The organism is Achromobacter sp. SD115, assembly GCF_017355315.1.
GTDB lineage: Bacteria > Pseudomonadota > Gammaproteobacteria > Burkholderiales > Burkholderiaceae_B > Achromobacter > Achromobacter xylosoxidans_B.
The window spans coordinates 279,202-326,666 of sequence record NZ_JADIJM010000006.1 but is presented as its reverse complement, the minus strand read 5'-3'; the positions used below and the strand labels follow the sequence as shown (position 1 = coordinate 326,666).

The 47,465-nt window shown below is 65.2% G+C and carries 47 protein-coding genes (1 of these 47 running past the window's edge); 16 read left to right on the top strand and 31 right to left on the bottom strand.

The genetic code is table 11. The features are described from left to right. The 6 genes from IPU70_RS11770 to IPU70_RS11745 all read left to right on the top strand — a co-directional run. The coding region (locus IPU70_RS11770; protein WP_207467444.1) for an MFS transporter at positions 1-1,329 on the top strand (1,329 nt) is incomplete at its 5' end. A 22-nt stretch (positions 1,330-1,351) separates the two neighbouring features. After that, the gene (locus tag IPU70_RS11765) at positions 1,352-2,224 is read left to right on the top strand and encodes a DMT family transporter (protein ID WP_207467442.1); all 873 of its coding nucleotides are present in this window, start codon (positions 1,352-1,354) and stop codon (positions 2,222-2,224) included. Positions 2,225-2,345: 121 nt separating this feature from the next. Continuing rightward, the gene (gene rfbA / locus IPU70_RS11760; RefSeq protein ID WP_207467467.1) at positions 2,346-3,227 is read left to right on the top strand and encodes a glucose-1-phosphate thymidylyltransferase RfbA; all 882 of its coding nucleotides are present in this window, start codon (positions 2,346-2,348) and stop codon (positions 3,225-3,227) included. Then, entirely contained in the window at positions 3,224-3,601 is a 378-nt protein-coding gene (locus IPU70_RS11755; protein ID WP_125471195.1) for a hypothetical protein, read from the top strand. Before rfbA ends, IPU70_RS11755 begins: the two co-directional genes overlap by 4 nt. A 25-nt stretch (positions 3,602-3,626) precedes the next feature. Then, the gene (gene rffA / locus IPU70_RS11750) at positions 3,627-4,757 is read left to right on the top strand and encodes a dTDP-4-amino-4,6-dideoxygalactose transaminase (protein ID WP_207467440.1); all 1,131 of its coding nucleotides are present in this window, start codon (positions 3,627-3,629) and stop codon (positions 4,755-4,757) included. Next, complete coding sequence (locus IPU70_RS11745; RefSeq protein WP_207467438.1) at positions 4,757-6,352, top strand: hypothetical protein; 1,596 nt, start codon at positions 4,757-4,759, stop codon at positions 6,350-6,352. The genes rffA and IPU70_RS11745 overlap by 1 nt, the downstream gene beginning before the upstream one ends. 1 nt (position 6,353) lies before the next feature. On the opposite strand, the gene IPU70_RS11740 is transcribed toward IPU70_RS11745, so the two are convergent. From IPU70_RS11740 to IPU70_RS11680, 13 genes are all read right to left on the bottom strand, one after another. Beyond that, positions 6,354-7,334, bottom strand: coding sequence for a hypothetical protein (locus IPU70_RS11740; RefSeq protein WP_207467436.1), 981 nt, complete (start codon positions 7,332-7,334; stop codon positions 6,354-6,356). 2 nt (positions 7,335-7,336) lie between these two features. After that, positions 7,337-7,999, bottom strand: a complete 663-nt coding sequence (locus tag IPU70_RS11735; RefSeq protein ID WP_207467435.1) for an acetyltransferase — start codon at positions 7,997-7,999, stop codon at positions 7,337-7,339. Position 8,000: 1 nt separating this feature from the next. Further along, entirely contained in the window at positions 8,001-8,627 is a 627-nt protein-coding gene (locus tag IPU70_RS11730) for a trans-aconitate 2-methyltransferase (RefSeq protein WP_175212976.1), read from the bottom strand. Continuing rightward, a complete protein-coding gene (locus IPU70_RS11725; protein ID WP_125471200.1) occupies positions 8,593-9,534 on the bottom strand; it encodes a glycosyltransferase family 2 protein in 942 nt (313 codons plus the stop codon). Before IPU70_RS11725 ends, IPU70_RS11730 begins: the two co-directional genes overlap by 35 nt. Next, entirely contained in the window at positions 9,531-10,268 is a 738-nt protein-coding gene (locus IPU70_RS11720) for a WbqC family protein (RefSeq protein ID WP_207467433.1), read from the bottom strand. Before IPU70_RS11720 ends, IPU70_RS11725 begins: the two co-directional genes overlap by 4 nt. An 89-nt stretch (positions 10,269-10,357) precedes the next feature. Further along, the gene (clsB, locus tag IPU70_RS11715; protein WP_207467431.1) at positions 10,358-11,569 is read right to left on the bottom strand and encodes a cardiolipin synthase ClsB; all 1,212 of its coding nucleotides are present in this window, start codon (positions 11,567-11,569) and stop codon (positions 10,358-10,360) included. Then, a complete protein-coding gene (locus IPU70_RS11710; RefSeq protein ID WP_013396896.1) occupies positions 11,566-12,432 on the bottom strand; it encodes an endonuclease/exonuclease/phosphatase family protein in 867 nt (288 codons plus the stop codon). The genes clsB and IPU70_RS11710 overlap by 4 nt, the downstream gene beginning before the upstream one ends. A gap of 292 nt (positions 12,433-12,724) precedes the next feature. Next, entirely contained in the window at positions 12,725-14,512 is a 1,788-nt protein-coding gene (gene aspS / locus IPU70_RS11705; protein WP_207467429.1) for an aspartate--tRNA ligase, read from the bottom strand. 41 nt (positions 14,513-14,553) lie between these two features. Continuing rightward, positions 14,554-15,219, bottom strand: a complete 666-nt coding sequence (locus IPU70_RS11700) for a DUF502 domain-containing protein (RefSeq protein WP_371818914.1) — start codon at positions 15,217-15,219, stop codon at positions 14,554-14,556. 16 nt (positions 15,220-15,235) lie between these two features. Then, the gene (locus tag IPU70_RS11695) at positions 15,236-15,550 is read right to left on the bottom strand and encodes an FmdB family zinc ribbon protein (RefSeq protein WP_207467425.1); all 315 of its coding nucleotides are present in this window, start codon (positions 15,548-15,550) and stop codon (positions 15,236-15,238) included. A 228-nt stretch (positions 15,551-15,778) separates the two neighbouring features. Then, complete coding sequence (locus IPU70_RS11690; RefSeq protein ID WP_013396900.1) at positions 15,779-17,062, bottom strand: putative Na+/H+ antiporter; 1,284 nt, start codon at positions 17,060-17,062, stop codon at positions 15,779-15,781. 134 nt (positions 17,063-17,196) lie between these two features. Further along, on the bottom strand, positions 17,197-18,720 hold the full coding sequence (locus tag IPU70_RS11685; RefSeq protein ID WP_207467424.1) for a M81 family metallopeptidase: 1,524 nt from the start codon (positions 18,718-18,720) through the stop codon (positions 17,197-17,199). A gap of 12 nt (positions 18,721-18,732) precedes the next feature. Continuing rightward, positions 18,733-19,713, bottom strand: coding sequence for a tripartite tricarboxylate transporter substrate binding protein (locus IPU70_RS11680; protein WP_207467422.1), 981 nt, complete (start codon positions 19,711-19,713; stop codon positions 18,733-18,735). Between the two features lie 129 nt (positions 19,714-19,842). On the opposite strand from IPU70_RS11680, the gene IPU70_RS11675 reads away from it, so the two are divergent. Continuing rightward, positions 19,843-21,174: an aspartate aminotransferase family protein gene (locus IPU70_RS11675; protein ID WP_207467420.1), complete on the top strand. Its 1,332-nt coding sequence runs from the start codon at positions 19,843-19,845 to the stop codon at positions 21,172-21,174. 26 nt (positions 21,175-21,200) lie between these two features. Continuing rightward, a complete protein-coding gene (locus IPU70_RS11670; RefSeq protein WP_207467418.1) occupies positions 21,201-22,073 on the top strand; it encodes a MurR/RpiR family transcriptional regulator in 873 nt (290 codons plus the stop codon). 4 nt (positions 22,074-22,077) lie between these two features. Here IPU70_RS11670 and IPU70_RS11665 read toward each other — a convergent pair whose 3' ends face one another. The 7 genes from IPU70_RS11665 to IPU70_RS11640 all read right to left on the bottom strand — a co-directional run bounded on the left by IPU70_RS11665 (position 22,078) and on the right by IPU70_RS11640 (position 28,447). Beyond that, on the bottom strand, positions 22,078-22,974 hold the full coding sequence (locus IPU70_RS11665) for a hypothetical protein (protein WP_207467416.1): 897 nt from the start codon (positions 22,972-22,974) through the stop codon (positions 22,078-22,080). Continuing rightward, entirely contained in the window at positions 22,971-24,896 is a 1,926-nt protein-coding gene (locus IPU70_RS11660; RefSeq protein WP_207467414.1) for an iron-containing redox enzyme family protein, read from the bottom strand. Before IPU70_RS11660 ends, IPU70_RS11665 begins: the two co-directional genes overlap by 4 nt. A 33-nt stretch (positions 24,897-24,929) precedes the next feature. Beyond that, positions 24,930-25,862, bottom strand: coding sequence for a fatty acid desaturase (locus IPU70_RS11655; protein WP_242702424.1), 933 nt, complete (start codon positions 25,860-25,862; stop codon positions 24,930-24,932). Beyond that, positions 25,822-26,598, bottom strand: coding sequence for a sterol desaturase family protein (locus IPU70_RS11650; protein ID WP_207467413.1), 777 nt, complete (start codon positions 26,596-26,598; stop codon positions 25,822-25,824). The genes IPU70_RS11655 and IPU70_RS11650 overlap by 41 nt, the downstream gene beginning before the upstream one ends. 123 nt (positions 26,599-26,721) lie before the next feature. After that, entirely contained in the window at positions 26,722-27,618 is an 897-nt protein-coding gene (gene dapA / locus IPU70_RS11645; protein ID WP_207467411.1) for a 4-hydroxy-tetrahydrodipicolinate synthase, read from the bottom strand. Between the two features lie 141 nt (positions 27,619-27,759). Next, positions 27,760-27,888 (bottom strand): hypothetical protein, encoded by a 129-nt coding sequence (locus IPU70_RS32975; protein ID WP_256439233.1) that lies wholly within the window; start codon positions 27,886-27,888, stop codon positions 27,760-27,762. Between the two features lie 73 nt (positions 27,889-27,961). Next, positions 27,962-28,447 carry a GAF domain-containing protein gene (locus IPU70_RS11640; RefSeq protein WP_207467410.1) on the bottom strand — a complete coding sequence of 162 codons (486 nt, stop codon included), beginning with the start codon at positions 28,445-28,447 and terminating at the stop codon, positions 27,962-27,964. Positions 28,448-28,625: 178 nt separating this feature from the next. On the opposite strand from IPU70_RS11640, the gene IPU70_RS11635 reads away from it, so the two are divergent. The 5 genes from IPU70_RS11635 to IPU70_RS11615 all read left to right on the top strand — a co-directional run bounded on the left by IPU70_RS11635 (position 28,626) and on the right by IPU70_RS11615 (position 33,505). After that, positions 28,626-29,822: a PLP-dependent aminotransferase family protein gene (locus IPU70_RS11635; protein ID WP_207467408.1), complete on the top strand. Its 1,197-nt coding sequence runs from the start codon at positions 28,626-28,628 to the stop codon at positions 29,820-29,822. A gap of 209 nt (positions 29,823-30,031) precedes the next feature. Then, entirely contained in the window at positions 30,032-30,958 is a 927-nt protein-coding gene (ubiA, locus tag IPU70_RS11630; RefSeq protein ID WP_207467406.1) for a 4-hydroxybenzoate octaprenyltransferase, read from the top strand. A 115-nt stretch (positions 30,959-31,073) separates the two neighbouring features. After that, positions 31,074-31,478: a DUF1090 domain-containing protein gene (locus IPU70_RS11625; protein WP_207467404.1), complete on the top strand. Its 405-nt coding sequence runs from the start codon at positions 31,074-31,076 to the stop codon at positions 31,476-31,478. Between the two features lie 309 nt (positions 31,479-31,787). Beyond that, positions 31,788-32,180 carry a DUF4148 domain-containing protein gene (locus tag IPU70_RS11620; protein ID WP_207467402.1) on the top strand — a complete coding sequence of 131 codons (393 nt, stop codon included), beginning with the start codon at positions 31,788-31,790 and terminating at the stop codon, positions 32,178-32,180. 200 nt (positions 32,181-32,380) lie between these two features. Then, on the top strand, positions 32,381-33,505 hold the full coding sequence (locus IPU70_RS11615) for a saccharopine dehydrogenase family protein (protein ID WP_207467400.1): 1,125 nt from the start codon (positions 32,381-32,383) through the stop codon (positions 33,503-33,505). 63 nt (positions 33,506-33,568) lie between these two features. Here IPU70_RS11615 and glcC read toward each other — a convergent pair whose 3' ends face one another. Next, positions 33,569-34,333, bottom strand: a complete 765-nt coding sequence (gene glcC / locus IPU70_RS11610; protein ID WP_013396917.1) for a transcriptional regulator GlcC — start codon at positions 34,331-34,333, stop codon at positions 33,569-33,571. A gap of 238 nt (positions 34,334-34,571) precedes the next feature. Between glcC and IPU70_RS11605 the strand changes: the two genes are divergently transcribed. The 3 genes from IPU70_RS11605 (at position 34,572) to IPU70_RS11595 (ending at position 38,594) form a co-directional block, all read left to right on the top strand. Beyond that, complete coding sequence (locus IPU70_RS11605; protein WP_207467398.1) at positions 34,572-36,746, top strand: malate synthase G; 2,175 nt, start codon at positions 34,572-34,574, stop codon at positions 36,744-36,746. A gap of 121 nt (positions 36,747-36,867) precedes the next feature. Then, positions 36,868-37,485, top strand: coding sequence for a TetR/AcrR family transcriptional regulator (locus IPU70_RS11600; RefSeq protein ID WP_207467397.1), 618 nt, complete (start codon positions 36,868-36,870; stop codon positions 37,483-37,485). 248 nt (positions 37,486-37,733) lie between these two features. Continuing rightward, positions 37,734-38,594 carry an isochorismatase family protein gene (locus tag IPU70_RS11595; protein ID WP_207467395.1) on the top strand — a complete coding sequence of 287 codons (861 nt, stop codon included), beginning with the start codon at positions 37,734-37,736 and terminating at the stop codon, positions 38,592-38,594. 69 nt (positions 38,595-38,663) lie between these two features. On the opposite strand, the gene IPU70_RS11590 is transcribed toward IPU70_RS11595, so the two are convergent. From IPU70_RS11590 to IPU70_RS11545, 10 genes are all read right to left on the bottom strand, one after another. Continuing rightward, the gene (locus IPU70_RS11590; RefSeq protein ID WP_207467393.1) at positions 38,664-39,257 is read right to left on the bottom strand and encodes a TetR/AcrR family transcriptional regulator; all 594 of its coding nucleotides are present in this window, start codon (positions 39,255-39,257) and stop codon (positions 38,664-38,666) included. Between the two features lie 129 nt (positions 39,258-39,386). Further along, positions 39,387-39,692: a DUF4148 domain-containing protein gene (locus tag IPU70_RS11585; protein WP_207467391.1), complete on the bottom strand. Its 306-nt coding sequence runs from the start codon at positions 39,690-39,692 to the stop codon at positions 39,387-39,389. 85 nt (positions 39,693-39,777) lie between these two features. Further along, a complete protein-coding gene (locus IPU70_RS11580; protein ID WP_207467389.1) occupies positions 39,778-40,083 on the bottom strand; it encodes a DUF4148 domain-containing protein in 306 nt (101 codons plus the stop codon). Between the two features lie 85 nt (positions 40,084-40,168). Next, positions 40,169-40,474, bottom strand: coding sequence for a DUF4148 domain-containing protein (locus tag IPU70_RS11575; protein ID WP_207467387.1), 306 nt, complete (start codon positions 40,472-40,474; stop codon positions 40,169-40,171). 321 nt (positions 40,475-40,795) lie between these two features. Beyond that, positions 40,796-42,346 carry an AAA family ATPase gene (locus IPU70_RS11570; RefSeq protein ID WP_013396925.1) on the bottom strand — a complete coding sequence of 517 codons (1,551 nt, stop codon included), beginning with the start codon at positions 42,344-42,346 and terminating at the stop codon, positions 40,796-40,798. A 9-nt stretch (positions 42,347-42,355) separates the two neighbouring features. Continuing rightward, positions 42,356-42,946, bottom strand: a complete 591-nt coding sequence (locus IPU70_RS11565) for a hypothetical protein (RefSeq protein WP_049797881.1) — start codon at positions 42,944-42,946, stop codon at positions 42,356-42,358. Positions 42,947-43,144: 198 nt separating this feature from the next. Continuing rightward, entirely contained in the window at positions 43,145-44,857 is a 1,713-nt protein-coding gene (locus IPU70_RS11560; RefSeq protein ID WP_207467385.1) for a hypothetical protein, read from the bottom strand. 10 nt (positions 44,858-44,867) lie between these two features. Then, positions 44,868-45,347 carry a hypothetical protein gene (locus IPU70_RS11555; RefSeq protein ID WP_013396928.1) on the bottom strand — a complete coding sequence of 160 codons (480 nt, stop codon included), beginning with the start codon at positions 45,345-45,347 and terminating at the stop codon, positions 44,868-44,870. Positions 45,348-45,565: 218 nt separating this feature from the next. Next, positions 45,566-46,087, bottom strand: a complete 522-nt coding sequence (gene ssb, locus IPU70_RS11550; RefSeq protein WP_013396947.1) for a single-stranded DNA-binding protein — start codon at positions 46,085-46,087, stop codon at positions 45,566-45,568. A 299-nt stretch (positions 46,088-46,386) separates the two neighbouring features. Further along, positions 46,387-47,465, bottom strand: partial view of an MFS transporter gene (locus tag IPU70_RS11545; RefSeq protein WP_013396948.1) — the 3' portion only. The gene runs 118 nt beyond the window's last position; the window shows 1,079 of its 1,197 coding nt (coding positions 119-1,197); its start codon lies off the right edge, out of view; the stop codon is at positions 46,387-46,389.

The window sequence follows — 47,465 nt, the reverse complement described above, 5'->3', positions numbered from 1 at the left end:
ACAGTCGTCCTGGCCGCGCTGGATTCCACCATCATCAGCACCACCCTGCCGCGCGTGGCCGAAGCGCTGAACGGCATGGCGCTATACGCCTGGGTCGGAACGGGCTACCTGCTGGCCACCGCCGCATCCATCATGATTTTCGGTCGCCTGGGCGACATGTTCGGCCGCAAGCCCCTGATGCTGCTATCGGTGCTGATCGTGGCACTGGGCTCCATCGCCTGTGGCCTGTCGCAGACCATGACCCAGCTGATCATTTTCCGGTCGCTGCAGGGCATAGGCGGCGGGATGATGATCGCAACCGCGTTCGCCGCGCCGGCGGACCTGTTCCCCGATGCCAAGCAGCGAGTGCGCTGGATGGCGCTGGTATCAGCGGCGTTCGCCATGGCCAGCGGCATCGGCCCGGTCCTGGGTGGAGCGGCGACGCAGGCGCTGGGCTGGCGCGCGGCCTTCTTCATCGCGCCGATCGCGGCCGCGGGCGCGTTTTTCCTGCTGGCCCGTTACTTTCCCCGCATCCGCCCGATCCACGACGGCAGCCGCAAGATCGACTGGCTGGGCGCCATCCTGCTGGTGCTGGCGGTGGGCGCGCCGCTGGCCGCGCTGGAGCTGGCATTTGCCAGCGGCGACCATGCCCACCCCATGCTGGGATTGGCACTGGCCGTGGTGGGCGTGGCGGCCATCGCCATCCTGATTCCCACGGAACGGCGCGTAAGCTCCCCCATCTTTCCGCTGCGCGTGCTGGGCGGCGCGGAATCGCGGCTGCTGAACCTGGCGGCCATGATGGTGGGCGCGGTCATGTTCGTGCTGATCTTCTACAGCCCGCTGCTGCTGCAGCAGGTGCTGAACTACACCCCCAGCGAGGCCGGGCTGCTGCTCACGCCCCTGGTCGCCGCGATTTCGGTCGGCAGCATCATCAACGGCCGACTGTTCCCCAAGCAGACCGAACCGCAGCGCCTGATGGTGTTCGGCGGCTGCCTGCTGGCGGCGGGTTCGCTGATGGTGCTGCTGATCTCGCCGGGTACCTCTGCCTGGTGGATCCTGGCCGCCTTTTTCGTCAACGGCTGTGCGCTGGGCTTCCTGCTGCCGAACTTGACCTTGTTCATGCAGATGCTGAGTGAGCGGCGCGACGTGGGCGTGGCGTCGGCGCTGGTCCAGACCACGCGCGCCATCGGCAGCGCGCTGGGAACGGCCGTGGTCGGCATCATCATTTCCCATAGCACGGTACTAAACGGAGTGCGCGCGGGTCTGGTGCTGTGTATCGTCCTGTCGCTGACCTGTGCCCTGCTGGCCCATCGCATCAAAATGAGGAACCTGGCCAGTTCGCGGAAATAGCACTTCACCGGAACAATCAAGCATGCGTCACCGCGACCTGTTGGACCTGCTTCTGCTGGCGGCCGTCTGGGGCGGCTCCTTTCTATTCATGCGCGTAGCCGTGCCCGAGTTCGGGCCGATTGCGCTGATCGAGCTGCGGGTGGGCCTTGCTGCCCTTTTCCTGTTGCCTGCCGCCATATGGCGCGGCAAGCTGCCCCTGATAGCGCGTCATTGGCGGGCAATCCTGGTCGTAGGCGCGTTCAACGCGGCCCTGCCCTTCCTGCTGTTTGCATACGCCGCACAATCCCTAGGCGCCGGCTTCCTGTCCGTCGCCAATGCCGTAACCCCTGTCTGGGGCGCCGTGATAGGCTGGCTCTGGCTGAAAGACCGGCTGCCTCGCATGCGCGCTCTCGGCTTGCTTATCAGCGTGGGGGGCATCGTGGTGCTGGTATGGGACAAACTTGATTTCAGCGACGGCGGTTCCGGACTACCCGTATTAGCCGCGATTTCCGCGCCAGTCTTCTACGGCGTAGCCGCCAATTGGACCAAACGTTATCTGACCGGAGTGGACGCGTTGGTGAACGCGACCGGCAGCATGTTGGCGGCATCCCTGCTGCTGTTGCCTCTGGCCATCCTGGCTTGGCCCGAGCAGCCCGTCTCCCTTCGAGCCTGGCAGGCAATCGCCGTGCTGGCCGTCGTCTGTACGGGAATGGCCTACATCATATTTTTTCGCCTGATCGCCAATGTAGGGCCGACCGGTGCCGTCAGCGTTACCTTTCTTGTCCCCATTTTTGGGCTATTGTGGGGTGTCTGGTTCCTCGGAGAAGCGTTGACGCCCTCAATCCTCGCTGGCGCCGCCATCATTCTCGCAGGCACTGCCCTGGCGTTGGGGCTGGTGCCTCGCCCCGGCCGCTAGGAGGCGATGCGCGCCCCGCCGGGTACCTTATCAGGGTAAAATTTTGCGCTTTGACCGGCGCCTCCGAACACTCGCGGCTTTCTCCCGACTCCATGCCGGCTAACGCATTGCAACCAGGAGCATAACCGTGCGGAAGGGCATTATTCTCGCAGGCGGCAGAGGCACCCGTCTCTATCCGATAACGCGCAGCATCAGCAAGCAACTGTTGCCGGTGTTCGACAAACCCATGGTGTATTACCCCTTGTCCGTGCTCATGCTGGCGGGCATCAGGGACGTGCTCATCATCTCCACGCCCGAGGACCTGCCGCGCTTTCGCGAGCTGCTGGGCGACGGCTCGCCCATCGGCATGAATCTTTCCTACGCGGAACAGGACCATCCCCGTGGACTGGCCGATGCCTTTCTGATTGGAGAAGAATTCATCGGCAACGACGAGGTCTCGCTGATCCTGGGCGACAACATCTTCTATGGGGTCGGTTTGTCGACCGCGCTCAGCCACGCGAACCGGCGCACGCAAGGTGCAACGGTGTTCAGTTACGACGTGCTGGACCCCCGGCCTTTCGGGGTGGTCGAATTCGACAAGAACGACAAGGCCATCAGCATCGAGGAAAAGCCCGCCGTTCCGAAATCGAACCATGCCGTGACGGGGCTGTACTTCTACGACAATCGGGTCATCGAGTTCGCCCGTTCGCTCAAGCCTTCGCAACGCGGCGAGATCGAGATCACCGACCTGAACCGGATCTACCTTGAACTGGACGAGCTCTATGTCGAACGGCTCGGCCGCGGCTTCGCCTGGCTGGACACCGGCACCGCCGACGGGCTGCTCGATGCCGCAAACCTGGTGGCAACAGTCGAACGTCGGCAAGGCATGAAAATCGCCTGTCCGGAAGAGATCGCCTGGCGCCAGCACTGGATCGATACCGCCGCGCTGCTGGCCTTGGCCGACGGCTATGGCAACAACGCCTATTCCGACTACCTGCGCCGACTGGTCCGCGACACACGATGAGCCGACTTGCCGCCTTCCTGCTGCTAGGCGCCATGATCCTGGCGTCCGCGGCCTCTGTACTCGCTTTCCGCATGCAGATAAACCGCATGGGCGCATTGCCTGCGGATCTGTGGGGCAAGCTGATGTTCGTGGTCCATGCCTTGCTGTCACCGTTGGCTGTCTTCGCGATGATGTGCTTCGGCATCTCTTTCGTGTGCTGGACGCTGGCGAGCACGAAGCTGCCCTTGAACATTGCCTATCCCCTGACCAGCCTGATATACCCTGTTATCGTGGTGAGCGCCCATTTTCTTTTCGGCGAAGCCCTTGGCTGGCAGCGTATGGCAGGCATCGCCATAATCATGGTCGGCCTCACCGTCAGCAACATGAACCCCTGATCCCTCGCATCGATCCGCCGCGCCCATGGAACCCATTCCCTTCAACCGCCCCCCGAACACCGGCCTCGAACTCCAATACATTGCCCAGGTGATCGAAAGCGGCCATCTGACCGGCGACGGCGCATACACCCGGCAATGCCATGCCTGGCTCGAACAGAACCTGGGCACGGCCAAGGCGCTGCTGACGCATTCCTGCACGGGCGCGCTGGAAATGGCGGCCCTGCTTTGCGGCCTGCGGCCGGGTGATGAAGTCATCATGCCTTCATTCACCTTTGTCAGCACTGCCAACGCGTTCGCGCTGCGTGGCGCGGTGCCGGTATTCGTAGACATCCGCGAAGACACACTCAACCTGGATGAAAGCCGGATCGAGGCCGCCATTACCCCTCGTACCCGCGCAGTCGTCCCGGTGCACTACGCCGGCGTGGGCTGCGACATGGATGCCATCTGCGCCATCGCCGCCGAACGCGGACTGAAGATCATTGAAGATGCCGCGCAGGGCTTCGGCTCCACCTGGCGCGGCCAGGCTCTGGGCACACTGGGCGACTACGGCACTCTCAGTTTCCACGGCACCAAGAACATCGTGGCGGGGGAAGGCGGCGCCTTGCTGACGCGTTCGAAGCAAGAAGGGGAACGCGCCGAAGTGACGCGCGAAAAAGGCACGGACCGCTCGCGCTTTCTGCGCGGCGAAGTCGACAAATACACCTGGCAGGAACTCGGATCCTCGTACCTGCCCAGCGATTTGACGGCCGCCTTCCTGCTGGCCCAGTTTGAACACAGCGCCAGCATCAACGCGCGCCGCGTCGCCGCCTGGTCGCGCTATCACGCTGCTTTCGCCGGCCTCGAGGCCGCCGGCAAGCTGCGCCGGCCGTTCATCCCTGATGCGGCAACCCACAACGGACACATCTACTACCTGGTCTTCAACGACGAGCAGGCAAAGACGCGCATGCATCGGGCCCTGGCGCAAGCCGGCATCCAGGCGGCCAGCCACTACGTGTCCTTGCACGACTCGCCCGCTGGCAAGCAGTATGCCCGTGCCAGCGGAGCCTTGCCCGTCACTGACCACGTTACACGCGCGCTGCTGCGACTGCCGATGTATGCCGACCTCTCGGAATCGGACCAGGACCGTGTCATCCGCATCGTCTTGGCCGAGGCCTGATGCAAGGCGTGCTAGGCGCCGCGCGCCTGCGTTGCATTCCGGCCCTGGCAGCAGCCCTGCTGGCCCCGGTACTGATGATGGCATTGCTGTACCAATATGCCGACCCGCGCTGGATGACCAACGACGATATCGCCATGTCGATGGTTGCGCATGGCTATGGCTTGGCTGACCACGGGTCGCCGAACCTGTTCTTCTCCAACATCCTTTGGGGCTATCTGGTTCGAGCCATACCCACGGTCCATGACGTGCTGGGTTACTCGATCGCAAGCCTGGCCGCGCTGCTCATCGCCAGCGGCACCCTCCTGTACGCCCTGTGGCGTCTGGGGACGAGCTTCTGGATCGGCCTGCTGGTCTGCGCGCTTGTCCTGGTCCGCCCTGCCCTGTTTCCGCAGTTCACGATCAACGCAGGTCTGCTCAGCCTGGCAGCCATCGCATGCTGGTGCCTATATGCCCGCGACCGCTCATGGCGAGTCTTGGCGGCGGGGTGCGCGCTGTTCCTCGCCGGCTTTCTCGAACGCAACCACGAAGCGCTCATCGTGCTGATCGTGGGCTTGCCTCTGCTGCCATGGCGCACGCTTGCCGGTCTCCGGCCCTGCCGGCTTGCGCTGGTCCTGCTCGCCACCATCCTCGTCAGCGCAACCTGGTTTGACAGGCTATCGTATGAAGGCGCCGAGTGGGCTTCATTCAATGCGCTCAATCTGCCGCGCGCCGCCTTCACCGACTTTGGCGCCCTCGACAGTCTGGAGCAGCGTCCGGACATCCTGGCGCGCTACGGTTATACGCATAACGACCTGGACCTGCTGAAGCACTGGTTCTTCGTCGATGCGGACATTGCGGATCCAGACAAGCTCAACGCCATGCTCCGGGACTTAGGGCCGTTACCGGCCCAGAATGGCTCCCTGGTTAAAGCGCTGCTCGGCGTGCAAATGCTCTGGTATTCCGATTTTGTGCCGCTGCTTGCGCTCGCCGCGCTCTTGGCGATCGCATACCGCAGCCGCCGCGCCGCCATTTCATGGGCGCTTTGCGTCCTGGCCGTATTCTGCCTGGGGCTGGCCGGACGCCCCGGCACCTTGCATGTCTACTATCCACTGATCGCCACCCTGCTGATGGCGCCGCTGCTGGCATCCCGACCCGCGCAACGCGCGGGGCCGTTGCTGACGGCAGCGATCGGAGCAGCCTGCGCGCTGAACCTGGGCGTCGTGCTGTCCCAGGCCAGCGCCATGGCCGCCGGAGCGCGGGAATTGCGCACCGCTCTCGCGGGCTTCCCTCAAGAGACGGTCGCGATCTGGGGTGCGAACTATCCGTTTGAAGCCATGTACGGCGTGCTGAGCATTCAGCCATCGGCACAAGGCCAGCGGTTTTACGGGCTGGGCGTCTTCACCTTGGCGCCCTTCGCGGTATCTCGCGCCGAGCAGTTGACAGGCCGGGGATTTCCGGAGCGCCTGCAATCCCCCGAAGGCATCCCGATACTGGCCAATGACGCGTACATCGCCCGGCTCGCCGCCTACTGCGCCGAACGTCGCCATGGCCAACTGCGAGCCTTGGCTGTCCAGCACTTCGGGCCGCTGACCCTGTCGCGGCAACAGTGCAGATGAGTCAGGCCGGAATCGCAGGCAGGGCCTGCGGATTTTCCAGGCGGGCCAGGCCAAAGCCCGTGCGTCCGTAGCCATCGCCGTTGTACAGCATGTACCAATCGTCCCCCACCCGGAACACGCAGGGATAGGTCCGCTCGCTCGCCTCCCAGGCTGCGGGCTCGCCCGCGAAGGTCACGCAGTCATCGTGCCGGCGCCAGACGCCATCTGGTCCCGCGTAGGCGAAGCCAAGCCGATAGCCTGGATGGCGTTTGGCGTACCACATCAACCGCCCCTGCCCCCAGGGGACCACGCAGGGCCGCGAAACCGCGAACTCCCGGGGGTCCAGCGACCCGGCCAGCCCGACCTCGACATCGGGCGAAGACAGCCATGCTAGCCCGTCTCTCGAATTGGCGGACTTCACCACGTGCTTCATTTCCAGGCCTTCTTTGCCCCATTCAAGATGGGTTCCGAACCACATGGTCCATTGCGCACCTTCCTTCAGAACCCAGGGATAGCCCAAGCTGTAGGGATTCGCCTCGCTGCGCCCCACGACGGGAGCAATGGAATGCCTGACGAAGCTGCGACCCTCATCGTGCGAGACGGCCAGACCGATAAAGTTGGTAAACGGCACCCGCAAACCCAACGTCCATCCCAGGTAGTACGCAAGCCAGCGACCGGGCTGCGGCACGACGCAGCCTACCGTCACGCCATCCGCATCGAAGGCGCCCCGGCTACCTGCCTGCAACAGCGGTCCGCGGGCCGGTTCGATGATCTGCCAGCTCGAGCCTTGGATCGACAATTCGATGCTGGCCAGGCAAGACCGCCCCCCAGCATCGCGCGGCGAAAAGTAGACCCGCACCCGGCCGCCCTCCAAGGGCACCGCCGTGGGATAGCTGGCGTGGCTTGCAGCCCAATCCACGGCCAGAGGCGCCCCCAGCACCTGGCCCAGCGGACGCCAGACCTGTGCGGCCGGCCCGGAGACGATGGCGCCATGCGTCGCCATGCTCAGATTCTCTTCAGGCGCGAACTAGGCACCCGCGAACGCTCGGCGGCCACCGCCGTGTAGACACCCTCGGGGTCCGCATCCGCAAACAGCGCGGCCCCGGCTCCGATGACGCATCGATCGCCAATGCTGATGTGATCCCGCAGCGTGGCATTCACGCCAATGAAACAGCTCTCCCCGATGCGCACGCCGCCCGAAACCACCACGTGCGACGCAATGAACGTATGGGCGCCGATGGTCGAATGATGGCCGATGTGGTTGCCACTCCAGAGCGTTACGTTGTCGCCGATGCTCACGAAAGGCTGGACTGTATTGTCTTCGAGGATGAAGCAATTCTCTCCGGGTGGCTCATCGGGGAGGTAGGTGCAGCGCGAACTGACATAACTTGCCAGCGTGTAGCCCAAAGCCTTGGCCGCAAGGAACTTCTCGCGCCTCAGCCGGTTGATGCCGGCATAGCTCAGCGCGATGAACATATCGTGGCTCGCCGGAGGATAGTCTTGCGCCACCTGGTCAAACGCTACCACCGGCCGGCCCTGGAACGAGTCCGTCGTCAAATAGCCAGGGTCCACGGTGAAGGCGGCCACTTCGCGTCCACCGTCGCGCGTGAAATAGAAATGCGCCAGTTGGGCGATGTCGCCTGCCCCGAAGATCACGATGGGCTTCATGTCACTTTCTCACCAGAAGGGTGAACTCATAGAGTCCGTAGTCGTGCAGGAGCGCGACGCTACGGGAATACTTGCGCTTGCATAGATCAAACCAGTAGCAGGGATCGGCATAGTGCAGGTCCGGGCGCATCTTGTCGCTATCCGAGTAGGACGTGAGGCAATTGAACGCGAAGCCCTTGCTGCTGCTGCGGTCCAACACGTCCACCGTAGCATGCATATAAGCCGCCCAATCAGACTCCGACTGGCTCAGGCGCACGTTGAAGATCCCGCTGGCCACGCTGTAATCTGCCACGGACGGAGGCTCCGAACCCAGATGAAATGCGGCATGCGCAGGCGCATCGCGGCTTGCAGCCTCTATCATCGCCTCGCTGACGTCCACGCCCATGTATGAAAACCGCGGATAACTCGACTGCAGGTGGTGCAGCAGCGCGCCATAGCCGCAGCCCAGGTCGTTGAGCGAAAAATCCTCATTCTCCCGCAGGATCCGCAACAGTTGCTCAAAGCGCAGGATCTGGCTGTCTGCACTGCTCCAGTCCACGCCCTTCGCGGTGGTGCCGTGGTCCTTGAGCTTCGCCGAATAGTAATCGGCGACCTCATTCAGCAATGTGTCTCGATTCCGTTCGGCCATGTATTTTTCTCACGATAGTGTAGGGACGCTGCTTGGTTTCGGTGAAGATCTTGGAAAGATAGATCCCGATGATCCCGATGAATGAGATCACCAAGCCTCCCATCAGCCAGATCGAAATCATCACCGAGGTCCAGCCGCTGGGCGGGTTGGAGAACAGCAGCCAGTTTGCGACCAGATAACCCCCGTAAATGAGTGCCACAACCGATATGAGCGCCCCGACATAGAAAATGAAGATCAGCGGCCGATTGCTTACGGAGGTCACTGAATTGACCAACAGTGACAACTTTTGCCTGAACGTATAGCTCGTCGGACTGGTACTGAGCTTGGTGACGACGCGCGCGATTTGGCGAAAACCGGTGATGTACCAAAGGCCAGCCAAAAACACCTCGCGCTCACGAAATTGCAGCAACGCATCGACATAGCGGCGCGTCATGAGGCGCGCGGTGATCAGGTTTTCGGGCAGGGCGAAGCCAGTCAGCCACCTCAAGACCTTGTAGTACAGCACGCCGCTCCAACGCTCGAACAGGCCACCCTTGCGGCGCGCCTGCACGCCATACACCACGTCGGCGCCTTCCTCGCGCATGGCCTGATCGAAACTCTCCAGCCATTCGGGGGATTCCTCCAGATCGACGTCGATCAAAAATACCCGTTCGCCACGGGCATGCGTCAACCCGGTCATGATGGCTTTGTGGTGACCGAAGTTTCGGGACAAATCCACCACCACCACTCTGGGATCCTCAGCCACCAGCGCCTCCGCGATCTCCAGCGATTCGTCGGGAGAGCCGTCGTTGACCAGCACGATTTCGTAGTCATCCGTGAGGGCTTGCGCCGCGGCGCTGGCGCGCTGATGGAATTCGCGGATATACGGAGCGGAGCGATACAGGGTCGCCACCACTGACAGCTTCATGCGATCTCCTTGCCTGCGGCGACGTCACGGGCAATGAAACGCGCGGCATCACGCCCCTTCATGAAAAGCAGGTCCAGCACGGTCACGTCATGGCGAAACTCGCCGTGCAGTTGAGAATATTCGGGATACCCGGCATACGACATCCATTCCACCCCAATGCCGCGTTCATTGAAAATGGACTCATCCAGATAGGCTTGGGCAGCGGGGCCGGACAAGTAGTGCGTGCCGCCCACCGCCTGGCACAGTTCGGCCAGGCGGGTAGTCGGATCGAACCGGTCCAGCGCCTCGAACGGTAGGACTTCATAGGAAGCCTTCAGTTCGGTGTCGATGCCGAGAAAGGCGCAAATCTCGCCGATGAACATCCGATTGATCGCGGAGAGGTTCTCCTGGCTACCAGCGCGGTCATACAAATCCGCGAGCCAGGGCCTGAGCTCGTTCATAAACGGCGCGCGGGCATAGGCCAGCTCCAGGGTGCGCCAATGCTTGGCGGCCCATTTCCTGTCGGCCACTTCTACCTCGCAGATGCGCAGATCCCTGTCGTGGTGAACCGGAATCGTCAGCCAGGCTTCGCCGTTTGCCGTCTTGATCCGGTTGCGCGTGCGCCAATCGCGCCGTGTCGATTGCACGTCGTCCAGGAAAACGAATGTATCCACGGCGCCCATCATGTCGAAATAGCCCTTCCAGGGAATGTAATTCGACTGAACGATGGCTACGCGCTTCTGAGCACTATTCACAATAATGGAGATCCATCCGGAGTCAGCCGATCATTGTATTCAATTGTCGGGACCATAAAAACAATGCGCAGGACGCCCAAGTTCTGCAGTCAGTACTTATCCGAAGTCCCCGTCAACGCCACCCCGATGCGCAGCAGCGTATAGGAAACCGCGTCGACCCAGCGCCGCAGCCACCCCCGGCGCTGGTAATCCAGCGGCCGGATGAAGCGCCCGCCCTCCCGGATGGCCGCCTCCAGCCGTTCCTGCAGGTCCCAGGAGAAGGGCTGGTCGTCCACGACCACATTGGCTTCGCGCGCCAGCAGCAGGCTGAAAGGGTCCAGGTTGGATGAGCCCACCGTCGCCACATTGTCGATGACCGCCACCTTGGCGTGCAGGTAGCTGGGCATGTATTCGTAGATTTCAATCCCGTCGCGCAGCAGTTGGTCGTACAGCGAGCGCGTGGCGTGGTACTGCATGCGGTATTCGACCTTGCCCTGCAGCAAAAGGCGCACGCGCACGCCGCGCGCGGCGGCCTTGGCCAGCGCCCGGCGGAACTGGCGGCCGGGAAAGAAATAGGCATTGGCGATCAGGATGTCGCGGCGCGCGTGCGCGATGCCGTACAGATAGGCGCGCTCGAAGGTCTGGCGAAAGCGCAGGTTGTCGCGCAGCACCAGCGCGGCGCGCAGATCGCCACAGGGCGCGACGGCGGCGTGGCGCGGCTTGAGCAAGCGCATGCGGTTCCAGTCGCGCGGATGGCGGCGCAGGCGCGCCCAGTTCAGCCGCACCCATAGCAGTTCCTGGGCATAGGCGGCCTCGGTGACCAGCGGTCCCTGCACCTGCACCGCGAAATCGAAGCGCGGGCCGGTAATGCCGTCCGTCGGGTCCTGGTCGTCGTAATCATCAAGGATGTTGATGCCGCCGATGAAGGCGACGCGTCCGTCCACCACCGTGACCTTGCGGTGCAGGCGCCGCAGGCGGCTGCGCGACGGAATGTAGCGCGCGAACCAGCGCGGCTCGGGACGGAAGATGCGGCATTGAGCGCCTGCGTTGGTCAGGCGCGTGCGCAAGGGATCGACGAACTCGGCGCTGCCGAAGCCGTCCAGCACGACGCGCACCTTGACCCCGCGCCGCACGGCCGCCTCCAGGCAGTCCAGCACCTGGGAGCCGGTGCGGTCCGGCGTGAAGATGTAGGTTTCCAGGTGCACGCTGACCTGGGCGGCGTCGATGGCCGCGCACAGCGCGGGAAAAAAGTCGGCGCCGTTCTGGAGCAACCGGATGTCGTTGCCCTGCGTCCAGTCCAGCTTGGACTGCTCTGCCCTCACGGCAGTTCCAGCTCGGCCAGCAAGGGGGAATGATCAGAAAGCCTGGCCCATTCGCGGCCGCGCAGCACGCGGGCGCTGCGCACGGCGAAGCCGCGCTGGTAGATGCGGTCCAGGCGGAACCACGGGAACACCGCGGGGAAGGTGCGCGGCGGCGGCAGCAACAGGCGCGAACTGTCGCCCATGCCGAGCTGGTTGGTGCGTTCCATGACGGAGACGCCGCCATTGGGCAGCCCGCGCAGGGCATTGCTCAGGCGCTTGACCGAATCGCGCAGGCGCGGCAATTCGCCGCCATGGCTGCGCGGGGCATGCGAGAACACTTCGTACAGACCCAGCTGCTGCACGAACAGCGGCGCCAGGCGGTCGCCCCAATCATTGAAATCGCCCGCGATCAGGATGGGCTCGCCATCCGGCACCATGCGCCGGATGCGCTCGGTCAGCGCCAGGATCTGGCGACTGCGGCTGCCGGCGAACAGGCCCAGGTGCACGACGAAGCAATGCACGGCACGCCCGCCCAGCTCGATACGGGCGTGCAACAACCCGCGCTGCTCCAGCCGGTGGTCGGAAATATCCAGGTTTTCGTGGTCAAGAATGGGAAAGCGCGACAACAGCGCGTTGCCGTGGTCCGTCTCATGGCGGATGGCATTGCGGCCGTAGGCCACATCCAGCCGCAAGGCGGCGGCAAGGGATTCGTGCTGGGCATCGAGCAGCGATTTCTGCTCATTGCGGCCCTGGACCTCTTGCAGGAAGACCAGATCCGGACGCAGGCCATAAAGGCCCAGACGCAATTCGTTCAGGGAGTCGCGCCGGCCCAATGCCGAGCGGCCCTTGTGTATGTTGTAGCTGACGACGCGGATGAGCGACATGGAAAAATGGCGCCTTTCAAAACTTGGGAACCGCCGGCCACCGCAAAAAAAGAAGCCCGGCCAGCACCGCCAAAATCAGGCGGCGTTTGCCAGATTACTCCAATTCAGAAGACCGTTCCCACCGCCGCGGCGCTGACCCCGCCCTCAAGCAGCAACAGGTCCCAGCGCCCAGTCGAGCACCCCACGCCGCAAGCAAACAACGCCCCCCAAGCCGGGCCGCACGGATCCGGGCTCCGCCGGTCCGTAGCGGCGCCCCCCTGGGGGGGAAGCGCCTACGGCGCTTCGGGGGGGGTCACTTCGGTTCTACGTTGCGCAAGCGGATGTGCAGTTCGCGCAGTTGCTTCTCGTCGACTTCCGAGGGCGCCTGGGTCAGCAGATCCTGGGCGCGCTGGGTCTTCGGGAAGGCGATCACGTCGCGGATCGATTCGGCGCCGGTCATCATCGTGACGATGCGGTCCAGGCCGAAGGCGATGCCACCATGCGGAGGCGCGCCGTACTGCAGCGCGTCCAGCAGGTAGCCGAACTTCTCGCGGGCTTCCTCGGCGCCGATCTTGAGCGCGCGGAACACCTTGCTCTGCACTTCCTCGCGGTGGATACGGACCGAGCCGCCGCCGATTTCCCAACCGTTCAGCACCATGTCGTAGGCCTTGGCGAACGCCTTGCTGGGATCGGTTTCCAGGAAGTCTTCGTGGCCATCCTTCGGGCTGGTGAAGGGGTGGTGGGCGGCGGTGTAGCGGCCGTCTTCCTCGTCGTACTCGAACATCGGGAAGTCGACCACCCACAGCGGCTGCCAACCGGCTTCGAACAAGCCCGTCTTTTTGCCGAATTCGCTGTGACCGATCTTCACGCGCAGCGCGCCGATGGCGTCGTTGACGACCTTCTCGCGATCCGCGCCGAAGAAAATGATGTCGCCATCTTGCGCGCCGGTGCGCTTGACCAGTTCGGCCAGGGCAGCGTCATGCAGGTTCTTGACGATGGGCGATTGCAGGCCTTCGCGGCCCTTGGCCACTTCGTTGACCTTGATGTAGGCCAGGCCCTTGGCGCCATAGATGCCGACGAACTGGGTGTAGCCGTCGATCTCGCTGCGCGACATTTCGGCGCCGCCGGGCACGCGCAAGGCGACCACGCGGCTGCCGGGCGCCGTGGCGGCGGCGGCAAACACCTTGAAGTCCACATCGCGCATGACGTCGGTCATGTCAGTGAATTCGAGCTTCACGCGCAGGTCCGGCTTGTCCGAACCGTAGCGACGCATGGCTTCGGTCCACGGCATGATCGGGAACGGCGAAGCCAGGTCGACGCCCTGCACCACCTTGAACACGTGGCGGATCAGGTTCTCGAAGATTTCACGGATCTCGAATTCGTTCAGGAACGAGGTTTCGCAGTCGATCTGGGTGAATTCAGGCTGGCGATCGGCGCGCAGGTCTTCGTCGCGGAAGCACTTGGTGATCTGGTAGTAGCGGTCAAAGCCCGACACCATCAGCATCTGCTTGAACAGCTGCGGCGATTGCGGCAGCGCGAAGAAGTGACCGGCGTTCACGCGCGACGGCACCAGGTAGTCGCGCGCGCCTTCCGGCGTGCTCTTGGCCAGCATCGGGGTTTCGATGTCGATGAAGCCCAACTGGTCCAGGAACTTGCGCGTTTCGATCGACACGCGGTAGCGCAGCATCAGGTTGCGCTGCATCTGCGGACGGCGCAGGTCCAGCACGCGGTGCGTGAGGCGCGTCGTTTCCGAGAGGTTGTCGTCATCCAGCTGGAACGGCGGGGTGACCGACGCGTTCAGGATCTCGACTTCCTTGCAGAGCACTTCGATTTCGCCGGAGGCCAGCTCGGCGTTGGCGGTGCCCGCCGGACGCTCGCGCACCAGGCCGGTGACGCGGATGCAGAATTCATTGCGCAGGCGCTCCGCGGTGGCGAAGGCGGCGTTGTCCGGATCGAACACGATCTGCGCCAGGCCCGCGCGGTCGCGCAGGTCGATGAAGATGACCCCGCCGTGGTCGCGGCGGCGGTTCACCCAGCCGTACAGGGTGACGGTCTGGCCGAGATGGTCACGGCAAACCTGGCCGGTGTAGCAGGTACGCATGCGGGATGACTCCGTTTATGTGCTTGGTTATAGCGTAAGGGTTACGAATCGGCGCGAGGCGTGTCCTGCACGCCAGGAGCCGGGACGGGAGCGGCCGGCCGGTCCGCGGGCGTCGCCGCCTGAACCGGCGCGACTACGCCCATGGAAACGATGTACTTCAATGCCGCGTCCACGCTCATCTGAAGATCCATCGCGTCAGCGCGCGGGACCATCAGGAAGAAGCCGGACGTGGGATTCGGCGTGGTCGGCACGTACACGCTGATGTGGTCGCCGGGCAGCCGGTCGGCCACTTCGCCGCTGGGCGAGCCGGTAACGAAAGCAATGGTCCAGCTGCCCGCACGCGGATACTGCACCAGCACCGCGCGCCGGAAGGCCTGGCCGTTGGGCGCAAGCACGGTATCGCTGACCTGCTTGACCGAGTTGTAGATCGAGCGCACCAGGGGTATGCGGCCCAGCAGGTTTTCCCACTGGTCCACCATGGTGCGGCCGATCAGGTTGGCGGCGAACACGCCCGTCAGAAGCACCACCACGATGACCAGAACGAAGCGGAAGCCGGGAATGTCGATGCCGAACAGCGATTCGGACGACAGGAAGCCGGGCACGAACCCTTCAAGGGTCGCGACCAGCAAGCCCAGCACCCACACCGTGATGACCAGGGGAACCCAGATCAGCAGGCCGGTGATGAAGTACTTCTTGATGACGCGCATACGCATCGCGTGTGCTCTAGGAGGCGGCGCTACCGGCGGCAGGCGTCGCCGGGGCGGCCGGAGCTGCGGGCGCGGCGGCAGGCGCGGCGCTTTCAGCGGGCGCCGCCGGCGTGCTGGCCGCAGCCGCACCCTGGCTGGCGCCGTTGCCGTTGCCGCGGAAGTCCGTGACATACCAGCCGGAGCCCTTGAGCTGGAACCCAGCCGCGGTCACCTGCTTGGAGAACGTGCTTTGGCCGCATTCGGGGCAAACCGAAAGCGGCGCATCGGAAATCTTCTGCAAGACGTCTTTGGCGTGGCCGCAGGCGCTGCACTTGTAAGCGTAAATGGGCATCTAGGGCTCCCAGGCGCAGGCCCGGGGTATCAAAAGCCGCTATCGCCGGACACGATGTCCGGGGCCGGATCAAGTCCGAACGGAAGCGGAGGGCGGGCGAGGCCGGAAAAAATACGGGAAAGTCTTGAATTTTAGCGGTTTTTCGTGAACGGCCGGTGTCCGTCCCCGGCGGCCCGTCCAGGGCGGCGCCTCAAAGGCGCCGCCAGCGGCCTTTCCGGCCCTGCCGCCCTATACGGGAAGCAGGAACATGACGGCCGCCACCAGGGTCGGCGCCAGGGCCGACAGGAACAGCCGCCCCGACGAAATGCTGCCGTCCGGGAAGTGGTTCTTCAGGATGGCGAAGCCGGCCGGGTTGGGCGCATTGGCGATCACCGTCAAGCCCCCGCCAGTGACCGCGCCGGCCACCAGCATGTAGCGCCAGGCCTCGTTGGTGCCTTCGACCAGCGAACCCAGGTAGGTCAGCGCGGCGTTGTCGGTAATGGCGGTGAGCGCGGTGGCGCCCCAGAACAGCACGAAGGGCTCGAGCCCGCCCAGCAGGTCCTGCAGCCACCATTTCTGCAGGCCGCCCAGCACCACCAGGCCGGCCAGGAAGAAGCCCACCATCAGGCCTTCCTTGATCATCAGACGGCTCTGGTAGCGCTTATAGGCCTCGGCAAAGCCGATGAACATCATCAACAAGCCCAGGAAGATGGCCGGATGGTGCGCGCTGAGCACCACGGCGACCAGGAAGACCAGGTGCACCAGCATGACCAGCAGCGGCACCGGTCCGCGCGCATCGCCGCCTTCCGGCGCGTCCACGCCGCCGCCCGTGCCCACCGAGCGCTCCAGCAGCGCCTTGCGGCAGATGAAGGTCAGGAGGGCCGCGTTCAGGCAGACCGCGATCGCGGCGCGCCAGCCGAAATGCTGGGCCATGAAGGCCGAGTCCCAGCCGAAGGTGGAGGCCACCATCAGCACGGGCGGCGCGGCATAGGAGGTCAGCACACCGCCGATGGAGACGTTGACGAACAGCACGCCAAGAGTCAGGTACTTGAAGCCCGCGCGCCCGCTGCTGCGGAAGTAAGCGTCGCGCAACAGGATGGCAGCCAGCGTCATAGCGGCCGGTTCGGTGATGAAGGAGCCGCCCAGCGGCACCAGCGACATCACGACGAAGAAGGTGGCGAGTTCGCGCGGCAGCGGCAGCACCCGCGCCACCAGTCGCACCAGGGTCCCCACCAGTTCCAGTATCGGCCGGCTGGCCGCAACCACCATGATCACGAAGACGAACAGCGGCTCGGTGAAGTTGCGCGTGTCCATGTACTCGATGGCATGCGACGGACCCGACAGCGCCGCCATCGCCACGATCAGCACGAAGGCCCAGACGCCGAACACGGCCTCGACTTCGGAGAACAGATGCCAGATGCCCGCATGCGGTCCGCCACGATGCGCGAGCCGCGCGAAGAAGGGAACCGAGAAGGTATGAAGAACCGCCACGGCAAACAGGAGAGTGGCGATGACTTCAAGTGTCTGGGGCATGTAAACGACTTCCGGAAGAGGGATACGGCAGCGCGGACGCCGCCCGGCGGGCCTGCGGGGCAAGGGTCGCAATATAGCGCAAGGCCTTTACCGTGTAACGCAGGGTCAACACCAAGGCGCGCGGATCCGCCCCGCTATTTCCGCCAGTCTTGCGCGTCGTTGGCTGCGCCCTGGCGAGCATGCCGGAACGGCAGCAGCCGCAGGTCCAGCGCCGCGGGTCCGGGCGCGTCGACGTCGATGATCGCGGCACACAGCGGCAGGAAGGCCGCGCGGAAGTGGTTTTTAGCCTTCACGCATAGCAGCCGCACCTGATCGAGATCGATGCCATGCAAGGTGAAGAAGCCCGGATCATTGGCCGGCGCCACCAGCTCAGTGATGATGACCAGCACGTTGGACCGGTCGCGCAGCGACAGTAGCGCGGTGCGGCCGCAACGCGTGCGCACGCCGGTTTCCATCGGCCCGGTGTTGCTGAATTCGCCGTCGGTGTAGCGTTCAACCCGGAATGCCGCTCGCACCGGCGGACCGAAGTCGCGGCTCACGCGGCCGCCCAGGTCCAGTTCGCAATCGCCGCCCAAACCCGCTGCGTACGCGCGCCGAACCGCATCCGGATCCGCGAAGCTGGCGAACACGCAAGACAGATCGATCTGCGCATCCAGCAAGGCACGGAACAGTTCCGGTGTGTCGCACACGCCTCCCGACAGCGGGTTGTCGCCTGGATCGGTAACGGCCACCAGGCCGCCGGCGCGCGCCGCCTCCACGGCTTGCGCCAGGCCCTCTTGCGGCGTCGGCAAGGTGACCGCAAACGCAGGCGCCAGCCGCCGCATGGCGGCCATCATGGTCTCGGCCGCGGCCTGCGCCCGCGCGCCCGCGGCATCACGGGCCGTGTCGGCCACCACCAGCACCGATGCGCCGGTATCGACGGTATCCGCGTACGGAAAGCCGCCGAACACCGAGACTTCGGCCACGCCCTCGCCCACGTGGGCGGCGGCAAGATCCTGCAGCTCGCGCATCGGGCCGGCATCGGTGCGCATGTTGAAGCTGGACAGCAGCAAATCCGGCTTGGCCACCAGCACCCGCGGCGACAGCGTGCCGGCCTGCGCGCGCAGCAACATGTCGAGCACCCGCCCCGCCGCCTCGCGCATGTCTATGTGGGGATAGGTCTTGTAGCCGCTGGCGCAATCCAACAGGCTGCCCAGTTCAGGGGCCAGGTTGGCGTGCAGGTCGAAGCTCGCGCCCAGTGGCACATCAGGTAGCAAGGCGCGCACGGCGCGTACGAAGTCCAGGTCGGGCGTCTGCCGCCGGTCGGTAATGGCGGCGCCGTGCAACGACAAGTAGACGGCGTCCCAGCCAGCCTCTTCCGCAGCCAGCCCGGCCAGCACCTCTTCGGTAAAGGCGCGGTGCACGGCGTCTGCTATCGGCCCGCCAGGCAGGGCGGATGCGCAGCGCAGGGCCACGACCTCCCAATCCGGATGCGCGCGGGCGAACTCGGCGACTTCCCCCAGTTCGGTGGCCGTGCCAGCGGCGGCAGCCAGGGCATCGCCGCCCTTGCGCCACTCGCGCCGTTCGAAATCCGCCATGACGCAAGGCACCGGGCAGAAGGCGTTGCCTTCGTACCAGAAGCGCGCCACCGCCAGCCGTTTTTTCGAGCCCTTGCCCATGCGTTTCCCCGCTTATTCCGGACGGATGTCAGTGCCTTCGATCAGGACGCGGTACTTCTCGCGCTCCGTCTGCAGGTGCTGCGCCAAGGCTTGCGGCGTGCCGCCGATGGGCTGCGCCGCCAGGGCGGCCAGCCGTTCACGGGTGGCGGGCGAATCCAGCACGCGCTGGGCGGCAGCGTTGAGCTTGTCGATGACCGCTTGCGGCGTGCCGGAGGGCGCCATCACCACGAACCAGGAGGTCAGTTCGAAGCCCGGCACGGACTGCGCGATGGCTGCCACGCCCGGCGCGGCGGGCACCGGCTGGGCCGAAGTCACGCCCAGAGCCACCAGCTTACCCGCCTTGATCAAGGGCAAGGCGGTGGGCAGGTTGTCGGCGGACAGATCGATCTGCCCGCCCAGCAGGTCATTGTTGGCTTGGCTGGCGCCCTTGTACGGCACGTGGCGGATGTCCACCTTGCCCATGCGCTTGATCATCTCCAGCGCCAGGTGGCCCGAACTGCCCACGCCCGGCGAGCCCCAGTTCAGGCGCCCGGGCTCCGCGCGCGCGGTGCGCAGCAAGTCGTCCATGTTCTTCAGGCCGGACCCGGGATGCGTCAGCACCACGTTGGGCACCTGCGCCACGTAGGCGACCGGCGCGAAGTCCTTGACCGGGTCGTAGCCGATCTTCTTGTAGACGTAGGCATTGATGATCTGCGTGCCGGGCGTGCCCAGCAGCAGGGTGTAGCCGTCCGGCTGCGCGTGCGCCACCTCGGACGCGCCCAGGCTGCCGCCCGCGCCGGCCTTGTTGACCACCACCACGGATTGGCCGAGTTCGGCGCCCAGGCCCTCGGCCATCAGGCGGCCCAGCAAGTCGGTCGTGCCGCCGGCGGCGAACGGCACCACCAGCCGCACCGGCTGTTCCGGCCAGGCGGCACCGGCTTGCCCGGCCGCGCCCAACGCGGCAGCCGCCGCGATCCCTAGAGTCCAACCACGCAACAGATGGGAAAACCTCATGACGCCCCCTTGAGCGAATGATGACGATGCAACGGCCAATGCGGCAATAAAACCGTTTGGTTTATTTTTACAATAAATATACCATGTGTTTTATTTGACAAACCAGACCACGAGCCGCCGCACCCCATCATGAGCCGCATCATCCATCGCAATGCCAGCCCCCTGCCCGTCGCCGTCAAAGGCGAAGGCTGCTTCATCGTCGACCAGAAGGGCCGGCGCTACTTCGACGCCTCGGGCGGCGCGGCGGTCTCGTGCCTGGGACATGCGCACCCCGAAGTGCGCGCTGCCGCCGTCGCGCAGCTGGACGCGCTGGAGTACGCGCACACCAGCTTCTTCACCACGCCGGCGGCTGAAGAACTGGCTGAGTTGCTGGCGGCCAACAGCCCGGCCGGCCTGGGCAACGCCTATTTCGTTTCGGGCGGTTCGGAAGCCGTGGAGACCGCCTTGAAGATGGCGCGCCAATACCATGTTGAACGCGGCGAACCGGGACGCTACCGCTACATCGCGCGGCGCCAGAGCTATCACGGCAACACGCTGGCCGCCTTGTCAGTGGGCGGCAACGCCGGCCGGCGCGCCCTGTACCAGCCCGTGCTGATCGAAAGCCACCACGTCTCGCCCTGCTTTGCCCTGCATTACCGCGAGGCCGGCGAAACGGACGAGCAGTACAGCGACCGCCTGGCCGCGGAACTGGACGCCGAGATCCTGCGCCTCGGCCCGGACACCGTGTCCGCCTTCATCGCGGAAACCGTGGTCGGCGCCACTGCCGGCACCGTCGCGCCCGTGCCCGGCTACTTCCGCAAGATCCGCCAGGTCTGCGACCGCCACGGCGTGCTCTTGATCCTGGACGAGGTCATGTGCGGGCTGGGCCGCACCGGCAGCTATCACGCCTTCGAGCAGGAAGGCGTAGTGCCGGACCTGCTGACGCTGGCCAAGGGTTTGGGTGGCGGCTATCTGCCAATCGGCGCGGTGCTGGCGCATGACCGCGTCATCGGGGCCATCAACGCGGGCTCGGGCGCGTTCCAGCACGGCCATACCTACGTCGGCCACCCCGTAGCCTGCGCGGCGGCGCTGGCGGTGCAGCGCATCGTGCTGCGCGACAAGTTGGTGGAACGCGTGGCGGACATGGGCGCGCAGTTCGGCGCCATGTTGGCGGCGCGCCTGGAAAAGCATCCACACGTGGCCGACATCCGCGGCCGCGGCATGTTCTGGAGCGTGGAGCTGGCCGAGGATCCCGGCAGCCTGCGCGCGTTCGCGCCGCAACGCCGGCTGCATGCACGCATCAAGGCCCAGGCGCGCGACCTGGGCCTGCTGTGCTATCCGGGTGGCGGCACCGTGGACGGCAAGCTCGGCGACCACGTGCTGCTGGCGCCGCCCTACCTCAGCACGGCTGATGAGCTGGCGTTCGCGGTGGACGCGCTGGCCCGCGCCATCGATCTGGCGCTGGCGGACGATACGCCATAATACGGGGCACCTTACCCGGAGCGCAGATGGATAAAGCCGCCATCGACAAACTGATCGAAGCCCAGTTTTCCGCCCTGCCGCCCAAGCTGCGGCAGGCGGCCCGCTATGCGATCGACCACCCCAAGGACATCGCCCTGGAATCGATGCGCGCCGCGGCCGGCCATGCCGGCGTGCAGGCGGGCGTCATGCTGCGCCTGGCCCGGCAACTGGGATTCGACACCTACGAGGCGTTCCGCCAGCCCTATCGCGACTGGCTGGCCGCGGGCGGGTCCAGCTTTTCCGGCCGCGCCACCGCCCTGCGCAAGCGCCCGCAGCACGACGCCGACGCGGGACTGGTCGCCGACATCCTTGATGCCGAAGTGCGCAACCTGGGCACCAGCCTCGGTCCCGCCGCGCTCCCCGCGCTGAAGGCCGCGCACGGCCTGCTGGCGGGCGCGCGCCGCATCTACGTCATCGGCCTCCGCAGCCTGTATCCGGCGGCCTATCACTTCAGCTATGCCTGCGGCATGTTCCTGGACAAGGTCACCTTGCTCAGCGGCGTAGGCGGCACCTTGGCCGATGAATTGCGCCGCATCGGGCCGGACGACGCGCTGATCGCCTTCAGCCAGGCACCTTATGCGCAGGCGGCAGTCACGGCCGTGGAATTCGCGCATGAACGCGGCGCCGGCGTGGTGGCGGTCACCGACAGCGCGGTGTCGCCGATTGCCCCAGGCGCAAAGGCGCTGCTGCTGGTGGCCAACGACACGCCCTCGCTGTTTCCCTCGGTGGTGCCTGCGCTGTCCATCGCGCAGACGCTGGCCGCCCTGCTGGTCGCGCACAGCGGCGAGGAAAGCCTGCGCGAAATCGCCAACAGCGAAGCGCAGCTGCAGCGCTTCGGCGTGTACGCGGAAAAGCGCTAAAGCCTCAGGCGATCGGCGCGGGCGGCTCGCCGCCTTGCTGCGCCTCTTTCATTTCCATCAGCAGGCTGTGCAGCATCTCGGTGGACAGCCCGTGCAGCACCAGCCGGTAGCCTGCGCGCAGGGTCGACATCGGCACCAGCGGATGGTTGTTGTTGACCAGGATCAGGTGCTGCGGCGCCCCCAGCAGCTTGGCCGCATAGATGCCGATGGTCTCGTCCAGCTGTAGCGAATTGGCCGCGCGCCAGAAGTCGTTGTCGGTCAGCATCAGCTGATACAGCGGCGTGAAGAGTTCGATCGCGCTTTGCAGGTCCAGGAAGTTCAGCTTGCCCTGCGGCATGTCTTCGAGCAGCAGGTCCGGATCGCGGATCATCGAGAAATCGACCCGTTCCGGCGCATGCATTTCCACGCCTGCGTCGCGCAACGCCTGGTTCAAGCGGATGACGAAATTGAACAGGTTCAGGTCGTGCTTGACGAAGAGTTCGTCCTTTAGATCGTCGATATCGCGCGGCTCCAGCGGCGTGGTGGTGACACGCACCGGCGAGTTGGCCGCGATGAACGACAGGATCTGCGCGCCCAGATGGAAATGGCGCAGGATCAGCCAGTTGGCCTCGGGCGACACGAAGCGCTTCAAGCCCCAGGCCAGGATGCGGTGCAGCAGCTTGGAATGCGACCAGCGGCGCGGCAGGAAGGTCTTGACGACCTGGATCAGGATGATGAAGGCGCGCGCCAGCGGCCGCAAAAAGGGCAGCAGGTACTGGCGCGAAGCGCAGCTGGAATCCGTCAGCCAAGCCTTCTTGACCTTGTCCGGCAGAGGCGTGCTGCGGTCCAGGTAGAGCGCCAGCCAGGGGCTGGGGTCGGCGGGATCGTGCGGCTTGGCAAGGAAGTCAGGTTCTTTGCTCATGACGCATCGCCTTCCATCACGTGGTGGAACTGCATCAGGTACAGCGCGGCCGTGCGGCGCGCGGTGTCGACGATGCGCTGCTCGGCACGGCCGTCCTCGTCGCAGTCCAGCGCCAGTTCCACCGCCGACAGCCAGCGCGCCAGGTGATGCTCGTCGTTGTGACCGTGGTACTCCAGGAAGCGGAAGGCGTCGGGCGGCAGCGTCAGGCTGGCCTTGAGCAGCGGCAGCAACGCCGGCACGATGCGCTGGCCGGTGCCTTCGATGATGTAGATGGCGCCCAGCAGGCCGATCGGGTCGCGCGTGGCGGCCAGGCCGCGCAGATAGGCGTTGAGCGCTTCGCCGCCGGGGTTGCGGCGCAGCGCATCGATGCTGTCCACCGGGCCGCCCGCGTTGCGGTAGTCCTGGAACAGGATCTGGAAATCGTTCTGCTCTTCGCCGGCGTGCGTATCGATCAACGCGGCCAGCGGCGCGTACTGCTCCGACAGCGAGGCGGCGCCTTCGCGCATCCACTTGCTGCCTTCGCGCACCTGCGGAATCCAGTTCTCCATCCAGTTCAGGTAGTCGGCCGTCTGGAACTGGCGGTTGCGCAAGCGCCGCACCACCGGCGTGCGCCACACGCGCGAACGGTAGTCGTGCCAGATCGCGGCCAGTTCGGTCAGCAGCTGGCCCAGGCCTTGCGGCGCCATGTCCGGATCGTGCGGCGGCGCGATCGCGGCGGCGTCGTCGCTGTTCGCGTCCTCGCGCGCGGCGGCCGTTGCGGGCGCGCCCACGGCGATCTGCGGCGCGTGCACGGCCTCGGCTTCCAGCAGCATGTACGCGGCCATGAAACGGCCCGACTCCGGGATGTAGCAGAAGATCTGCTCGCCTGGCTTCACTTCGCGCGTTTCCAGAAACTCGGCCAGCATGATCAGGATGGACGCCGCGCCGGTATTGCCGCGCCACGCCAGGTTGCTGAACCAGCGTTCGCGCGGGATGACCAGGCCGGCCTTCTCCATCAGGTCTTCCACCACGGGAATGAACTTCTCCGACGAGTAGTGGCACAGGAAGTGGTCCACCTGGTCCGGATCGACCCAGCCGTCGCGCACCAGCTTGGCGTATTCATGGATGCCGATGTCGAACAGGTGCGGCAGCAGGCGGATGTCCTGGCGCAAGGACAGCGCGCCGTCGGCCTCGGCCTCGTTCCACGACGGGTAATCCAGATGACCCTTGGCGCGGTCGGCCGACAGGCCCAGCTGCATGCACACCGGATAGTCGCCCGAGAACGAGCGCTGATGCACCCACTTCAGGCGCAGGCGCACGCCTTGCGAGGCGCCCGGCAAGGGCCGTCCGCCATTGCCCAACAGTACCGCCCCCGCGCCATCCGACAACATCCAGCGCAGGAAATGCGCGTCGAAGTCGGCGTCGTAGCCGCGCGCCGCGAAGCGCGAGCGCTTGAACAGCCGCGACGGCAGTTCGCTGGCCACGGCCAGGGCGCTGGCATGTCCACCCAGCTCCACGCCCTGCGCGGCCGTCTGGATGGCCGACACGCCCGCCGCGCAGATGCCGTGCACCGACAGGGTTTCCATCGGATGCGCGGCCAGCTCGCCCTGGATCATGTTGGAGAAACCCGGCATCAGGGCGTCCCCGCCCGACGAACCGCTGGCCAGCAACGACACGGCGGACAGGTCGCTGTCGTTGCGCCGCAGGCAATCGCGGATGGCGTTGGCCGCGAGCTGGGCGTTGGTGAACACCGTGGCGCCCTCGGGATCGATCGCGTAGTAGCGCTGCTTGATGCCGTTCTCGGCCAGGATGCGGCTCTTGATGCGGCTGGACATGCGGTTCAGCGGCGCGATGTAGCTGTCCATGGCATCGTTGGACACGGGCTCGCCCGGCATGAAGTAGCCGGCGCTTTCCAGGTAGACACGATGAAACGCAATGGGCATGAGAGGCCTCTGGTGGATGTAGGGAGTGCGGCGCTAGCGGACGTGCTCGGGCGCCATGCATGAACGGCTGCGAAAGCGCGGCATGAAGGCGCCCAGCACGAACACGCGGAACATGTAGGGCGTGAGGCCCGGCTCGTTCAAGGCCGGATTCACGCGGTTGCGGTATTGATCGCGGTGCAGGCGCGTCAGTTCGGACCAGTGCGCCCGCGGATGCTCGTGGTGCGCGGTGTGCAGGCCGATGTTGAAGAGCAGCGGATTGACCAGGCCTTCGAAATTGCGCGCATAGTTCAGGCCCGCGACGGACCGCGGCCCGCCGTCGGCGTGCGCATGCTGCAGGTAGTTGGTAGCCAGCAGCCAGTGCAACCCATGCAGTTGCGGCACGATGACGAACACCAGCGCTTTCAAGGGATTAACGGCCAGCAGCCCGCCCCACAGCCCCAGCCACACGCCGTACTGCGCCATGCAGTAGCGCCAGGCGCCCGGCCAATGCCGGTACAAGCGGCCCAGCCACGCGAAGAACAAGGGATACAGCACCCAGCCCGCCTGCAATGGATGGATCAGGTAGCCCCACAGATGGTTGGTGTCGCCGCCGAACCGGTAAGTGCGCGCCACGTCGCGCGCGCCGTGCTTGTAGCGATGGTGATTGGCCACGTGCGCCGGATAGAACACGAAGGTCGGATGCCCTTGCAGCAGCGTGATCCAAAAATCGGTCGCGCGGTTGGTCCAGCGTCCGCGCCACATGCGGATGTGCGTATGGTTGTGGTGGATGACGCCCACGCCCAGGGTCAGGAACAACATCAGGCCGTACAGCGGCCACCAGAAGCCGTGCACCCACTGCCACGCCGCCAGCGCCGGCAACGCGGCCAGGTAGGCCAGGCTTTGCCAGTCGCGCCGGCTGCGCAGCGACGGCAGGCGGCGCTGCCGCTTAAGCGCGCCCGCCAAGCGATTCTCGCTGCCGGAAAGCATTCAGCTGGGCCTGCGCCGCCTCGGCCTTGAGACGGGTGCGGAACAGACGATCCATGAAGGTGAACTGGAAGCCGTAGTTGCCGTTGTAGCAGGCGTGGTGCAGGTGATGCCTGCGGCTAGCGGCGAACCAGTGCGCGTAGGACACGTTGGGAAAGAAGTCGTAGTTGGCGTGGCCGATGCAATTGAAGAACAGGCTGAACAGCGGCACCGACGCCAGCGACCAGAAACTGAAGTCATGCAGCACCATGGGCAGCATGATCACGTTGCCCAGCATCAGCGCTTCGATGGGATGGAAGCTGTAGGTCGAGAACGGCGTGGTCACGACCGAGCGGTGATGCGGCAGGTGGAAGCGGCGCAGCAGCTTGGTGTGCAGCAGGCGGTGGTTGATCCAGAAATGCACGTCGTTCCAGGCCACCAGCACTAGGATCTCGAGCGTGATCTTTTGCCAGCTGGCATCCGGGTCCAGGTGCGCCCAGCCCAGTTGCAACAGGCCCCACGGGAAAATCATGCCGGTGCCGAACAGCAGGATGGACAGGCCGGACTGCGCGAATTCGCGCCGCAGCTGGCCCGGCGCCAACGGGCGCGGATCCAGCGGACGCCCGATGCCCAACGCCGGCAGGATGTGCTGCGTCAGCAGCCAGGTGGCCGCACCGAACACCAGATAGATGCCGCTGAAGAAAAGCAGGCCCGCCAGCATGACTTGCCAGGCGGACAAGGCTACAAAAGCTTGGGCCATGAACGTTTTGTTTCACCCGAAGAATGGCCGCATGATAAGCAATCCGTCAGCTTCCCGGTAGGACATTTATTACTAAATGAATCCGAACACCACAAAGCTGGCGGACTGCTCACCAAGTTCGGGCTACTGGCAAGGATATTGCCGGTTCAACCCCGCCACGGCGGCGTCCATGCGCGCGGCCAAGGCCATGCTGGCGGGCGGCATGGGCATGCGCAGTTCCTCGCTCAGCAGGCCCTGGCGCCCCAGTTGCGCCTTCAAGGGGCCGGGATTGGGCTCGGCGAAGGTCAGCTGGATGATGGGGACCAGCGCATGGAACAGCTTCCTGGCCAGGTCCAGCTGCTGTGCCTTCACGGCCTGGTGCATGGCCACGAACAGGTCAGGGCGGATATGCGCAGCGGCCGCAATCATGCCCGCGCCCCCCAGGCTCATCACGGACAGCGCCTGCAGGTCCTCGCCCGCCAGCACGTGCATGTTGCCGTCGGCGATCAGCGCGATCGTCTTTTCCAGCGAGCCGCCGCAATCCTTGATCGCCGCGATATTGGGATGCGCGGCCAACGCCAGCAAGGTCGCTGTATCCAGCGTTGTGCCGGTGCGATAGGGAATGTCGTAAAGCACCAGGGGGAAGCGCGAGGCATCGGCCAGGCAGCGGAAGTAGGCGGTGGCGCCTTCCTGGCCGGGGCGCACGTAATACGGCGCGGGCGCCAGGATGCCGGCCAGCGGACGCGTGCCGAAGGCGGCCAGGCGCTGCATCACGTGTCCATGATGGTTGCCCGCCAGGCCCATGATGACGGGCAGCCTGCCGGCCTCGGTCAGCACGGCGTCCAGCACCGCCAGCTGTTCGGCATCGTCCAGCGACGCGGCCTCGCCGGTGCTGCCGCACACGACCAGCCCGTCCACGCCCGCGGCGGCATAGTGGCGCACCAGGCGGCGCAAGGCCCCGCCATCCACGGCGCCGCCGGAAAACGGCGTGACGAGAGGCACCCAGACGCCCTGGATCGGAGATTGATGATGAGATTGCATGAGGACACTCCTTCGGTGTAAGCGGACCGTGGTTGAGGACCGTACAGAAGTGCTCGGGATGCCAGGGGATGCGCGGACGGCGCCAAGCGCCGCCTAGAGGCCGCTGTTCCGTCGCCCATCTGACGGAACAGCATGCTCCGGTCAGATGAGCGGCTGTTTTTTGGATTTCAGGCCGGCGCAAGCCAGTACCACGCCCTGGGCGCGGAACGGGAAAGCGGATTGGTTGGCCTGATGAATCATGAATGTTGGAACGGAGGCGGTGGTGTGCAAGCGCAGATGCGGGAATCTACCGGGAGCCCGCAACCGTGTCAACGGCGTGCAGCGCGGCGGCTGCCGCCGCGGCTCAGCCCAGGCTGGCCAGGAACACCGCGCACAAGGCTTCCATGCCCTGGCGGTCGTCCTCGTCGAAACGATCCGGCACCGGGCTGTCCACGTCCCACACGCCGATCAATTGGCCCTGGTGGACCAGCGGCACCACGATCTCGGAACGCGAAGCCGCGTCGCAGGCGATGTGGCCGGGAAAGGCATGCACGTCGGGCACCAGCTGCGTCTGGCGCTGGCTGGCCGCGGCTCCGCACACGCCGCGATTCAGCGGAATGCGCACGCAAGCCGGCTTGCCCTGGAAGGGGCCCAGCACCAGTTCCGTACCGTCATAGAAATAGAAGCCCGCCCAGTTCAGGTCGGGCAGGGCCTGGTAGGCCAGCGCGCTCAGGTTGGCGGCGTTGGCGATGCGGTCGGGCTCGCCGTCGAGCAGGGCGCGGGCCTGGGCGGCCAGGCCGGCATACAGGGCGGCCTTGGAGTCGGCGACGATGGGAGCGGCTTCGAACATGGGAAATGTAACTGTACAGGCGGTTATCGATGCAGGTGATTTTAGGGGCTGCGGCCGTTATGGGGGCCGGGCCGCCGCCGTGTGGGACAATAGTTTTTTGCCGAATGTTTTTCCGCCGGGCCACCCAAAGGGACCAACCGCCCGTATTTTCCTACCCTTCTTGATCAAGAAGCACTCCATGGACAAGCCTCTCGAACCTGCGTTTTCCTTTTCGGAACGCGCCCAGCAACTCACCAGCTCCGCCATCCGCGAGATCCTCAAGGTCACCGAGCGCCCCGAAGTCATTTCGTTCGCCGGCGGCCTGCCGGCGCCCGGCGGCTTCCCGGTAGAGGTAGTTCGCGCGGCATTCGACAAGGTACTGTCCACCAACGGCCGCGCCGCCCTGCAGTACGGCCCCACCGAAGGCTTTGCGCCGCTGCGCCAATGGGTTGCCGATGATCTGAACAAGGCCGGCGCCAGCGTCGCCGCCGACCAGATCCTGATCGTGTCGGGTTCGCAGCAAGCGCTGGACCTGCTGGGCAAGGTGCTGATCGACAAGGACAGCAAGGTGCTGGTCGAAGACCCCAGCTACCTGGGCGCGCTGCAATCGTTCAGCCTGTACCAGCCCAACTTCGTGCCGGTCCCCACCGACGAAGGCGGCCTGATCCCGGAAGCCATCACCCCTGAACTGGCCGAAGGCGCCCGCTTCCTGTACGCCCTGCCCAACTTCCAGAATCCCACCGGCCGCACGCTGAACCTGGAACGCCGCATCGCGCTGGTCAAGCGCGCCGCGGAACTGAACCTGACCATCGTCGAGGACGATCCCTACGGCGAACTGCGCTACGCCGGCGAACCGCAGCCTGGCCTGATCGCCCTGGCCGCCGAGTACGGCGCCAACGTGGTCCGCCTGGGCACGTTCTCCAAGGTGCTGGCCCCCGGCCTGCGCCTGGGCTACATCGCCGCCGCGCGCCCGCTGATCAACAAGCTGGTGCAGGCCAAGCAAGCCACCGACCTGCACACGCCCACGCTGACCCAGATGGCCGTGTACGAGATCGTCAAGGACGGCTTCCTGGAAGAGCACTTGCCCAACGTGCGCGAAATCTACCGCGCCCAGGGCAGCTGCATGCTGGAAGCCATCAAGCAGGAATTCCCGGACACCGTCACCTGGACCAAGCCTGAGGGCGGCATGTTCATCTGGCTGACCTTGCCCGAACACATTGACAGCACCAAGCTGCTGGAAAAGGCGATCGCGCAAAACGTGGCGTTCGTGCCCGGCGCGCCGTTCTATTGCGGCGCCGGCAAGACCAACACGCTGCGCCTGAGCTTCGCCACCGTGCCGGAAGACAAGATCCGCCGCGGCATCGCGATCCTGGGCAAGCTGCTGAAAGAGGTCTGATCCCCCCCGAAGCGCCTGCGGCGCTTCCCCCCAGGGGGCGCCGCTACGGACCGGCGGAGCCGGATCCGTGCGGCCCCGCTTTCGCCGCGACAGTGGCGATATGACGCGGGTGCCTCGTAGGTGCTGCAGGACATGAACGGCGGCCGGGCGCGATGCCCGGCCGCCGTTGTTTTATGCTCTTGGTTTTCCCATTCCGTTTCGCCGTGACAGTGAGCGCCCCCCAACCATCTCCCGTTGACCTCAGCGACATCGTCTTCACCGACTGGGTCGAACGCTGGCTGCCGAAGTCCTGGCGGCCCTATGCCCGCCTGTGCCGCCTGGACCGCCCCATCGGCACCTGGCTGACCCTGCTGCCGGCCATCGCCGCGCTGGTCCAGGCCGCGGGCGGCCTGCCGGACCTGCGGCGGCTGATCGTGTTCTCGCTGGGTGCACTGTTGATGCGCGGCATCGGCTGTACCGTCAACGACATGTGCGACCGCAACTTCGACAAGCACGTCGAGCGCACCCGCTTCCGTCCGTTGACCAGCGGCCAGCTGACGATGAAGAACGCGGTCTGGTTCCTCATCGGGCAGTTGCTGGTCTGCGGCTCGCTGCTGTTCTTCCTGAACGAAATGAGCCGCTGGCTGGCCGTGGCCGTGCTGCCCTTCGTCTTCATCTACCCGCTGTGCAAGCGCGTCACGTACTGGCCGCAAGTGGTGCTGGGCATCTGCTTCAACTGGGGCATGCTGATGGCCTGGTCGGACACGCAGAATCACGTGCCGCTGGCCGCCATCGCCATGTGGGCGGGTGCGGTGCTGTGGCAGGTAGGCTACGACAGCATCTATGCCTACGTGGACGTGCGCGACGACCGCAGCCTGGGCCTGCATTCCACCGCCATGCGCTTCGGCGACCAGGGCAAGCTCTGGATCGGCGGCTTCTACCTGGCCACCATTGCGCTGTGGGCCTGGGGCGGCTATGCCATCGGACTGTCGTGGGCCTATCAGGTCGGCATGGTGACCGTGGCGGCGCACTTGGCGTGGCAGCTGTGGGTCTTCGACATCCAGCGGCCCGACCGCAACTTCATGCTGTTCCGCGCCAACCTCTGGCTGGGCGCTCTGCTGGTCGCCGCCGCGCTGGCGGGTACGCTGATCCGCTGAAAACTTCCTCGGTACCGCCCTGATGGCGGCGCTAATGCCCGTTGACGCCGCGCATTGCCGGCGGCGCCGACAGGGGCCATGATGTAGCCTCCGCAACGCTTTACGGAGACCACGCATGCCCTCATTGCTCAAATCCCTGGCCTTGTCGGCCGCCACGGCCGCCGCATTCGTGGCGATCCCGGCCCAGGCCGCCAGCGATTGCTCGGCCCAACGCGGCTGCGCCGCCAAGTTCTGCGAAATCGAGAACGACATCGCCGCCGCCCAGGCGCAGAACAATACCCGCCGCGAGGCCGGGCTGCGCAAGGCGCTGGCCGAAGCGAAAGCCCATTGCACCGACAGCCGCCTGCAATCGCAGCGCGAAGCCGATGTGCGCGACAAGCAGAACAAGGTCGCCGAACGCGAAAGCGAACTCAAGCAGGCCCGCGCCAAGGGCAAGCAGGACAAGATCGACAAGGCCCAGCGCAAGCTGGACGAAGCCCAGGCGGAATACAACGCCGCGCTGATCGAACTGAACCGCTGATTTCCTTTCCCGCCAGCCCCGGGCCAGTCCGGGGCTGCGCGCCCTTGCTTCCCCTCCCGCAGCCAAACCTCCGCCCTCCCGGGTGGACTACCTCCTATGGTGTCATCAAATGGAAATTCCACCATCCATGGTGCCATTTGGTGAATTGGAAACCTATTAGTCTTCTTTTTGGAAAGATGTTTTCAGAGAATCAGGGTTTATCCGGGGGTGTTTTGAGGCCAGAATGCATCTCATCGGGACACAGCAAGCGAACCCCAGGCAATCAGGCCAGCGGTTCGGCTCCCAAGCTCAAGACACTGGAGGTCTGCCATGAAAACCCTTGCTACCGCTTTGATGCTGTCGATGTCCGTTCTGGCTGCCGGCGCCCAAGCCGCCGAGGCTGATCAGGGCCCCACCCGCGCTCAAGTCCAAGCCGAACTGCAACAAGCCAAGGTCTCGGGCCAATACACCTTCGGCGAAGAAGGCTACCCCGCCGCCATCGCCCCGAAGTCGACCCTGACCTCGCAGCAAGTGCAAGCTGAACTGCAGCAAGCCAAGAACGCCGGCGAAGTGACCTTCGGCAATCTGGACTACCCGCCCGTCGCCGCCGCTGAACAAGCCACCTCGTTGACCCGCGCCCAGGTCCGCACCGAACTGGCTGAGGCCAAGTCGGAAGGCCTGGTCACCTTCGGCAACCTGGACTACCCGCCCCTGGGCAGCTGATCCCCCCTGGCCTCCCCGGCCAGGCAGCGCCCCGAAGCCCTCCGGCCCCAAACCGGAGGGCTTCGTTCTTGACGTTTCGACAATAAATTAAGTCGAATTAACGTTACCTACGGCCGATTCGACTATTTAGCATCTACACATCGACAGCGCCCCCGCATAGGATGAGCTCACCCACTCCCCTTCCATGCAGGAGCCGCACCATGACCACCGCCTCTCCCCGGCCCGTCCTACTCCTGGGCGCCGGAAAAATCGGTTTCGCCATTGCCCTGATGCTGGAACGCAGCGGCGGCTACTCGGTGCTGGTTGCCGACCAAGATCCCGAGCGCCTGCGCATCGTGGCCGAGCTGGGCTGCGGAACCCGCCAGATTTCCGATGACGACAGCGTGGCGCAATGCATCGAAGGACGCTACGCGGTGATCAACGCGCTGCCCTTTCACCGCGCCGCCGCGGTGGCCGGCCTGTGCGCCAAGGCTGGCGTGCACTATTTCGACCTGACCGAAGACGTGGCCAGCACGCACGCCATCCAGGCGCTGGCAGAAAGTGCTCACAGCGTGCTAATGCCGCAATGCGGCCTGGCCCCGGGCTTCATCGGCGTAGTCGGCAACGCATTGGCGCGCCGCTTCGACACGCTGCTCGACCTGCGCATGCGCGTGGGCGCCCTGCCGCGCTATCCCTCCAACAGCCTGCGCTACAACCTGACCTGGAGCACCGAAGGGCTGATCAACGAGTACTGCAACCCTTGCGAGGCCATCGTCGACGGCCAGCTGACCAGCGTGCCCGCGCTGGAAGGCTACGAAACCTTCGCGCTGGACGGCGTGGAGTACGAGGCCTTCAACACCTCGGGCGGATTGGGCACCCTGCCCGCCACCTTGCGCGGCCGCGCCCGCAACGTGGACTACAAATCGGTGCGCTACCCGGGCCACTGCAGCATCATGAAACTGCTGCTCAACGACCTACGCCTGCGCGACCGCCGCGACCTGCTCAAGGAAATCTTCGAAGCCGCCATTCCCACCACCGAGCAGGACGTGATCGTGATCCAGGCCTCGGCGTCCGGGCGCCGCCATGGCCGCCTGGAGGAAGAGTCCTACCCCATCCGCATCTTCGGCGCGGAAGTCGACGGCCATCGCCTCAGCGCCATCCAGCTCTCCACCGCTGCGGGAATCTGCGCCGCGCTGGACCTGGTGGCGCAGGGCGCCTTGCCGCAGCGCGGGTTCGTGGGCCAGGAAGCGATAGACCTGGATACGTTCATCAACAACCGTTTCGGCCGGGTCTATGCGGGCAAACCGCTGGCCCTGGCAGGCAGCGGCGCCATGGCCGACCGCTGAATCCGGTCGCGCGCCGCCCCCCCCGGCGTCCTATCCCGCAAAAGCGTACGGCGGGATGGGACGCTAGCTCCAACCCTCCAGGCGCAACGTCGCGCGCACGAGGCGCTGCTCTTCCTGCTCTATATCGGCCAGGCTCTGGCGCACGCTGTCCACGTGGTCCGCGGCCGCCTTGCGCGCCTGCTCCGGTTGGCGCGCCGTCACGGCGTTGAACAGCCGCGTGTGCTGGCGGTCGATCTGCCGCTTCTCGGGCTGACGGTGGTACAGGTTGTTGACGCAGGCGAAGACCGATCCCAGCAGCAGATCCGTCAAGGATTGCAGCGTGTGCACCAGCACCGGATTGTGCGAAGCCTCGCAGATGGCCAGGTGGAAGGCATGGTCCAGATGCGCGTGCGTCGCCGTGTCGGTGGCCGTGCCCTGGGCCGCCACCATTTCGTCATAGCGGCGGCGGATCATGATGAAGTCCGCCTCGGTGCCGCGTATGGCCGCCAGCCGGGCGGACTCGGCCTCCAGCAGCGAACGCACTTCCAGCAAGTCATAGAGCGTGCGCGGCTGCGAATTGAACAAGTGCATCAAGGGGCCGGCGTCCACCTTGGAGATGTGCGCCACATAGGAACCCTTGCCCTGCGCGGTATGGATGATCTCGCGCGCGCGCAACAGCTTCAGCCCTTCGCGCAAGGCCGTGCGCGACACGCCCAGCTTCTCGGTCAGGCGCCGTTCGGAAGGCAGCGCTTGGCCGGCCTTCAGCACCCCGTCCAGGATCAGGCGTTCGATCCGTTCGGCGACCTCGTCCGCCACCTGGCGGGGCTTTTCTTCTGTTTCCGCGTACATGCACTCTCCGTCGCCAGTGGTATGACCAAGCGGCCCTTCGATAGGAGCCATTGGATCACACCCCTGTAAGTCGCTGATATAAAACCATAAAAAATACGTATTTGCCTATATGGCAGCGCACAAACTGGTATGACCAGTGGGTTTTGATATGGACATTGGGACAGACGCGAACGATGATGTCGGGACCAGATACGCCCGGCGCGCGGCGTCGGCCAGTCCCTTACCGCTAGAGAACCGCATGACTCAACGCATCCAGCACCACGGCCTGCAAGTGGCGGCCAATCTCAACCAATTCATCGAACAGGAAGCCCTGCCCGGCACCGGCCTGGATGCCGACGGCTTCTGGCAAGGCTTTGCAGCCCTGGTGGACGACCTGGCGCCCAAGAACCGCGCGCTGCTGGCCGAGCGCGACCGCCTGCAGGCTGAGCTCGACGCCTGGCATCGCGCCCATCCCGGTCCCATCGCCGATCCGGCCGCCTACCGCAAGTTCCTGGAAGGCATCGGCTACCTGCTGCCGCAGCCCGCCAGCGTGCGCGCCACCACCGAAAACGTCGACACCGAAATCTCGCAGCAGGCCGGCCCGCAGCTGGTCGTGCCCATGTCCAACTCGCGCTACGCGCTGAACGCCGCCAACGCGCGCTGGGGCAGCCTGTACGACGCGCTCTACGGCACCGACGCCATTCCCGCCACGCCCGGCGACACGGGCCGCGGCTACAACCCGGAACGCGGCGCCGCCGTCATCGCCCGCGCTCGCGCCTTCCTCGACACCGCCGCCCCGCTGGCCCAGGGCTCGCATGCCGAGGCCCGCGGCTATACCGTTGAAAACGGCCAATTGCGCGTGGCGCTGGCCAACGGCGCCACCGGTCTGAAGAACCCCGCGCAGTTCGCCGGCTACCAGGGCGAGGCGTCCGCCCCCTCGGCCATCCTGCTCAAGAACAACGGCCTGCACTTCGAAATCCAGATCGACCGCAGCCACGGCATCGGCGCCACCGACGCCGCAGGCGTCAAGGACGTGCTGGTGGAAGCCGCGCTCACCACCATCATGGACTGCGAGGACTCCATCGCCGCCGTGGACGCCGACGACAAGGTCCACGTCTACCGTAACTGGCTCGGCCTGATGAAGGGCGACCTCACCGAGGAGGTCACCAAGGGGGGCAAGACCTTCACCCGCAAGCTCAATGCCGACCGCAACTACACGCGCCCCGACGGTTCGCCGCTGACCCTGCACGGCCGTTCGCTCATGTTCGTGCGCAACGTCGGCCACCTGATGACCAACCCGGCCATCCTGGACCGCGAAGGCCGTGAGATCCCCGAAGGCATCCTGGACGCCGTGGTCACCAGCCTGGCCGCCTTGCAAGACCGCCAGCGCAAGCTGAATTCGCGCACCGGCTCCGTCTATATCGTGAAGCCCAAGATGCACGGCCCGGTCGAAGCCGCCTTCGCCAGCGAATTGTTCGACCGCGTCGAAGACCTGCTGAAGCTGCCGCGCAACACCCTGAAAATGGGCATCATGGACGAAGAGCGCCGCACCAGCATCAACCTCAAGGCGTGCATCGAGGCCGCCGCCGCGCGCGTGGCCTTCATCAACACGGGCTTCCTGGACCGCACCGGCGACGAAATGCACTCCAGCATGGAAGCCGGCCCCATGCTGCGCAAGGGCGACATGAAGTCCACCGCCTGGATCACCGCCTACGAGCGCAACAACGTGCTGGTCGGGCTGGACGCCGGCTTGCGCGGCCGCGCCCAGATCGGCAAGGGCATGTGGGCCATGCCGGACCTGATGGCCGCGATGCTGGAGCAGAAGATCGCCCATCCCAAGGCCGGCGCCAACACCGCCTGGGTACCCTCGCCTACCGCCGCCACGCTGCATGCGCTGCACTACCACCAGGTCGACGTGCAGGCCGTGCAGCAGGAACTGGAGCGCACCAAGCTCGACAGCGTGCGCGATGACTTGCTGGGCGGCCTTCTGACCGTGCCGGTCGGCGATCCGTCCAAGTGGTCCGCGCAGGACATCCAGCAGGAACTGGACAACAACGTCCAGGGCATCCTGGGTTACGTGGTGCGCTGGATCGACCAGGGCGTGGGCTGCTCCAAAGTGCCGGACATCCACAACGTCGGCCTGATGGAAGACCGCGCCACCCTGCGCATCTCCAGCCAGCACATCGCCAACTGGCTGCGCCACGGCGTGACCAACCGCGAGCAGGTCATGGAAACCTTCAAGCGCATGGCCAAGGTGGTCGACGGCCAGAACGCGGGCGATGCGCTCTATCGTCCGATGGCCGGCAACTTCGACACCTCGCTGGCGTTCAAGGCCGCCTGCGCACTGGTGTTCGAAGGCCTGACCCAGCCCAACGGCTACACCGAGCCGCTGCTGCACAAGTACCGCCTCGAGTTCAAGGCCGCCCAGGCCTGAGCCCGACGCGCCAGGCCGCAGCACGAAAACCGGACAGCAAAGGCTGTCCGGTTTTTTTTGGTGGGTCGCGACCCTGAAAAATAATGCGCGCCATTTCGCACGATCGTGCTAAATTTGCCGCATGACTGCCAAAACCGAGAAAAGCGAACTGACCTTCGCGGCTATTGTGGACGCGGCCCTGGACATGGCTGCGGCGCAGGGCATGGAAAGCCTGTCGCTCGGCCAGGTGGCCAAGCGCCTGGGTATCAGCAAGAGCGGCGTGTTCTCACGCGTGGGTTCGCTGGAAGCCTTGCAGCAGGCGGTGCTGGACGAATACGACCGGCGTTTCGTCGGAGCCGTGTTCACGCCGGCCATGGCCTATCCCCGCGGCCTGCCGCGACTGAACGCCCTGGTCTCGCTCTGGATCGAACGCGCCAGCAACGTCGAAACGCTCACCGGCTGCATCTATGTGGCTGGCGCCTTCGAGTATGACGACGTGGAATCCCCCCTGCGTTCGGTGCTGGAAGGCAATTTGCGGCGCTGGCGCGACGCCATGCTGCGCACGGTCAACCAGGCGTTGGAAGCCGGCCACGTCAGGCCGGACACGGATCCCGAACAGCTCGTGTTCGAGGTCTACAGCCTGATGATCGGGCTGATGCACGACGCCCGCTTCCTGCGCGACCCCAAGGCTCCCGACCGGGTGCGGGCCGCCTATGAACGATTGATTTCCACCTACCGCAGTTTCAAGTACCTCGAGTAGTCGTCTTTTTGCGCCGGCCCGTGCCGGCAATTCTTCACCTAAATTTCGCACGATCATGCGAAATTATCCAGGAGCATGACATGTGGATCGTTATCGCAGTGATCGCCGTTTCCGCGGGAGCCAGAGTCTGGCTGCAGTGGCGTGCCCTGCTGAAACAGTTGCCGGATTGCGCCGAGCATCTGGTACTTTTCTAGAATGACATGGCCATCCCGTTCTATATTTCGAGTTCGCCTCCCCCGAACGTCGTCATGCCGCGCTCCAATCATCTCCTGATCATCGATCCGCAGAATGACTTCTGCGACCTGCCCAAGTCCTACCTGCCCAGGGATCCCGTGACAGGCGCTGCGCATGCGCCCGCCCTGCCGGTGGCTGGCGCGCACGCCGACATGCAGCGGCTGGCGCGCTTCATCGACACGGCCGCGCCCGCGCTCACCTCGATCACGGTGACGCTGGATTCGCACCACCGCCTGGACATCGCCCATCCGACCTTCTGGTCCACCGGCGACGGCCAACCCGTGGCTCCGTATACGCCCATCACGGCGGCCCAGCTGCGCGCGGGTGAATTCCGGCCGCGCCACGCCGACGACCTGCCCCGCACCTTGTCCTATCTGGATGAACTGGAAGCGCGCGGCCGCTACACCCTGATGGTGTGGCCGCTGCATTGCGAGATCGGCACCTGGGGCCACAACGTGCATGCCGACGTGCGCGCGGCCTACAGTCGTTGGGAAGACGAGCGCCAGTTCATCGTGCGCAAGGTGCCCAAAGGCATGAACCCCTGGACCGAGCACTACAGCGCGCTGATGGCCGAAGTCCCCGACGCCGACGATCCGCGCAGCCAACTCAACCACAGCCTGCTGGATTCGCTGGACCGCGCCGAAACCATCCTCATCGCCGGCCAGGCCGGCAGCCATTGCGTCAAGGCCACCGTCGAACACCTGGCCGAGCATCTGCCCGGCCGCGACCTGTCGCGCCTGGTCCTGCTGACCGACTGCATGAGCCCGGTCGCGGGCTTCGAAGACGCACAGGCGACATTCCAGCAGCGCATGCGCGACCTGGGCATACAGGCGCGCACCAGCGTCGACATGGCGCGGGCGCTGCTCGCGGCCTGATTTCGCCGCGCAAAGACAACGGCCGCCTGCTTGCGCATGGCGGCCGTGGCTGACAGGCTGAAGAAGCGTTCAGGCGCCGCCTTCGTGACCTTCGCACTGCACGTACAAGGCGCCGATCGCTTCGCACAGGGCGGCGGGTTGCTGGAACAGGCGCGCAATCAGTATGCAGCCCTGCACCGTGGCGAACACCGCGCGGCCGGCCGCCTCGGGCGTGCCGGAGAACTTCATCGTGCCCTGCGCCGCGCCTTCCGCCAGCACCCGGGCCAGCCAGGCCTCGTGCGCGCGGAAGAATCCCTGCAATGCGCCGCGCACACGTTCGGGCAGCGAGTTCACCTCGGCCGCCAGCATGCCGGCCAGACAGAGTTCGCCGGACCCGCAGGCGCGCGACTCCATCATCGACAGATATTGATCCAGCTGCTCCTGCGCCGGCAGCGAAGTATCGATGGCGCGTATGGCAGCCAGCGCACGCGTGCTGTAGGCGTCGACAGCTTCGTAGAGCAAGTCGTCCTTGCCCGGAAAGTAATAGTGGATGCTGGACGTCTTCACGCCCACGTGCTCAGCCAGGTCGCGGTAGCTGAAGCCGTTGCATCCGCGCGTGCGGATCAGCTTCTCGGCATGGGCCAGAAGCTGTTCGCGAGTGGTGTTGGAAGTAGGAGTGTCCATGGCTGAATATTACCTACTAATAGGTTGATTCGTCATCGGTTCCGGCAGCGTTGCCACTGCTCCAAAACCCTTGCGGATCCCGGCCGGGAAACGTTCCGTCCCCGGGATCCGCATGTGCCGTCATCTGGTTCAGCCTTGCACGGGCGGGTAGGCCAGTTCGCCGCTGTCGGTCAGGCCATGCGCGCGGGCAGCGGCCAGTTCCTGTTGCACTTGCGTGCGGGTCTTGTCGCCGGCGGCGGCAAACAGGGTCGTCGGGTAGCCTTCTTCGCCGGACACCAGTTCGCCGTTGGCGCGGGCCTGGGCCAGCGCTTCTTGCACCTGGGCGCGGGTCACCGTGCTTTCGGTGTTCAGGGGAGGCGGGTAGTCCAGTTCGCCGGCTTGCGCGGCGCCGATGAAGGAAGCGGACAGGATCAGGGCGGATACGAGGGTCTTCATGGTTGATCTCCAGTAAGGATCGGGTGCTGCATCAGGGTTCCAACAGAGCTATCTACTTATAGATAGACTTCGTGCGAAAAAAAACTCAGCCTTGCACCGGCGGGTAAGCCAGTTCGCTGCTATCGGTCAGGCCTTGGGCGCGGGCAGCGGCCAGTTCTTTCTGGACCTGGGCGCGGCTCTTGTCGCCGGAGGCGGCAAAGATCGTGGCGGCGTAGCCTTCTTCGCCAGACACCAGTTCGCCATTGGCACGGGCCTGGGCCAGTTCTTGTTGCACCTGAGCGCGGGTCACCGTGCTTTCGGTGTTCAGGGGAGGCGGGTAGTCCAGTTCGCCGGCTTGGGCGGCGCCGATGAAGGAGGCGGACAGGATCAGGGCGGATACGAGGGTCTTCATGGTTGATCTCCAGTAAGGATCGGGTACTGCATCAGGGTTTCAACAGAGCTATCTACTTATAGATAGACTTCGTGCGAAAAAAAACTCAGCCTTGCACCGGCGGGTAAGCCAGTTCGCTGCTATCGGTCAGGCCTTGGGCGCGGGCAGCGGCCAGTTCTTTCTGAACCTGGGCGCGGCTCTTGTCGCCTGAGGCGGCAAAAATCGTGGTGGTGCTGCCTTCTTCGTTGGACACCAGTTCACCATTGGCACGGGCCTGGGCCAGCTCTTCTTGCACCTGGGCACGGGTCACCGTGCTTTCGGTGTTCAGGGCAGGCGGATAGTCCAGTTCGCCGGCTTGGGCAGCGCCGATGAAAGAGGCGGACAGGATCAGGGCGGATACGAGGGTCTTCATGGTTGATCTCCAGATAACGATTGCGTAGCGGTTCGAAAAACTATCTACTTATAGGTAGATGAAGGGGGAAATAAAAAAGCGGTCCTACTGTATTTCTGGTTTCGACTGCGGCGTGTGTTTGGTTGGCTGCGTCGATGGATGAATCTTATCTACTACTAGGTAGACAGCGCAAGAGGGTTTTATGAAACAAAATGCTTCAACCAGCCTCACCGTTTAGCGCGACTGCCGATTGAACCCTGTCTCGGGTCCGTCCAGCGAGAAGCTGCAACGCCTGCGGCATGCCGGCGCGCATGTCGCAGGCATGCGAACCCGGACAATCCTTCACCCCAACACTTGCCGCCGCGGCCGCGCCGGAGCGATGGCCGCGCCTATGGGTTGGCCGGAGGCCGGCACGGCGCGCTCACGGCCCCAAGCGCGAATGTTCTCGATTTGTTCCGGGGCGGTCTTTGACAACGGCACCACATTGCGGAAGCTGTCGCGGAACAGTTCGGGCGTGACGGCCGCGTCACCGCTGAGATAGGCCTCCTTGACGACTTCGCGCACGGCGGCTTCCAGGTCCGAACCAGCGAAACCGTCAGACAACTCCACCAGTTCATCCATCAAAGCCTGCGGCTGCGCGGCTTTCAGGCCACGCTTGATATAGATGTCGATGATCTCGTGACGCTCGTGCGCGGTGGGCAGGTCCACGAAGAATAACTCGTCGAACCGGCCACGGCGCAGCAGCTCGGGCGGCAACTTCGACACGTCATTGGCCGTGGCCACCACGAACACCCGCGACCGGGCTTCCTGCAGCCAGTAGAGGAACTGCCCCACCAGCCGGGTCGAAGTGCCGCCGTCGCCCGACCCCTGCGCGCCGGCCAGGCCCTTCTCGATCTCGTCGATCCACAGTATGCAGGGCGCCACATGGTCCGCCGTGGCCAGCGCGTCCTTAAGGCGCGATTCGCTCTGGCCCAGATACTGGCCGTGGATCGTGGACAGGTCCAGGCGATACAGCGGCAAGCTCCAGCTCGCCGCGATGGCCTTGGCGGACAGAGACTTGCCGCAGCCCGGCACACCCACCAGCAGCACGCCACGCGGCGGACGGATGCCGCGTTCGCGCAGGTCGGCGGTCAGCAGCGGCCGCTCCTTGTCCAGCCAGGCCTTCAGGCCGCCCAGCCCCCCCACGCTCAGTTCGTTGCCGCGCACCGACACGCGTTCGATGCCGCTGATGTCAGCGAAAATGCGATCCTTGGCGTGCATGAGTTCCACCATGTCGCTCTTGGCGATGCGGCCATTGGCCAGCAACGTGGCGATGATGTTCTCGGCTTCGATGCGCGAGATGCCCGCGAGGATCGCGGCGGCGCGGCGCTCATCATCGGTGTCCCATTCGATCTCGAAGTGGCTGCGGTACGCCTCCAGCGTATCGTGGATGATGGCGTACATCTCGTCCTCGCTTGGCGCGGAGAGCGTCAGCGCCATGCCGGCCCGCTGGAGTTGGCCCCACACCGGTTTGGTCGTGATGACTATGACCACGCCGCTGTGCTCAGCGGCCAGCATCACGACATCGAGCAAATGACGGGCAGAGGCAGTGTCGTCCTCGATGTCCGAGATTTCAGTCAACACGCAGGACAGATTCTGGCGCTGCGCGAACTGCTGGCTCGCGAAGTCGACCGCGCCTGTGACCGAGCGGTCTTCGTTCACACTGCGGCCGGTCGCGAGTTCGCGCGTGCCCTGCGACAGGGTGTGCACGAAGATGGGCGCGTTGAGCGGCGCCACCACTTCGCGCAACAGCTCCAGCACCCGACTGCGCTCGGCGCTGCGGATCGAAATGAAGGGAATGCGGGCCTTGAGGTAACGCGTCAGCGTGGCCTTGAACTCGGTCGTGTCGCTCATGGATCGATATCAGAGAATAATGTTGCGCCGGCGCGCGCCGGTTTGCGAAAGAGGATGCTGTGCCGCCGCGCCAACGGCAGCGCCCATGCCCATCGCCCGCGCTGTGGAGGCGGCGCCCCCATCCTGGGCGGCGGGCTCGTACCGCACCAGCGGGTTGTTGCGCAACAGGACCAGCAGGCGGCCGCTACGGTCTGTCCTGGCGCTGTCTTCCAGCGACTGTTGCGCGCGCTGCGCGAACTTGCGCAACTCGTCGGTCAGGTGCGTACGCAACGTGGCGGGAAAGCTCTCGATGTGCGCCAGGCGATGCAGGAAAGCCAGATGCTTGCGAGCATTCAGAATGGCGCGCACGACCTGGCTTTCGTCGTTGCCTATGCTCAGGTCACGGGTCAGGTGTTCCGAGCAGCGCATCAGACGCGCATTGAACTCTTCCGCCAGACGCTGTGAAAATAGCGTGACCACGCCACCGCTGGCATTGAGTTCACCCGCACGCATCGCATCCAGGCAGGCCTCGTCTTGCAGCCCTTCCGACAAGCGATCCAGCCAGACAGACCACTGCGCATAGCTGCGCGGCACATCGGCGGGCGCGGGCGCCGCGTTCACTTGAAGCGGCGAATGAAGGGCGAGGCGGGCAACAGGTCCCACGCCGGCAGCGCTCCCGCCAGCGCATCGCGCGTATCGGCAGACGCGGGTACCGCGGCGCTTGCAGGCACTGCAGCAGGGACGACGGCTGGCACTACAGGCCGCGATTCAGGCACAAGCGCGGGGTCCGGGGAAATCTGGCGGATCATCGTTGGTTCCTTAAGCCTTGACCATGACGCGGCGCACCGCGTCATGCGAAGAAAGCACGTGCTGTTCAGGGGAGATGCTTTCCAGCAGTTCGGCCACGCGGGTCGATATCGAGTCGCGGGCCGCAATATCGCGACGCAACTCGACCACTTCGGCCAAACACGCGCGCAGCGTATCGCCGGCCTGCTGGCGCAGCTTGGCATAGTTCGCCTTGACCGTCTTGCGTCTCGTCTCCATCTGGCGATGCGTGAGGTAGACCCACAACAGACCAGCGGCGCCCAGCAGCAGGGGCAAGATGCCCACGCTCACGGAACTCAGAACGAGGGCCGCGCTCAGCGCCGCGCCCAGCCAGTGCTTGGCCGTGAACTTGATGGCGGCCAGATCGCCTGCCTCGCGCACGGCGATGGCGTCCTCCAGGCTGCGCAGCAGTTCGGCCTCGTTGTCGCCGTTTTGCGTGATGCCTTGCCAGTCTTCGATATCGAGATGCACGTCGGCCGGCACGGTCATGCGCGCCTTAGCGGTCACATCGGCATGACCGTCCAGGATCCAGTCTCGCGAATGCGCGACCGCGAACCGTTGCGTGGCTCGCGTCACGTGCGAGACCTCGGGATGCATGGCCGCGTTGGTAAGCAGTTGGGTGAAATCGACTTCCTCGTCCAGCGCGGCGCTCTGCAGGTCGAAACGCTTCTGGGCGGCGCGGCGGTCGCCGCTTTCCTCGATGATGAGGCGGCACAACTCTTCCTGGCGGCGCAGCGGCAGCTCTTCGTCATCGAAACGCGTGACCAGCTTGCTCAACAGGTCGTCGACCGCCGCCAGCACGCTGGCGGCGGGACGGATCTCGCCCAGAAACACGCCTTCGAAGTGCGCCAACGCGGCGGCGTGCACGGCAACCCCGTTGATGGCTTGATTGAGCTCGGGCCAGGTCGGGCTCATGCGCTTGAGGTGCGGATAGCGGTTGCCGTGGTCCTCGTTGGGGGCCTTGGACAGCAGCGCGCGCCCCCATTGGTTGCGTTGCGCCTCGACGAACCCGGCCTGGGCCGACAACTCGTCGATCCAGTCGGCGATGCGCTTGGTGCAATGCAGGGCGACTTCCGCGCCAAATACGCCATTAGCCAGCGCATCGACCATGACCACAGTCTGGCGGTCAAGCTTGAACGGATTCTGCAAGCCGAAATAGCGATCCAGCCAGATGCGGTTGAGCTCGTTGCGACCCGCGCGACGGGCGATCAGGGCGAAAAACAACGAGGTCTTCTCGTCGTCGCGACGTATGGCTTCGCTGAGCGCCCGCTCGGCCAGTCCGCGGTTGTCGCCCAACCAGGACGACAGCGCCACAAGCGCCGGCGCGAGCCAGTAGCGCGGCGCCGAGATCATGAGTTCTTCGGTCGCGCTGCGCAGCGTCTCGTTGCGCACGAGCTGGATATCCGAGGCCTGCAGGATGCCAGTAGCCTGGCGTCGCACGATTCCGTAGTACTCGTAGGTCGTGTCCAGCTCCTGGCGCACCTTCACCTGACGGGTTTCGGCTAGCGACAGCTCCTTGGCCTTCAGGTCGGACTCCACGAAGTCGGCGAACGCCTGCTCGAGCCGGGACAACTCGGCGCGCGTCTGGTTCAACTCCCGGCCCACCGAACCCACCTGGTCCGATACCGTGCCGATGTCGCCCTGCAAGCCGCGCAGTGAACCCAGGATGCTGCTCAGGTCTGCCGTCTGGATGATGCGATCTGCCATGTCTGCCTATTCAGTTTTCGATGATGGCGGTCTGACCGTTGACGCCCACGGCGATCAATTTGTCGGTGTAGACCTCGATAAATGCGTAGTAGCCGTTGCGCGCCAGCGACCGGGCCTGCTCCATGCCCTGGGGCAGGGCCTCGCCGCCCTTGAAATGCTGGATGATGCTGCCCGAACAACTCAGCGTATGGACCTCGTAAGGCGCGCCCAGAAAGCATTTGGCGATGATGCCCAAAGGCCAGGCCTCGACATGCACGTCCGGGAATTCCTGACGGATCGCATCGATGAGCGCCTCGGTGGCGGCCCTGCTGTGGACATGGCCGCCGGCATCAAGACGAGTCATGGCTTCGACGTAGGCGGTCGATCGGCGCTGGCGCAGCCGGGCCTGCAATTCAGCGGGGTTCAGGCGGGCACGGGAGGCCGTGCTGAGGCTCAAATCGGTCTTGAGCTCGACTTTGGGGACTGCCGCCCCAAGGATGGAACGCACCATTTCGACTGACGAGCCGCGAAGGCCCCTGGACGCAAAAACTGTGACGGAGCGAAGCTTAACCTATTCTTACAAAAAATTTCGTAATGAACGGCCAGCGCATACGGCGATTGCGAGCGCAAGAACCGGCCCGCGCCGCACGGACGCCCGCGATCAAAGCAGACGGAAATAAAAAAACCCCCGCCTGAGGCGAGGGGTTTGCATGAACCGGCCAGTAGCGATCAGAACGGAATATCGTCGTCCATATCCGCCAAATTAGCGCCGCTGCTGGCCGGAGCCGCTGCGGGAGCCGGGCGCTGCTGCGGGGCCGGGCGTTGGGCCGGGGCGCGCTGCTGCGCCGGGCGCGAAGGCGCGTCGTCGTAGCCGCCACCGCCGCCAAAGCTTGCGCCACCGCCGCCGCCGTCTTCGCGGCCGCCCAGCATCTGCATCTGGTCGGCAACGACTTCGGTGCTGTAGCGGTCAGCGCCGGTGTCCTTGTCTTGCCACTTGCGCGTCTTCAGACGGCCTTCGATATAGACCGAACGGCCCTTCTTCAGGTATTCGCCGGCGATTTCAGCCAGGCGGTTGTACATGACGACGCGGTGCCATTCCGTTTCTTCGCGGCGTTCGCCCGAAGCCTTGTCTTTCCAGGTGGAGGTGGTGGCAATGGACATATTGCAGATTGCCGCCCCTTCGGGGCTGTAGCGGACTTCCGGGTCGCGTCCCAGATTGCCCACGAGTATGACTTTGTTAACCGATGCCATGCCGTTGTCCCTCTGTTGTTGACAGCCTGCGTGTGCGTTGCCGCGGACGCGCCGGCAACAACATAAAAGCGATGTTGAAGACCGGCTTCATGAAACACGCCGGTCACCGCAACGATGACCGGCGACGCCGGGTTGAACCCTGAGTGAAGCCCTGATTTGATGCGTATTATCGACGAAAAGAGCCCGCCGCGCCAAGCCAGGATGTGACAAAGCCGTCCACCCCGGCGAGCCGGTTTTCGCGGCTGTTGGGCGCTTTTCGGGGAACGATCCCCGACTTTCCGGCCTGCCCGAGGGGATACCTAGCAAGCCGGCTGGGGCAGCGGCCGCAACGCCCAGGTCACGGCCAGCCAGATCGCCGACAGGATGGCGGCAGCGATGAAAACGGCGCTGGACCCCGAATGCGAGGCCAGCCAGCCGCCCAGCGCGCCGCCCGCGAACAGGCCGGCCGCCTGGGCGGTGTTGTAGAAGCCCAGCGCCAGGCCTTTGTAGGCCTGCGGCGCCACCCGCGACACCAGCGAGGGCTGCAAGGCTTCCAGCACGTTGAACGCCACGAAGAAGCCCGTCAGGGCGGCGGCCAGGGTGTAGAAGCCATGGCTGGCCGCGGGCAGCAAGGCGCACACCAGCGCCAGCCCGGCAACGGCGGCGCGCAGGGCGCCGCGATGGGCGCGGCGTTTTTCCGCGATGAACACCACCGGCACCATCAGCACGAAGGAAACCAGGATGACCGGCAGATAGACCTTCCAAAGCTCGCGCGCATCCAGGCCGCCTACCTTGGCCAACAGGGCCGGCACCACCACGAACAGCGCCACCTGGATCAGGTGCAGCACGAATACGCCGAAGTTCAGGCGCAGCAGGTCGCTGTGGGTCAGGACTTCGCGCGGCCTGGCCGCCTGCATGGTGCGGGCCTGCGTCAGCGGCACCACGGGCACCACCCAGCCCGCCACGGCCAGGCAGATCACGCCCAGGCAGGCGATGGTCCAGAACAGGCCGGACAAGCCCCACCAGCCCACCAACACCGGCGACAGCACCAGCGAAACGGCGAAGGACAGGCCGATCGACCCGCCCACCATGGCCATGGCGCGAGTGCGGACCTCGTCGCGGGTGGAGTCCGCCAGCCAGGCGGTCACGGCCGCCGAAATGGCGCCCGCGCCCTGGATGGCGCGGCCGATGGTGATCCAGTACACGTCGGACGCCTGGGCACAGACAATGCTGCCCGCCACGAACAGCAGCAGGCCGAACAGCACCACCGGGCGGCGGCCCCAGCGGTCGGACGCCAGGCCGAAAGGAATCTGCATGAAGGCCTGGGTCAGGCCGTACATGCCCAGCGCCAGGCCGACGCGGGCGGGATCGTCGCCGCCCGGCATGCCGGCGGCGGCCA

Bases quoted from the DNA above. Each gene is read 5' to 3' on its own strand.
- IPU70_RS11765 (WP_207467442.1), top strand. From the start codon at position 1,352: ATGCGTCACCGCGACCTGTTGGACCTGCTTCTGCTGGCGGCCGTCTGG.
- IPU70_RS11755 (WP_125471195.1), top strand. From the start codon at position 3,224: ATGAGCCGACTTGCCGCCTTCCTGCTGCTAGGCGCCATGATCCTGGCG.
- rffA (WP_207467440.1), top strand. From the start codon at position 3,627: ATGGAACCCATTCCCTTCAACCGCCCCCCGAACACCGGCCTCGAACTC.
- IPU70_RS11745 (WP_207467438.1), top strand. From the start codon at position 4,757: ATGCAAGGCGTGCTAGGCGCCGCGCGCCTGCGTTGCATTCCGGCCCTG.
- IPU70_RS11740 (WP_207467436.1), bottom strand. From the start codon at position 7,334: ATGGCGACGCATGGCGCCATCGTCTCCGGGCCGGCCGCACAGGTCTGG.
- IPU70_RS11735 (WP_207467435.1), bottom strand. From the start codon at position 7,999: ATGAAGCCCATCGTGATCTTCGGGGCAGGCGACATCGCCCAACTGGCG.
- IPU70_RS11730 (WP_175212976.1), bottom strand. From the start codon at position 8,627: ATGGCCGAACGGAATCGAGACACATTGCTGAATGAGGTCGCCGATTAC.
- IPU70_RS11725 (WP_125471200.1), bottom strand. From the start codon at position 9,534: ATGAAGCTGTCAGTGGTGGCGACCCTGTATCGCTCCGCTCCGTATATC.
- IPU70_RS11710 (WP_013396896.1), bottom strand. From the start codon at position 12,432: ATGTCGCTCATCCGCGTCGTCAGCTACAACATACACAAGGGCCGCTCG.
- aspS (WP_207467429.1), bottom strand. From the start codon at position 14,512: ATGCGTACCTGCTACACCGGCCAGGTTTGCCGTGACCATCTCGGCCAG.
- IPU70_RS11700 (WP_371818914.1), bottom strand. From the start codon at position 15,219: ATGCGCGTCATCAAGAAGTACTTCATCACCGGCCTGCTGATCTGGGTT.
- IPU70_RS11695 (WP_207467425.1), bottom strand. From the start codon at position 15,550: ATGCCCATTTACGCTTACAAGTGCAGCGCCTGCGGCCACGCCAAAGAC.
- IPU70_RS11690 (WP_013396900.1), bottom strand. From the start codon at position 17,062: ATGCCCCAGACACTTGAAGTCATCGCCACTCTCCTGTTTGCCGTGGCG.
- IPU70_RS11685 (WP_207467424.1), bottom strand. From the start codon at position 18,720: ATGGGCAAGGGCTCGAAAAAACGGCTGGCGGTGGCGCGCTTCTGGTAC.
- IPU70_RS11680 (WP_207467422.1), bottom strand. From the start codon at position 19,713: ATGAGGTTTTCCCATCTGTTGCGTGGTTGGACTCTAGGGATCGCGGCG.
- IPU70_RS11675 (WP_207467420.1), top strand. From the start codon at position 19,843: ATGAGCCGCATCATCCATCGCAATGCCAGCCCCCTGCCCGTCGCCGTC.
- IPU70_RS11670 (WP_207467418.1), top strand. From the start codon at position 21,201: ATGGATAAAGCCGCCATCGACAAACTGATCGAAGCCCAGTTTTCCGCC.
- IPU70_RS11665 (WP_207467416.1), bottom strand. From the start codon at position 22,974: ATGAGCAAAGAACCTGACTTCCTTGCCAAGCCGCACGATCCCGCCGAC.
- IPU70_RS11660 (WP_207467414.1), bottom strand. From the start codon at position 24,896: ATGCCCATTGCGTTTCATCGTGTCTACCTGGAAAGCGCCGGCTACTTC.
- IPU70_RS11655 (WP_242702424.1), bottom strand. From the start codon at position 25,862: ATGCTTTCCGGCAGCGAGAATCGCTTGGCGGGCGCGCTTAAGCGGCAG.
- IPU70_RS11650 (WP_207467413.1), bottom strand. From the start codon at position 26,598: ATGGCCCAAGCTTTTGTAGCCTTGTCCGCCTGGCAAGTCATGCTGGCG.
- dapA (WP_207467411.1), bottom strand. From the start codon at position 27,618: ATGCAATCTCATCATCAATCTCCGATCCAGGGCGTCTGGGTGCCTCTC.
- IPU70_RS11640 (WP_207467410.1), bottom strand. From the start codon at position 28,447: ATGTTCGAAGCCGCTCCCATCGTCGCCGACTCCAAGGCCGCCCTGTAT.
- IPU70_RS11635 (WP_207467408.1), top strand. From the start codon at position 28,626: ATGGACAAGCCTCTCGAACCTGCGTTTTCCTTTTCGGAACGCGCCCAG.
- IPU70_RS11625 (WP_207467404.1), top strand. From the start codon at position 31,074: ATGCCCTCATTGCTCAAATCCCTGGCCTTGTCGGCCGCCACGGCCGCC.
- IPU70_RS11620 (WP_207467402.1), top strand. From the start codon at position 31,788: ATGAAAACCCTTGCTACCGCTTTGATGCTGTCGATGTCCGTTCTGGCT.
- IPU70_RS11615 (WP_207467400.1), top strand. From the start codon at position 32,381: ATGACCACCGCCTCTCCCCGGCCCGTCCTACTCCTGGGCGCCGGAAAA.
- glcC (WP_013396917.1), bottom strand. From the start codon at position 34,333: ATGTACGCGGAAACAGAAGAAAAGCCCCGCCAGGTGGCGGACGAGGTC.
- IPU70_RS11605 (WP_207467398.1), top strand. From the start codon at position 34,572: ATGACTCAACGCATCCAGCACCACGGCCTGCAAGTGGCGGCCAATCTC.
- IPU70_RS11600 (WP_207467397.1), top strand. From the start codon at position 36,868: ATGACTGCCAAAACCGAGAAAAGCGAACTGACCTTCGCGGCTATTGTG.
- IPU70_RS11595 (WP_207467395.1), top strand. From the start codon at position 37,734: ATGCCGCGCTCCAATCATCTCCTGATCATCGATCCGCAGAATGACTTC.
- IPU70_RS11590 (WP_207467393.1), bottom strand. From the start codon at position 39,257: ATGGACACTCCTACTTCCAACACCACTCGCGAACAGCTTCTGGCCCAT.
- IPU70_RS11585 (WP_207467391.1), bottom strand. From the start codon at position 39,692: ATGAAGACCCTCGTATCCGCCCTGATCCTGTCCGCTTCCTTCATCGGC.
- IPU70_RS11580 (WP_207467389.1), bottom strand. From the start codon at position 40,083: ATGAAGACCCTCGTATCCGCCCTGATCCTGTCCGCCTCCTTCATCGGC.
- IPU70_RS11575 (WP_207467387.1), bottom strand. From the start codon at position 40,474: ATGAAGACCCTCGTATCCGCCCTGATCCTGTCCGCCTCTTTCATCGGC.
- IPU70_RS11570 (WP_013396925.1), bottom strand. From the start codon at position 42,346: ATGAGCGACACGACCGAGTTCAAGGCCACGCTGACGCGTTACCTCAAG.
- IPU70_RS11560 (WP_207467385.1), bottom strand. From the start codon at position 44,857: ATGGCAGATCGCATCATCCAGACGGCAGACCTGAGCAGCATCCTGGGT.
- IPU70_RS11555 (WP_013396928.1), bottom strand. From the start codon at position 45,347: ATGGTGCGTTCCATCCTTGGGGCGGCAGTCCCCAAAGTCGAGCTCAAG.
- ssb (WP_013396947.1), bottom strand. From the start codon at position 46,087: ATGGCATCGGTTAACAAAGTCATACTCGTGGGCAATCTGGGACGCGAC.